This is a genomic window from Streptomyces sp. NPDC050743 (genome assembly GCF_044456925.1).
In the GTDB taxonomy this organism is placed as follows: Bacteria; Actinomycetota; Actinomycetes; order Streptomycetales; family Streptomycetaceae; genus Streptomyces.
This window is the reverse complement of record NZ_JBITGJ010000041.1, coordinates 1-53550: the sequence shown is the minus strand read 5'-3', so window position 1 is coordinate 53550 and position 53550 is coordinate 1. Positions and strand designations below refer to the sequence as shown.

The 53550-nt window shown below is 71.8% G+C and carries 62 protein-coding genes and 1 pseudogene (1 of these 63 only partly in view); 30 read left to right on the top strand and 33 right to left on the bottom strand.

Features of this window, described 5'->3' with window-relative positions:
• A protein-coding gene (locus ACIBJF_RS31250) for a YbhN family protein (RefSeq protein WP_399178717.1) crosses the window boundary here: on the bottom strand, positions 1-493 show its start. The gene continues 569 nt to the left of window position 1, outside the view; the window shows 493 of its 1062 coding nt (coding positions 1-493); its start codon is at positions 491-493; its stop codon lies beyond the left edge, outside the window.
• A 251-nt stretch (positions 494-744) separates the two neighbouring features.
• On the opposite strand from ACIBJF_RS31250, the gene ACIBJF_RS31245 reads away from it, so the two are divergent.
• On the top strand, positions 745-1392 hold the full coding sequence (locus tag ACIBJF_RS31245; RefSeq protein ID WP_399178715.1) for a DedA family protein: 648 nt from the start codon (positions 745-747) through the stop codon (positions 1390-1392).
• A 42-nt stretch (positions 1393-1434) separates the two neighbouring features.
• Here the strand turns inward: ACIBJF_RS31245 and ACIBJF_RS31240 are convergent, their stop codons facing one another.
• Positions 1435-1962, bottom strand: a complete 528-nt coding sequence (locus ACIBJF_RS31240) for a gamma carbonic anhydrase family protein (RefSeq protein ID WP_399178713.1) — start codon at positions 1960-1962, stop codon at positions 1435-1437.
• A 109-nt stretch (positions 1963-2071) separates the two neighbouring features.
• On the opposite strand from ACIBJF_RS31240, the gene ACIBJF_RS31235 reads away from it, so the two are divergent.
• Positions 2072-2836 carry a DapH/DapD/GlmU-related protein gene (locus ACIBJF_RS31235; RefSeq protein ID WP_399178711.1) on the top strand — a complete coding sequence of 255 codons (765 nt, stop codon included), beginning with the start codon at positions 2072-2074 and terminating at the stop codon, positions 2834-2836.
• Positions 2837-3469: 633 nt separating this feature from the next.
• On the opposite strand, the gene ACIBJF_RS31230 is transcribed toward ACIBJF_RS31235, so the two are convergent.
• Complete coding sequence (locus ACIBJF_RS31230; protein ID WP_399178709.1) at positions 3470-4327, bottom strand: EamA family transporter; 858 nt, start codon at positions 4325-4327, stop codon at positions 3470-3472.
• A gap of 107 nt (positions 4328-4434) precedes the next feature.
• Between ACIBJF_RS31230 and ACIBJF_RS31225 the strand changes: the two genes are divergently transcribed.
• The 7 genes from ACIBJF_RS31225 (at position 4435) to ACIBJF_RS31195 (ending at position 8484) form a co-directional block, all read left to right on the top strand.
• The gene (locus ACIBJF_RS31225) at positions 4435-5007 is read left to right on the top strand and encodes an XRE family transcriptional regulator (RefSeq protein WP_399178708.1); all 573 of its coding nucleotides are present in this window, start codon (positions 4435-4437) and stop codon (positions 5005-5007) included.
• 32 nt (positions 5008-5039) lie between these two features.
• Complete coding sequence (locus ACIBJF_RS31220) at positions 5040-5597, top strand: YbaK/EbsC family protein (RefSeq protein ID WP_399178706.1); 558 nt, start codon at positions 5040-5042, stop codon at positions 5595-5597.
• A gap of 295 nt (positions 5598-5892) precedes the next feature.
• The gene (locus tag ACIBJF_RS31215) at positions 5893-6150 is read left to right on the top strand and encodes a hypothetical protein (protein ID WP_399178704.1); all 258 of its coding nucleotides are present in this window, start codon (positions 5893-5895) and stop codon (positions 6148-6150) included.
• A gap of 43 nt (positions 6151-6193) precedes the next feature.
• A complete protein-coding gene (locus ACIBJF_RS31210; protein ID WP_399178703.1) occupies positions 6194-6472 on the top strand; it encodes a hypothetical protein in 279 nt (92 codons plus the stop codon).
• Positions 6473-6751: 279 nt separating this feature from the next.
• Positions 6752-7294, top strand: coding sequence for a hypothetical protein (locus tag ACIBJF_RS31205; protein ID WP_399178701.1), 543 nt, complete (start codon positions 6752-6754; stop codon positions 7292-7294).
• Positions 7291-7836, top strand: coding sequence for a hypothetical protein (locus ACIBJF_RS31200; protein ID WP_399178700.1), 546 nt, complete (start codon positions 7291-7293; stop codon positions 7834-7836). The genes ACIBJF_RS31205 and ACIBJF_RS31200 overlap by 4 nt, the downstream gene beginning before the upstream one ends.
• Before the next feature lie 423 nt (positions 7837-8259).
• On the top strand, positions 8260-8484 hold the full coding sequence (locus tag ACIBJF_RS31195; RefSeq protein ID WP_399178698.1) for a hypothetical protein: 225 nt from the start codon (positions 8260-8262) through the stop codon (positions 8482-8484).
• Positions 8485-8573: 89 nt separating this feature from the next.
• On the opposite strand, the gene ACIBJF_RS31190 is transcribed toward ACIBJF_RS31195, so the two are convergent.
• From ACIBJF_RS31190 to ACIBJF_RS31180, 3 genes are read right to left on the bottom strand one after another with little or no spacing between them, the layout of a single operon-like run.
• On the bottom strand, positions 8574-9077 hold the full coding sequence (locus ACIBJF_RS31190; protein WP_399178696.1) for a hypothetical protein: 504 nt from the start codon (positions 9075-9077) through the stop codon (positions 8574-8576).
• Positions 9074-9277, bottom strand: coding sequence for a hypothetical protein (locus ACIBJF_RS31185; RefSeq protein WP_399178694.1), 204 nt, complete (start codon positions 9275-9277; stop codon positions 9074-9076). The genes ACIBJF_RS31190 and ACIBJF_RS31185 overlap by 4 nt, the downstream gene beginning before the upstream one ends.
• A gap of 46 nt (positions 9278-9323) precedes the next feature.
• Positions 9324-9722, bottom strand: a complete 399-nt coding sequence (locus tag ACIBJF_RS31180; protein WP_399178692.1) for a DUF6415 family natural product biosynthesis protein — start codon at positions 9720-9722, stop codon at positions 9324-9326.
• Between the two features lie 170 nt (positions 9723-9892).
• Here ACIBJF_RS31180 and ACIBJF_RS31175 point away from each other — a divergent pair, with 170 nt between their 5' ends.
• On the top strand, positions 9893-10189 hold the full coding sequence (locus ACIBJF_RS31175; protein ID WP_399178690.1) for a GntR family transcriptional regulator: 297 nt from the start codon (positions 9893-9895) through the stop codon (positions 10187-10189).
• A gap of 532 nt (positions 10190-10721) precedes the next feature.
• On the opposite strand, the gene ACIBJF_RS31170 is transcribed toward ACIBJF_RS31175, so the two are convergent.
• The 4 genes from ACIBJF_RS31170 to ACIBJF_RS31155 form a co-directional block, all read right to left on the bottom strand.
• On the bottom strand, positions 10722-11114 hold the full coding sequence (locus ACIBJF_RS31170; RefSeq protein WP_399178689.1) for a hypothetical protein: 393 nt from the start codon (positions 11112-11114) through the stop codon (positions 10722-10724).
• A gap of 245 nt (positions 11115-11359) precedes the next feature.
• Positions 11360-12451 carry a 4-hydroxybenzoate 3-monooxygenase gene (locus tag ACIBJF_RS31165; protein ID WP_399178687.1) on the bottom strand — a complete coding sequence of 364 codons (1092 nt, stop codon included), beginning with the start codon at positions 12449-12451 and terminating at the stop codon, positions 11360-11362.
• A 65-nt stretch (positions 12452-12516) separates the two neighbouring features.
• Positions 12517-14160: an APC family permease gene (locus tag ACIBJF_RS31160; RefSeq protein ID WP_399178685.1), complete on the bottom strand. Its 1644-nt coding sequence runs from the start codon at positions 14158-14160 to the stop codon at positions 12517-12519.
• A gap of 214 nt (positions 14161-14374) precedes the next feature.
• Entirely contained in the window at positions 14375-14782 is a 408-nt protein-coding gene (locus tag ACIBJF_RS31155) for a CoA-binding protein (RefSeq protein ID WP_399178683.1), read from the bottom strand.
• A 145-nt stretch (positions 14783-14927) separates the two neighbouring features.
• Here ACIBJF_RS31155 and ACIBJF_RS31150 point away from each other — a divergent pair, with 145 nt between their 5' ends.
• The 5 genes from ACIBJF_RS31150 to ACIBJF_RS31130 all read left to right on the top strand — a co-directional run bounded on the left by ACIBJF_RS31150 (position 14928) and on the right by ACIBJF_RS31130 (position 21353).
• Positions 14928-15779: a hypothetical protein gene (locus ACIBJF_RS31150; protein WP_399178682.1), complete on the top strand. Its 852-nt coding sequence runs from the start codon at positions 14928-14930 to the stop codon at positions 15777-15779.
• Entirely contained in the window at positions 15776-16342 is a 567-nt protein-coding gene (locus ACIBJF_RS31145; protein WP_399178681.1) for a SixA phosphatase family protein, read from the top strand. The genes ACIBJF_RS31150 and ACIBJF_RS31145 overlap by 4 nt, the downstream gene beginning before the upstream one ends.
• A gap of 126 nt (positions 16343-16468) precedes the next feature.
• Positions 16469-17095 carry a YigZ family protein gene (locus ACIBJF_RS31140; RefSeq protein WP_356305456.1) on the top strand — a complete coding sequence of 209 codons (627 nt, stop codon included), beginning with the start codon at positions 16469-16471 and terminating at the stop codon, positions 17093-17095.
• A gap of 107 nt (positions 17096-17202) precedes the next feature.
• Positions 17203-18366 carry an exonuclease SbcCD subunit D gene (locus tag ACIBJF_RS31135; protein ID WP_399178680.1) on the top strand — a complete coding sequence of 388 codons (1164 nt, stop codon included), beginning with the start codon at positions 17203-17205 and terminating at the stop codon, positions 18364-18366.
• On the top strand, positions 18363-21353 hold the full coding sequence (locus ACIBJF_RS31130; RefSeq protein WP_399178678.1) for an AAA family ATPase: 2991 nt from the start codon (positions 18363-18365) through the stop codon (positions 21351-21353). The genes ACIBJF_RS31135 and ACIBJF_RS31130 overlap by 4 nt, the downstream gene beginning before the upstream one ends.
• A gap of 12 nt (positions 21354-21365) precedes the next feature.
• On the opposite strand, the gene ACIBJF_RS31125 is transcribed toward ACIBJF_RS31130, so the two are convergent.
• Complete coding sequence (locus tag ACIBJF_RS31125) at positions 21366-21812, bottom strand: Lrp/AsnC family transcriptional regulator (protein WP_399178676.1); 447 nt, start codon at positions 21810-21812, stop codon at positions 21366-21368.
• Positions 21813-21906: 94 nt separating this feature from the next.
• Here ACIBJF_RS31125 and ACIBJF_RS31120 point away from each other — a divergent pair, with 94 nt between their 5' ends.
• On the top strand, positions 21907-22383 hold the full coding sequence (locus ACIBJF_RS31120; RefSeq protein WP_399178674.1) for a rhodanese-like domain-containing protein: 477 nt from the start codon (positions 21907-21909) through the stop codon (positions 22381-22383).
• A 26-nt stretch (positions 22384-22409) separates the two neighbouring features.
• Positions 22410-22925: an immunity 21 family protein gene (locus ACIBJF_RS31115; protein ID WP_399178672.1), complete on the top strand. Its 516-nt coding sequence runs from the start codon at positions 22410-22412 to the stop codon at positions 22923-22925.
• A gap of 6 nt (positions 22926-22931) precedes the next feature.
• Here ACIBJF_RS31115 and ACIBJF_RS31110 read toward each other — a convergent pair whose 3' ends face one another.
• The 4 genes from ACIBJF_RS31110 to ACIBJF_RS31095 form a co-directional block, all read right to left on the bottom strand.
• Positions 22932-24152, bottom strand: coding sequence for a cytochrome P450 (locus tag ACIBJF_RS31110; protein ID WP_399178670.1), 1221 nt, complete (start codon positions 24150-24152; stop codon positions 22932-22934).
• Between the two features lie 34 nt (positions 24153-24186).
• Positions 24187-25578, bottom strand: coding sequence for an NAD(P)/FAD-dependent oxidoreductase (locus ACIBJF_RS31105; RefSeq protein WP_399178668.1), 1392 nt, complete (start codon positions 25576-25578; stop codon positions 24187-24189).
• Positions 25568-25798, bottom strand: a complete 231-nt coding sequence (locus ACIBJF_RS31100) for a ferredoxin (RefSeq protein ID WP_399178666.1) — start codon at positions 25796-25798, stop codon at positions 25568-25570. Before ACIBJF_RS31100 ends, ACIBJF_RS31105 begins: the two co-directional genes overlap by 11 nt.
• 169 nt (positions 25799-25967) lie before the next feature.
• Positions 25968-26645: a hypothetical protein gene (locus ACIBJF_RS31095; RefSeq protein ID WP_399178664.1), complete on the bottom strand. Its 678-nt coding sequence runs from the start codon at positions 26643-26645 to the stop codon at positions 25968-25970.
• 196 nt (positions 26646-26841) lie between these two features.
• Between ACIBJF_RS31095 and ACIBJF_RS31090 the strand changes: the two genes are divergently transcribed.
• Complete coding sequence (locus tag ACIBJF_RS31090) at positions 26842-27684, top strand: SDR family oxidoreductase (protein WP_399178662.1); 843 nt, start codon at positions 26842-26844, stop codon at positions 27682-27684.
• 10 nt (positions 27685-27694) lie between these two features.
• Here the strand turns inward: ACIBJF_RS31090 and ACIBJF_RS31085 are convergent, their stop codons facing one another.
• A complete protein-coding gene (locus ACIBJF_RS31085) occupies positions 27695-29386 on the bottom strand; it encodes a DUF885 domain-containing protein (RefSeq protein ID WP_356305474.1) in 1692 nt (563 codons plus the stop codon).
• 52 nt (positions 29387-29438) lie between these two features.
• A complete protein-coding gene (locus ACIBJF_RS31080; protein WP_351807920.1) occupies positions 29439-29924 on the bottom strand; it encodes an Lrp/AsnC family transcriptional regulator in 486 nt (161 codons plus the stop codon).
• A 60-nt stretch (positions 29925-29984) separates the two neighbouring features.
• Between ACIBJF_RS31080 and ACIBJF_RS31075 the strand changes: the two genes are divergently transcribed.
• Entirely contained in the window at positions 29985-31187 is a 1203-nt protein-coding gene (locus ACIBJF_RS31075) for a trans-sulfuration enzyme family protein (RefSeq protein WP_399178659.1), read from the top strand.
• A gap of 353 nt (positions 31188-31540) precedes the next feature.
• Here the strand turns inward: ACIBJF_RS31075 and ACIBJF_RS31070 are convergent, their stop codons facing one another.
• From ACIBJF_RS31070 to ACIBJF_RS31055, 4 genes are all read right to left on the bottom strand, one after another.
• Positions 31541-32989 carry a GNAT family N-acetyltransferase gene (locus ACIBJF_RS31070; protein ID WP_399178657.1) on the bottom strand — a complete coding sequence of 483 codons (1449 nt, stop codon included), beginning with the start codon at positions 32987-32989 and terminating at the stop codon, positions 31541-31543.
• A 304-nt stretch (positions 32990-33293) separates the two neighbouring features.
• The gene (locus tag ACIBJF_RS31065; RefSeq protein ID WP_399178655.1) at positions 33294-34877 is read right to left on the bottom strand and encodes an alkaline phosphatase D family protein; all 1584 of its coding nucleotides are present in this window, start codon (positions 34875-34877) and stop codon (positions 33294-33296) included.
• A 596-nt stretch (positions 34878-35473) separates the two neighbouring features.
• The gene (locus ACIBJF_RS31060) at positions 35474-36304 is read right to left on the bottom strand and encodes an alpha/beta fold hydrolase (protein WP_399178653.1); all 831 of its coding nucleotides are present in this window, start codon (positions 36302-36304) and stop codon (positions 35474-35476) included.
• A 104-nt stretch (positions 36305-36408) separates the two neighbouring features.
• Positions 36409-37062: an NADPH-dependent F420 reductase gene (locus tag ACIBJF_RS31055; RefSeq protein WP_399178651.1), complete on the bottom strand. Its 654-nt coding sequence runs from the start codon at positions 37060-37062 to the stop codon at positions 36409-36411.
• 121 nt (positions 37063-37183) lie between these two features.
• On the opposite strand from ACIBJF_RS31055, the gene ACIBJF_RS31050 reads away from it, so the two are divergent.
• On the top strand, positions 37184-38068 hold the full coding sequence (locus tag ACIBJF_RS31050) for an RNA polymerase sigma-70 factor (protein ID WP_399178649.1): 885 nt from the start codon (positions 37184-37186) through the stop codon (positions 38066-38068).
• 254 nt (positions 38069-38322) lie between these two features.
• Positions 38323-39084 carry a GntR family transcriptional regulator gene (locus ACIBJF_RS31045; RefSeq protein ID WP_399178648.1) on the top strand — a complete coding sequence of 254 codons (762 nt, stop codon included), beginning with the start codon at positions 38323-38325 and terminating at the stop codon, positions 39082-39084.
• A 226-nt stretch (positions 39085-39310) separates the two neighbouring features.
• Here ACIBJF_RS31045 and ACIBJF_RS31040 read toward each other — a convergent pair whose 3' ends face one another.
• From ACIBJF_RS31040 to ACIBJF_RS31030, 3 genes are all read right to left on the bottom strand, one after another.
• The gene (locus ACIBJF_RS31040; RefSeq protein WP_399178646.1) at positions 39311-40468 is read right to left on the bottom strand and encodes an ROK family transcriptional regulator; all 1158 of its coding nucleotides are present in this window, start codon (positions 40466-40468) and stop codon (positions 39311-39313) included.
• Between the two features lie 102 nt (positions 40469-40570).
• Entirely contained in the window at positions 40571-41227 is a 657-nt protein-coding gene (locus ACIBJF_RS31035) for a response regulator (RefSeq protein ID WP_399178644.1), read from the bottom strand.
• A gap of 14 nt (positions 41228-41241) precedes the next feature.
• Complete coding sequence (locus ACIBJF_RS31030; protein WP_399178734.1) at positions 41242-42396, bottom strand: sensor histidine kinase; 1155 nt, start codon at positions 42394-42396, stop codon at positions 41242-41244.
• Between the two features lie 117 nt (positions 42397-42513).
• Here ACIBJF_RS31030 and ACIBJF_RS31025 point away from each other — a divergent pair, with 117 nt between their 5' ends.
• From ACIBJF_RS31025 to ACIBJF_RS31015, 3 genes are read left to right on the top strand one after another with little or no spacing between them, the layout of a single operon-like run.
• Positions 42514-43434, top strand: coding sequence for an ABC transporter ATP-binding protein (locus ACIBJF_RS31025; protein WP_399178642.1), 921 nt, complete (start codon positions 42514-42516; stop codon positions 43432-43434).
• Positions 43435-43436: 2 nt separating this feature from the next.
• Positions 43437-44147, top strand: a complete 711-nt coding sequence (locus tag ACIBJF_RS31020; RefSeq protein ID WP_399178640.1) for an ABC transporter permease — start codon at positions 43437-43439, stop codon at positions 44145-44147.
• A gap of 41 nt (positions 44148-44188) precedes the next feature.
• Positions 44189-44632 carry a hypothetical protein gene (locus ACIBJF_RS31015; protein ID WP_399178638.1) on the top strand — a complete coding sequence of 148 codons (444 nt, stop codon included), beginning with the start codon at positions 44189-44191 and terminating at the stop codon, positions 44630-44632.
• A gap of 16 nt (positions 44633-44648) precedes the next feature.
• On the opposite strand, the gene mug is transcribed toward ACIBJF_RS31015, so the two are convergent.
• Positions 44649-45170: a G/U mismatch-specific DNA glycosylase gene (mug, locus tag ACIBJF_RS31010; protein WP_399178732.1), complete on the bottom strand. Its 522-nt coding sequence runs from the start codon at positions 45168-45170 to the stop codon at positions 44649-44651.
• 47 nt (positions 45171-45217) lie between these two features.
• Positions 45218-46663: an adenylosuccinate lyase gene (purB, locus tag ACIBJF_RS31005; protein ID WP_399178636.1), complete on the bottom strand. Its 1446-nt coding sequence runs from the start codon at positions 46661-46663 to the stop codon at positions 45218-45220.
• Between the two features lie 433 nt (positions 46664-47096).
• Here purB and ACIBJF_RS31000 point away from each other — a divergent pair, with 433 nt between their 5' ends.
• Positions 47097-47327 (top strand): helix-turn-helix domain-containing protein, encoded by a 231-nt coding sequence (locus tag ACIBJF_RS31000; RefSeq protein WP_399178634.1) that lies wholly within the window; start codon positions 47097-47099, stop codon positions 47325-47327.
• A gap of 148 nt (positions 47328-47475) precedes the next feature.
• Here ACIBJF_RS31000 and ACIBJF_RS30995 read toward each other — a convergent pair whose 3' ends face one another.
• The 4 genes from ACIBJF_RS30995 to ACIBJF_RS30980 all read right to left on the bottom strand — a co-directional run bounded on the left by ACIBJF_RS30995 (position 47476) and on the right by ACIBJF_RS30980 (position 49240).
• On the bottom strand, positions 47476-47901 hold the full coding sequence (locus ACIBJF_RS30995) for a hypothetical protein (protein ID WP_399178633.1): 426 nt from the start codon (positions 47899-47901) through the stop codon (positions 47476-47478).
• Between the two features lie 77 nt (positions 47902-47978).
• The gene (locus tag ACIBJF_RS30990) at positions 47979-48428 is read right to left on the bottom strand and encodes a hypothetical protein (protein WP_399178631.1); all 450 of its coding nucleotides are present in this window, start codon (positions 48426-48428) and stop codon (positions 47979-47981) included.
• A 261-nt stretch (positions 48429-48689) separates the two neighbouring features.
• Positions 48690-49019, bottom strand: a complete 330-nt coding sequence (locus tag ACIBJF_RS30985; RefSeq protein WP_399178629.1) for a hypothetical protein — start codon at positions 49017-49019, stop codon at positions 48690-48692.
• Positions 49016-49240 carry a hypothetical protein gene (locus ACIBJF_RS30980; RefSeq protein WP_399178627.1) on the bottom strand — a complete coding sequence of 75 codons (225 nt, stop codon included), beginning with the start codon at positions 49238-49240 and terminating at the stop codon, positions 49016-49018. The genes ACIBJF_RS30985 and ACIBJF_RS30980 overlap by 4 nt, the downstream gene beginning before the upstream one ends.
• Positions 49241-49447: 207 nt before the next feature.
• Between ACIBJF_RS30980 and ACIBJF_RS30975 the strand changes: the two genes are divergently transcribed.
• The 5 genes from ACIBJF_RS30975 to ACIBJF_RS30955 all read left to right on the top strand — a co-directional run bounded on the left by ACIBJF_RS30975 (position 49448) and on the right by ACIBJF_RS30955 (position 51831).
• Positions 49448-49708 carry a hypothetical protein gene (locus ACIBJF_RS30975; protein ID WP_399178625.1) on the top strand — a complete coding sequence of 87 codons (261 nt, stop codon included), beginning with the start codon at positions 49448-49450 and terminating at the stop codon, positions 49706-49708.
• Positions 49680-50207: a DUF6879 family protein gene (locus tag ACIBJF_RS30970; RefSeq protein WP_399178623.1), complete on the top strand. Its 528-nt coding sequence runs from the start codon at positions 49680-49682 to the stop codon at positions 50205-50207. Before ACIBJF_RS30975 ends, ACIBJF_RS30970 begins: the two co-directional genes overlap by 29 nt.
• Before the next feature lie 23 nt (positions 50208-50230).
• Positions 50231-51082, top strand: coding sequence for a helix-turn-helix domain-containing protein (locus tag ACIBJF_RS30965; protein WP_399178622.1), 852 nt, complete (start codon positions 50231-50233; stop codon positions 51080-51082).
• Between the two features lie 222 nt (positions 51083-51304).
• Entirely contained in the window at positions 51305-51517 is a 213-nt protein-coding gene (locus ACIBJF_RS30960) for a hypothetical protein (protein WP_399178620.1), read from the top strand.
• Positions 51518-51684: 167 nt separating this feature from the next.
• Entirely contained in the window at positions 51685-51831 is a 147-nt protein-coding gene (locus ACIBJF_RS30955; protein WP_399178619.1) for a hypothetical protein, read from the top strand.
• 49 nt (positions 51832-51880) lie between these two features.
• Here the strand turns inward: ACIBJF_RS30955 and ACIBJF_RS30950 are convergent, their stop codons facing one another.
• The 3 genes and pseudogenes from ACIBJF_RS30950 to ACIBJF_RS30940 all read right to left on the bottom strand — a co-directional run bounded on the left by ACIBJF_RS30950 (position 51881) and on the right by ACIBJF_RS30940 (position 53054).
• On the bottom strand, positions 51881-52315 hold the full coding sequence (locus ACIBJF_RS30950; RefSeq protein ID WP_399178730.1) for an endonuclease VII domain-containing protein: 435 nt from the start codon (positions 52313-52315) through the stop codon (positions 51881-51883).
• A gap of 150 nt (positions 52316-52465) precedes the next feature.
• Positions 52466-52624: pseudogene (locus ACIBJF_RS30945) on the bottom strand (helix-turn-helix domain-containing protein); the annotation flags it as partial.
• A 10-nt stretch (positions 52625-52634) separates the two neighbouring features.
• The gene (locus ACIBJF_RS30940) at positions 52635-53054 is read right to left on the bottom strand and encodes a hypothetical protein (RefSeq protein WP_399178617.1); all 420 of its coding nucleotides are present in this window, start codon (positions 53052-53054) and stop codon (positions 52635-52637) included.
• Positions 53055-53550: the final 496 nt, after the last annotated feature.

The window sequence follows — 53550 nt, the reverse complement described above, 5'->3', positions numbered from 1 at the left end:
GCGAGTACAGCCCGATCGACGCGGTGGCCCGGGCCGACGGCACCCCTTGGCCCCGCAGGAAGCGCACGGTGACGGCATGGGCGCCGAGCCCGCTTGGCAGCGCGTGGTTGGCGGCGCCCGCGGCGAACTGCGAGGCCAGCAGCAGCCCCGGGGGCACCCGGTCGGGCAGGGCGCCCTGCCGGACGCACGTGGCCGCCACACAGTTCAGGCAGCTGAAACCGGCTCCAGCCAGCAGCCACCCCGGGTCGGCCGCGACCAGCCGCCGGACCCCCTCGTACATCACCGGCCGGTTGGCGACGGCCCAGCCGGCGGCGAGCAGTAGGGGAGCCAGGCACAGGGCCAGCCGTATGTGCCGGGCCGCGAGGGGGGACGTGGGCCGGGGAGCGGAATCGGCACCGGTGTCCGCAGGGGCACCGGAGCCGGCGGGGAGCGGATCCGCCGTCCGGGGACACGGCGGGGAGGGGAGCGAGGGGGACGGAGACAATGAGGACACGGGGACGTCGTCCTTCCGCAGCGGGTCCCGCGGCGGGGACTGGGGGAGGCGGGTCGGGCGATACCGCGGGGAGCCTTCCCCTCCCGCGTGACACGGGGATGTCCGAAAACCGAAGGCGCGAGGGCGGGACGGTGCCGCCGGGCGGGTGCGCGCAAGCCGCCGTTCACAGCCGACCAGGTAGCCTTCCCGTGGGGCGCGCTTTACATGCGGCGGCCCGGCAGGCAAGGACAGCGACAGGGGAGGATCCCGCGGTGCACGTCCAGGAATGGCTCGACACGGTGCCCGCGGCCGCCGTCTACGTCGTGGTGGCCCTGGTGATCGGACTGGAGAGCCTGGGCATCCCGCTTCCCGGAGAGATCATCCTGGTCTCGGCGGCGCTGATGTCCTCCCAGCACTCGGGCGTCAACCCGGTCGTCCTCGGCGCGTGCGCGACCGCGGGCGCCGTGATCGGCGACTCCATCGGCTACGCGATCGGCCGCAAGGGCGGCCGCCCGCTGCTGGCCTGGCTGGGCGGGAAGTTCCCGAGGCACTTCGGCGAGGGTCATGTGGCCACCGCCGAGCGGTCGTTCGAGAAGTGGGGCATGTGGGCGGTGTTCTTCGGCCGCTTCATCGCCCTCCTGCGCATCTTCGCCGGCCCGCTCGCGGGCGTCCTCCACATGCCGTACTGGAAGTTCCTGATCGCCAACGTCCTCGGCGGCATCTGCTGGGCGGGCGGCACCACGGCCGCCGTCTACTACGTCGGCGTGGTCGCCGAGGGCTGGCTGAAGAAGTTCTCCTACGTGGGCCTGGGGGCGGCGGTGGTGCTCGGCCTCGCCACCATGCTGATCATCAAGCGCAAGGCGAAGAAGGCCCAGCAGCAGGCGGACCGGGAGGCAGAGCCGGTCAGCGCCGGGGAGTGAGGCGCCCCGGCAGGGGCGCACGCACCCGCACCCGCGACGCTCCTACTGATGCACGTCCTTGTGCGCCTTGGCCAACTCGGCATACACCGTGCCGTTGAGGGTGACCCCCTGCCGCTCCTCCTGCGTGAGCTCACGCCTCACCTTGGCCGGCACCCCGGCCACCAGCGACCCGGGCGGCACCACCATCCCCTGCGGCACCAGCGCCTGAGCGGCCACCAGTGACCCGGCGCCGATCACCGCCCCGTTCAGCACGGTCGCCCCCATACCGATCAGACAGTCGTCCTCGACGGTCGCCCCGTGCACCACCGCGTTGTGCCCGATGGAGACCCGCTCCCCGACTGAGACCGGAAATCCGGGATCGGCGTGCAGGGTCACGTTGTCCTGCACATTCGCCTGCGCTCCCACGGTGATGCTCTCGACATCGCCCCGAATCACCGCGCCGTACCAGACACTGGCCCCGGCCCCGAGCGAAACGTCCCCGATCACGGAAGCCGTGGGCGCCACGAACGCCTCGGGATCGACCTGGGGCTCCTTGCCCCCGATGCCCACGATCAGCGCCTGCTGTGTCATCACCGTCTCCTCGCATCCGTAAGTACCCGAACGGTACGACAACCGCATGGGGCAAAGATCACAGCAGCCCACCCTCTCGCCGAAGGCAACCGCTGAGTAACGTAAGCCCGTGCCGAAGCCCAAGAACACGTTCTCGTCCTGGCGCCGCCGCCTCGCCCAACGCGCGGTGCACGCGGCCTGGGCCTGGGCTCAGCGCACGGGTTCCGTCACCGCCGACCGTCCCGGCCGCCTGCGCTTCGGCGCGATCGGCGAAGCCACCCGGCTCGCCTTCCCGCTCGGCACCGTCTTCGGCGAGCCCTGGATCCACCTCGGCTCCCACTGCATCATCGGCGAACAGGTCACCCTGACCGCCGGCCTCATGCCGGACCTGGACCTCGGACCCGACCCGATCCTGCGCATCGGCGATGGCGTGGTCCTCGGCCGCGGCAGCCATGTCATCGCGGACACGACGGTGACCATCGGCAGCGACTGCTACTTCGGGCCGTACGTCTACGTCACCTCCACCAACCACTCCTACGACGACCCGCACCAGCCCATCGGCAGGCAGTGGCCCCGCATGGAGCCGGTGGAGATCGGCCCGGGCTGCTGGATCGGCACCGGCGCGGTGATCCTGCCGGGCGCGCGCATCGGCCGGAACGTGGTCGTCGCGGCCGGCGCGGTCGTACGGGGCACGGTGCCGGACCACGCCGTGGTGGCGGGGGCGCCCGCCCGGGTCGTCCGGCGCTGGACGACCGAGCAGGGCTGGCAGCCACCGCTCAGGACACCGGCCCCGGTGCCCATCCCGGCAGGGACGACGCCGGAGCAACTGCGGGCGCTGGCAGAACTGGACGAGGCCGGGATGGCCCGCCTCGCGGAACTGGAAACCGAGGCCTGAGCCGCCCGGAACCGGAGGCCGGAGGCCGGCTCGACCGGGGTTGGAAGCCGTGGGGTGATTCCAGTGGGGCTGGGAGTCGTAGGGTGGGGCGGCTCGGAACCGGACCGGTGGTCGGCCCGGCCGGGCTGGAAGCCGGAGGTCGCTCGGGACCGGAAGCGGGAGGTCGGCTCCGCCGGGGCCGGAAACCGTGGGTTGATTCCGCCGGGCTTGGAAGTCGCGGGTCGGCTGGGACCGGGATCGGAGCGGGAGGTCGGGTCGGCCGGGGCTGGGCGTCGGAGATCGGCTTGGCCGGGACCGGAAACCGTGGGCTGATTCCGCTGGGGCTGGAAGTCGCGGGTCGGCTGGGCCTGGGACCGGAAGCGGGAGGTCGGGTCGGCCGGGGCTGGAAACCGTCGGCTGGTTCCGCCGGGACTGGAAGTCGCAGGTCGGGTCCGCCCGGAACCGGGAGCCGGAGGCCGGCTCGACCGGGGTTGGAAGCCGGAGGTCGGGTCGGCCGGGGCTGGGAACCGTGGCTGATTCCGGCGGGACTGCAAGGCACTGGTCGGGTCAGCTTGGGACCGTGAGCCGCAGGGTGGCTCGGCCTGAACTGGAAACCGTCGGCTGGTTCCGCCGGGACCGGAACCGCAGGTCGGCTCAGCCCGTCGCCAGCAGGAGTGTGCCGAGCAGCGCCAGTCCCGCGCCCGCCGCCTGGATCGCCCGGAGCCGCTCGCTGAGGAAGCCGCGCGCGGCCAGCGCGGTCACCACCGGATACAGCGAGGCGAGGACGGCCGCCACGGTGACCGGGCCGTGCTGCGCGGCCACCGCGTAGGTGCCGTTGGCGGCCACGTCGGCGAGCCCGACGAAGGCCAGCGCGGGCAGCGAGGCCCACGGGAAGCCGCCCTCCGGCACCGCCCGGCCGCCTCGCCGGACGGAGACGGCGAGCGCGGCCCCGCCGACCACGACGCTCGTCACCCGCTGGACGAACAGGGCGAGGAACAGGCCCGTGACGGTGGTCGAGGCCTCCGTGATCAGGGCGAAGACCGTGCCGAAGCCCAGCGCCGCGACCAGCGTGAGCAGGATCGTCCGCCGCTGTACCGGCGCGCCGCGCAGCTGCGGACCGCCCGCGAGGACGACCCCGGCGACGGCGACCGCGATGCCCGCGAACTGGAGCAGTCCGGGCCGCTCGCCGAGGAACAGCCCGACACCGACCGGAACCGCCACACTCAGCGTGGCGAGCGGCGAGACGACCCCCATGGGGCCGAGCGCCAGGGCCTTGTAGAAGGAGAGCAGGGCGATCGGTCCGGCCAGCCCCGCGGCGAACGCGAACCACAGGCGGGGCCCGGCCTCGCTCCATCTGCCGGTGGCGACCACGATCGCGCCGAGGACCGTCGCCGCGATGGCCTGCGAGACGACCACCACCGTCAGCGCGGGCGTACGCCGGGTCAGCAGTCCACCGCCGAAGTCGGCCAGGCCCCACAGAAGGCTGGTGGTCAGGGCGAAGAATGCTGTCACGGCCTGCCTCGCAGTACAGTTCGATGAACGAGCGGGTACACCCCACCGTAGTTCAGTCAAGTGAACTCTGTCATTCCATATATTGAACCCTCATCGATGGATGTGATGTGTCGGACCTCGACCTGCTGACCCAGTCCCTGGCGCGCAACGTCAAGCGCTGGCGCACCGAGCGCGGCTTCACGCTGGACGCGCTCGCCGCCCGCGCGGGCGTCAGCCGCGGCATGCTCATCCAGATCGAGCAGGCCCGGACGAACCCCAGCATCGGCACCGTCGTCAAGATCGGCGACGCGCTCGGCATCAGCATCACCACCCTGCTCGACTACGAACAGGGCCCCGCCGTCCGCATCGTCCCCGCCGAGCAGGCCGTACGTCTGTGGCACACGGACGCCGGCAGCTACAACCGCCTCCTCGCCGGCACGGAGGCACCCGGCCCCCTGGAGATGTGGGACTGGCGGCTGATGCCCGGCGAGCAGAGCCCCTCCGAGCCGCACCCGGTGGGCACGGTGGAACTCGTCCATGTCACCGCCGGCGAGCTGACCCTCACCGTGGACGGCGTGAAGCACCTGGTGCCGACCGGCGCGAGCGCCACGTTCGAGGCGAGCACCTCGCACACGTACGGCAACGAGGGCGACGTACCGATGGAGATGGTGATGGCCGTCTCCGTGCCGCCCGTGCGCTGAACCGCGCCCGGGCGGGCTGTTAGCGTGCGGCCATGCGCGCACCCATCGGAGACTTCGACACCGCCACCCCCGTCCCGGACTGCCTCCAGGAGCTGACCGCCCCGGTCGCCGACGCCGTACGCAAGTGGCAGGGGGCGGTCCCCGCCGACCGCGTCCTCTACGTCGAGACGGACCCGCGCTGGGCCGACACGGCCGTCTTCGTGGAGCACTACGGCCGCGAGCTGCTGGAGCAGTCGGCGAACTGCGTGGTCGTCGCGGGCAAGCGCGGCGGAGAGACCACCCTCGCCGCGTGCGTGGTCCTCTCCACGACCCGGCTCGACGTCAACGGCGTCGTCCGCCGCCGGCTGGGCGCCCGCAAGGCCTCCTTCGCCTCGATGGAGACGGCGACCGGCGAGACCGGCATGGAGTACGGCGGCATCACCCCGGTCGGACTGCCCGCCGACTGGCCGCTGCTGATCGACTCGGCCGTGGTCGACCTGCCCTACGTCCTCGTCGGCAGCGGCCGCCGACGCGGCAAGCTCCTGGTCCCCGGCAAGGCCCTCGCCGAACTCCCCGGCGCCGAGGTGCTGGAAAGCCTCGGGATCGCCTGAGGCCGGCGATCGGCAGATCTGTTCCACGGGTCCTGGAGAGATCCGCAGGTCGGACCGCCACGGGAACGCCGCGGCTGGAACAGATCTGCCCATCACTTCGTCGGCTGCCGACAGCCGGCTGCCGGCAGCCGGCCTGACGCGGGTGCGGTGCGCGTTCAGGAGGCGGTCGTCGTGCCGAGGTACTGTTCGGCGAAGGCCGCCGCCGCGGTCGGTGAGGTGAACAGGCGGCGCAGTCGGGCCGCATTGGACACCCTCTCGGCTGTACGTGTGATGACCGATTGATTCCAATTGGTCTATGAACACCGAAAGCACGCCCAACTCGGACGAGTTGGGCAACGAGGCCGGCTCAAGCCGAGCTCAGTCCGTCGCCGCCTCCTGGCAGGACCCAGCGGTGCGGGAGCGCCGTCAGGCGGCGATGCACGCCAGCAGCCAGACCCCCGAGACGCGGGAGCGCCGTTCCAGCGGGCAGCGCGAGCGGTGGCGCCTGGCTAGGGAAGGCAAGGCCCGGTGCTTCGTCTGTGGGCGCGGACCGGAGAATGACGACGCAGCCTGACAAACGGTTGAGCTTGCCGGGTGCGCAACAGGGAGGGGAACTCATGAACGCCTGGGCCAGAATGACCAGACGAGGCAAGGCCGCAGCCATCAGCGCCGCCGCGGGAGTGGCGCTGTTCGGTTTCGCCACCTACGACGATCTGTCCACCCCGGAGCCGCCGTCGTGCGCCAAGCCTGAGAACCAGGACGGCATCTCGATGAACGAGATGAACAAGTGCCTGGACCAGGTGCACTCGTGGTGCGACAAGAACTACCCGAACGACTCCCTCTGCGCGAACCGGGTCTACGGCTACGCCCCCGGTAAGCCGGGCGACAGCGACTGAGAACTGAGGCGCGCCGGGAGAACGGCCTCCACGAAGTTGGAAGACGTGGAGGCCGGCTCACGCAAACTGCGGCGCCACCGAATCAACACATTTGTCATGATCACACCAATAAGAAGGACGGCAACTCATGAACCAGCCCCCGTACCCGTCGCAGCCCCCGCACTGGCAGCCGCAGCCGCCTCAGTCGCCGCGACGAGGCTGGAGTACGAAGCGGAAGATCTGGACCAGCGTCGGCGTCGCGTTCGCCCCGCCGTCAGCGTCCTCGCGCACGCCGCCAACGTGAAGAACGCGCACCAGGCGGACACGGCAGCCAGCAAGCCCGCCATCACCCACTCGACGGCCGCAACCAGGGCAACGCCATCGACGAATGCCAAGCCGAGGGCCGCCGCGAAGCCCAAGGCAGTGACGAGGACGAGGCCCACGCCCGCAATCGACTACCACGCGGTCAGCAAGCGACTCGACCGAGACGGCGACGACTACGGCGCCTACTGCATGGTGATCTACAGCGTCAACCGCGACGGGACGACACACCTGGCGGCGGTGCTCGACGAGAAGGGGAGGACCGGCCTCATCGAGTTGAGCGCTCAGACGGCCGGTGGCCACTGGTACGACAACTACGACAGCCACGAGGTGGTTGACGCCGACACCTGGAACAACCATCCGTACCCGGGAATGACCCAGACGTTCGAGATGAACGTGTCGGCGAAGCTCAGCAACGTCACGGAGATCAGCGGCCAGCTGCTGCCCGACAACGGCAGCAAGCTGCGCGACTGCGCGGTTGCGCCGATGCCGGGACTCGGCTTGGGGGAGACCAACCAGTGAGCGAGCGTGAGAAGGCACCCGCGTCGGTGATAGCGACGCGGGCACCCGGCGCCAACCGTATCCCGGTGGACGCCGTCCGGGACGAGCTCTGGCGACGGCAGGCCGTCTGCGCGGCTGAGGCCGCCGCCACCCTCAAGCCCGGTGACAGCTTGAGCGAGTTCGTCACCAGGCTGTGGCCGGGCTATGAGCGCTTGGTGGGCTACGTGATGCCCCACCTCATTCACTGCCTGGTCCAGGACGGCGTTCTCGTGGTGGCAGCCGACGGCCGCTGGAACCTCTCAGCTGCCGTCCGGAAGGCAGCTGGTGAGGCTGCCAGGAAGGCTGGCAGCGCAGTGGCATCGGCTGGCAAGGCAACGATGGCAGGGAAGCGAACCGCCTCAAGCGTCGCGAGACTGGCTCTCGTTAAGGCCGACCTGCTGGCCCACCCCGACGACACCGTGGCTGCCCGTGCCAGGCGCCTGGGCCCGCAGCTGGGGCTCAAGGACCGGGCTGCCAGGGGGCAGATCAGTGCCGTAGTCAGTGCCTTGCAGACTGCCGCGTAACCGTTCGTCTGTGAGGTTTCCGGACCGCTCCGTTGCGTGCCTGGCATGGGTAACAATGCCGCTGTCAACGCAAGGAGCGGGCGTCCCGAGGAGCAGTAGTGGCAAGAGACCGCAGCGGCCGGAAAGACAGAATCGCGATTGACCAGCAGGTGACTGGAGCGGATACCAGCCGCATCGTCGGCGCGGCAGTCTTCTTCGGGGCCTTCGCGTGGGGACTGGCCGACGCGACCCACGACTACTCGTGGGTGGCGTTTGCTGTGCTGCTCGTGGCCGGGTGGGTGTGGGATACCCGCATACACAACCGCGTGGCGTTTGCGTGGAACCGCCGCGTGGTGGCGGATAGCGCCGTCGGTATCAGTGGCGCCCCGACCCCCGCGTACAGCACCGGGGGCAGGATCCACGACGGAACTGTCCTCGGCGGCGGTGCCCATCTACACGGGCGGCTTCCACTTCTTCGCGGAGACCGGCAGTTTCGAGCAGTTCCCGCCGGTAGAGATCGTCACGATCGACCGGAGCTTGCCGTACAACCGCATCCAGGTCACCACGACCAGCGCGGTGTGGCCGAAGATCCTGATAGAGCCGCAGAGCTGGAACATCAAGGCGTGGGAGCAGCTCAAGGATCGGGAAACCTACCAGGCAGACAAGTAGGCCCCGCCGCGAGAGCGGCCTCTAACGGGCGCAGACACGGAACTGGCCGGCCTCCACCAGGAGGCCGGCCAGTCGTCGTTTCCGCGTCGCTACGCGCCCGGACCCACCACGCACCGGTACTCGTGGGCGCTGTTCGCGTCCACGAGCGTGCCCTCGATGCTCTTGAGAGCGGTGAGTGGCACGGGCACGTCCATGCTTGTCACGTAGACGGTCTTGCCGCCGCTCGTGTCGGCGTACCACGTCTTGTCGTAGGTCTTGCCCGCAGTGGTGGTCGCCGCCAGCTCCACCGTGGCGGGGCGCGAGGCGAACACCGCCCACCCGGAGGTGTCGTGGTTCGCCCGGTAGCGGATGACGCAGTTGGTGAGGCCGTCGCCCTGGTGGTCGAGACGGGGCAGGTCACTCGGCTGTGCGCTGGGCGTCGGCTTGGGCCTCGCCTTCGGCTTGGCTGCCACGTGGGTGGCCGTGGCCGACGGGCGGTGAGTGGCGGTGCCGCCGCTGCCGTGGGCGGTCGCGTCGCCCTGGGAGCTGGGGCCGCACGCGGTGGCAGCCGCAACCACGCCCGCGACGACGGTCGTTCGCTGGCTGATCCTCACGCTCGGCTCCCCTCGGTCGTCGAGCCGCGGCGCGCCACTCGCCAGGCTCGGTAGAGCCACCGGGCCTCGTCGCAGGTGCTGTTCGCCCAGCCGTCCGCGTCGGTGGTGCGGCACGTCCGGCACCTCAGGCAGTGGTCGAGGAGACGGCGGTACGCGTCCAGGGCGGGGTCGGCGCTGGGGGTGTCGTCGTGAACGATCACGCGCTGCATGTGACCGGGACCCGACCCCGCGTCCTGCCACTGCCACTCAATCCGTGCTCCCACCGTTCTCACCCCCGCCGAGGTTCTCGTAGTGGTCGCAGAGGGCGTTGACGACGCGGGCCAGGTGCTTGGCCAGGGTGAGAGGGCCGCTCGCCGACTCGTCAGCGAGGCGGGTGAAGAGGTAGCGGGCCTCACCGGTGCAGGCGAACGCGCAGGCCCGCGGCACGTCGTCCTCGGGGAGGGCGAGGGCGAGCGCCTCCACCTCGGGCACGGCCAGGGCGACGTGGCTGCGGAGCTGAACGGTGAGCGTGTTCAGCTCGTCGGCGGTGAGTGGCGCGGCGTCCCCGGCGAGGAGCCGGCGGGCGGCGTCCCTCATGGTCTCGACGTCGAGCGGGTAGGGCTCGTGCTCTTCGGTGGTCGGTGGTCGGACGGTACGTTGACTCATGGCGCTCCCTCAGCGTCACCCGCGTCCCGGGAGGTCTAGGCCACCTCTCGGGACGCACTTCTATAGGTTTCTGAAGCGTATCTGCCCTAGAGGGCTATATATAGCCCTAGTCACCTCGCTAGGGCTTCCTGGACGTGCCTGAAGATCCAGGGCGACCTACGGTGACCTGCATGGACGACGAGCGGAGCAAGATCCCCAAGCCGCACCTCGACCCACGTGGCCCTCAGCTGGTCTACGTGGCGATCGCCGACCACCTGGAGGCGCGCATCAGGGCTGGCGAGCTCCAACCTGGCGCCCGCCTGCCAGCGGAGCGCGACCTGGCCGTGGAGTACGGCGTCGCCTACATGACGGTTCGCAGGTCAGCCCAGGTGCTCCGCGACCGCGGGCTCATCGTCACCGTCTTCGGCAAGGGCACGTTCGTCGCCGACCCGCTCCCCGCTGAGCCTGAGACCCAGGGCGAGACGTGACCCACGGGCGCTGAGGGCCTGACGGGCGTGACCGCTTGGCCAGCCAGGGGCGCACCGCGCCGGGTGCCGAGAGGGGCACGAGGCGGAAGGTGTGGACACGCTTACGTACGTGGGGCGAGTGTTCCGAGATATGCGAGACGGACAAACTAGGACAAAAAGGCTTTATCATTTTCGCCGCGCAGATCCTGGCAGTGGAGACCAGTGCTGCTCTCAGGGGCCCCTAGCGCCTTTGGGCAGGGCGTTCGCCACGCTTTTCGTCTCGTCGCTCGCTCACGTCATCGCTCGGTGCGTCGCTACCTCACCCACTCACCTCGACGACGAGTGAGTGAGCGACAACTTTGAGCCTCGCCTGGTCGCCTCGCTCGCCTCTCACCGTCGCTTGCGCGCGTGCGTGTGAGACAGTCCTGGCCGGCCCTGCCGTGCTCCAGGCTCAACTCACCCGGCACTCAGCAAGGCCGGCGGTGCCCACCTCTCGGCGCAGCAAAGAGCGGCGTGACGCTGGCTTGCGTCACGCCGCCCGGGGTATTGGGTGTTACTTCTTGCCGGCGCTGCTGCGCTTCTGAGCGATCTTGTCCCGCACGCGGTAGACCAGCTCGTTCGCGTTGTCGGTCTTGCGACGCTGGAAGGTCAGGCGAGTCTCACGCTCGTGGCAGTAACGACGAGCCTGACGGAAGATCTTCTCCGCTGCCTCGGGGCTGCTCAGCGAAACCACGAACCAGGTCCTGTCGCCACCCTCCCAGGACTCGAAGGCGGTTTCGACGAACTGCGCCACCTGGGCGGGGACCGTGCTCGCACTCTCCACCCGCTTCGGCTGGAGCAGGGCGGCGAAGTCGTCCACCGTTGCCGCAGGTGCGGTGGCCGGCTGAGCGGGGGCGGCCTTGGCGGCAGTGGCGGTCTTGCGGGGCGAGGTCTTGGTCTCGGTCATCGTCTCTTCCTTCGCTTCCGGTTCCTCTGCCGGTCACCCTTGGTGACTTGCTGTTGCATCTCTCGTGATTCGTTCGCCCACGGTTGACGGCATCGCCGGCTGAGGCTGGCTGGCCAGGGTCCTCGGAGCTGTGATCCTGGACGTGATACCAGTGATACGCAGCGAGACTGGACCAAGAGGAGGCTTGAGACTCCGTCGTGCCGGTGAACCGCCTGGTCGAGTGGCCTCCTGGGCCTTCCTGGTGCCTAGGCGGCAACGGGTGAATAGAACTCCTGGTAGTCCCACACCCGGCGCAGACACGCCGCCGAGTAGCCGTCCAGGCCGCTGCCGTCGCCCTTCGTCACGTGTGCCGCGAGCGCGTCGCCGAGGAGGAAGGCGTCGTGCAGGGCCAGGTTCATGCCCTTCGCGGCGATGGGTGCGACCAGATGACCGGCGTCCCCGGCGAGGAACAGCCGCCCGTGGGCGAGGGGTTCGACGACATAGTGGTGCATGTCCAGGACGCGTTTCTCGATCAGCCGGCCCTCGGTGAGCGGGGGCGCTCCGGCCGCGCCGAGCCGCTCGCGCAGCTCGGTCCAGACCCTGTCGTGCGGCCAGTCGTCGGGATCGTCGCCCGGCGGGCACTGGAGGTAGAACCGGGTCAGCTCCGGGCTGCGCGGCATCTGACCGGCGAAACCGCGCGGATGGACGCCGAACAGGACGCAGTCCGTCGACGGCGGGACCTCCGCGAGCAGCGCCAGCCAGCGGATGCCGTCGTCCTGCCGCGCGATCCGCCTGCGCCGTGCGGGTATCGCGTCCCGCGTCACTCCGTGCGCCCCGTCGCAGCCCGCCACGAAGTCGCAGCGCAGCAGCCGCCGTTCACCTGTCTCCGGGCACCGGTACGACACCGCCGGCCGGTCCGAGTCCAGATCGTGCAGCGTGACGTCGCGCACGCCGAAGCGGATGTCGCCGCCGCGTACGTCGGCGTACTCCCGCACCAGGTCCGTCACCAGCAACGGCTGCGGGTAGACGTAGTGATGGCTGCCGGTCAGGTCGGCGTACGGGAAGCGGTACCGCTCGCCGCCGAAGCGGAACTCGCAGGCGCTGTGCGACTCGGCCCGCTCCAGGAGGCGTTCGGACAGTCCGCGCCGGCCGAGTTCGCGCACCGCCCATTCCTCGATGAAACCGGCGCGCGGCCGGGTCTCGATGAACTTCCTGCTCTCGGTCTCCAGGACGACACAGTCGACGGAGGCGGCCCGCAGGCTGCTGCCGACGGTGAGCCCGGCCGGCCCGGCGCCCACGACGACGACCGTACGGCGTTCCTCGGGCGCGGAGTCCAGGTGGGGGGAAGGGGAGATCATCCCCGCATTATGACGGTGTCCCGTCAGCCGGATCCGGCCGACGGGACACCAGGGGAGAGGCGGGGTCAGTGCGCCGGGGCGTCGGTGACCACGACCTCCTCGATGTCGCGCTCGATCTGCTCGGGCGCGGAGGCGGTCGCCTTGGCCCAGTAGTAGATGCCGAGCGAGAAGACGGCGACGACCAGGATGTCCCACCACAGCGGCAGGACACCGTTACCGCCGAAGGTGCTGAGGTAGGACATCACGCCGATGCCCGCCAGGTAGGGGAGCAGCCACTGCGCGGCCTTGAAGTCCAGTCGCGGCGCGTTGGGCAGGTCCTTGCGGATCGCGTACCAGGCGTAGGAGCCGAGCAGCACGTAGCCGATGAGGATCGCGAAGCCCAGGCGCCACAGGGTGTCCCAGCCGGACCAGAAGATGATCAGGTTGGCGACCACGAAGGACAGCGGCGAGATGAAGTTGCCGAAGGGGAGCTTGTACGGACGCTCGTGGTTCGGCAGCCGGTCCGAGAAGACGCCGTACGCGAGCGGAGCGCCCGCGTACATCAGCACGCTCGCCGAGGTGATGAAGCCGACCAGCTCCTGCCAGCTCGGGAACGGCAGGAAGCAGAGCACGCCCGTCACGAACGACATCGCGAGGCCGAACCACGGCACACCGCGCTTGTCCGTCTTGGCGAACACCTTCGGCGCGTAGCCGTTCTTGGCCAGGCCGTAGGAGATGCGGGAGGTGGCGGTGGTGTAGATCAGGCCGGTGCCGCCGGGGGAGATGATCGCGTCGGCGTACAGGACCCAGGCCAGCCAGCCCAGACCGCACAGCGTGGCGAGACCCGCCCAGGGGCCGCTGATGCCGGCGTAGTCCAGGTTCGCCCAGCCCTTGGCGAAGGAGGCGTGCGGCAGGGCGGCGATGAAGACGATCTGGAGCAGGAGGTAGATCACGGCGCCGATGGCGACCGAGCCGAGCGTCGCGCGCGGCAGGTCACGCTTCGGGTTGCGGCTCTCACCGGCCAGCTGGATCGCCTGCTCGAAGCCGAGCAGCGCGAAGATGATGCCGCTGGAGCTGATCGCGCCGAGAACGCCCGCGGCGCCCTTGGGTGCGAAGCCCTCGGAGGTGAAGTTGCCCGGGTGGAAGTTGCCGATCGCGATGACGAAGATCGCCGCGAGCGGGACCGCGATCTTCCACCAGGTGGCAGCGCTGTTGGTGTGCGCCAGGACGCGGACGCCGAGGAAGTTGACCGCGACGAACACGGCCATGAGGAGCACCGCGACGACGATGCCGCTGGTGGTCAGCGTGCCGTTGGCGTTCTGCAGCCCGTCGGCGAAGTGCCAGTGCTTGGCGTAGCCGATCATGGCCTCGACCTCGATCGGGGCCACCGTCGCGGCCTGCAGCCAGGAGAACCAGCCGAAGGACATGCCGGCCAGGCCACCGAAGGCGTAGTGCGGGTAACGGGCGGTGCCGCCCGCCACCGGGAACATGCCGCCGAGCTCGGCGTGCACGAGGGCGAGCAGCACGATCGCCACCGCGCCGATCATCCACGAGATGATCGCGGCGGGGCCGGCCGCGACGACGGCCTTCTCGGCACCGAAGAGCCAGCCGGAGCCGATGATGGAACCCACCGATGCCCACATCAGGCCGATGAGTCCCACATCTCGGCGCAGGCCGCCGCCGGTGTCGCTTGTGGCTACCGGCGTAGCAGCCTGGTCGACTTTCGCCATGTCTAGTGGCCTCTCAGATCTATACGCAGCGTTAACGAGCAAGGAGGCCATAGGCTAGGGACGCTTTCCGAGTCAGCAAAAGAGTGTTAACCAAAATTTGACCCGGGATCTCCGGTGTCTTGGGCGCACACTCGGTCACGGGGTTGTCACAGGTCAGATGCCTAGTCGGAATGTCAATATTCAGCGCCCAATTGTGAGTAGAAGGAGAGATTCGTTAGCCCAGAAGGGGAATTTCGATCGCCGGACAGCGGTCCATGACCATGTCAAGCCCGGCCGCCCGGGTCCGCTCGAAGGCGGCTTCGTCCACGACACCGAGCTGGAACCACACCGCTCGTGCACCCTTGGTCACGGCCTCGTCGGCCACCGCGCCGGCCAGCTCGCCGTTGACGAAGACGTCGACCACGTCGACCTCGAAGGGGATGTCCGCGAGGGAGGCGTACCCCCGCTCGCCGTGCACGGTCTCCGCCTTCGGGTGCACGGGCACGATCCGCTTGCCGAACCGCTGGAGCACCTGCGCCACCCCGTACGCGGCCCTGCTCCGGTTGGTGGACAGGCCGACCACCGCCCAGGTGTCGCCCAGCTCGGTCAGGATCCTGCGGATCGTCGCTTCGTCGCCGTACACGGCCGCCTCCTCGGGGCTGCGGGAAACTGTTCCCCTGGGCAACAGCACCCCGGCGGTGCGGATTCCCGGTCCGCCACCCCGCCACCATGTCCGGAATGGACACCAGATGCCTGCGTACGACCGTTCAGCCGCCTACGCTCAACCCGTGCTGCGCATCCTCGACGCCCGAACCGGTGAGCCCGTCCCCGCCGCGCCCGCCCGCCGCGGCCTGACCCGCGTCGAGGCCCACCCCTGTGACCCCGGCCCGACGGCCCTGCGCGTGCTGCTCACCGCCGACCTCCTGGTCCGCGCCCTGGAACTGGGCGGCACACCGGTCTGGGCCACCCTCGCCGCACCCCACCGCCCCGCCGACCTGCGCACCGCCGCGACCACTCTGTCCATCCGCCCCTTCGAGGACGCCCACGACGTCACGCCGGGGCTGGGCGAGGCGCAGACGCTCCACGTGACGTCCGAATCCCCGAACGCCTCGGGCGGGGGGCCGGTGGTGTGGGTCGCACCGGTGGAGTGGACGGGGGAGGTGATGGGCGGGCAGGAAGTGGATGCTGCAGGCCATTCCCCCGACTCCGCTCTGGGCCACGCTTCCGAGCCCGCTCCCGGCCGCGCCCCCGAGCCCACCTCCCAGCCCCTTGCCCACCCCGCGCTCCGGAACCTCCTCTCCGACCCCGCTGCCCTCCGGCTCGCTCTGCTCTCCGTGCCGCGCGGCGAGCCAGTGCGGCTGGACTCCGGCGTGCTGGAGGAGGCCGCCGGGCGGCTTGCGCGGTGGCGGCGGGCCGTGGCCGGATGGGCTCGTCAGCCCTCGCGGTCCGTGCCCGACGAGGTGCGGGCCCGGCTGCGTTCCGCGTGGGAGGACGACCTCGACCTGCCTGGAGTGCTGCAGGTGCTGCGGGACGTGGAGAGCGCTCCGGAGCTGCCCGACGGAGCCCGCTTCGAGACCTACGTCTACGCCGACCGCCTGCTGGCCCTCGACCTCGCCCGTGACCTCGGGAGCCCGGCGTGACCGGGCGGGCGGGTACGGGCCCGCTGCGCCGGCTGGTGGTCCTGCGGCACGCCAAGTCCGCTTGGCCCGAGGGCGTCGAGGACCACCGCAGGCCGCTCGCGCCGCGCGGCCTGCGCGACGCCCCGGCCGCCGGACGCGCCCTCGCCGAGGCCGACTGCCTGCCCGACCTCGCCCTGTGCTCCCCGGCGGTGCGCGCCCGCCGCACCTGGGAGCTGGCCTCCGCCGAGTGGGGCACCCCACCGCCGGTGCGGTACGACCGGCGGTTGTACGCGGCCGGCGCACCGGAGTTGCTGGAGGTGGTCCGCGAGGCGCCGCCCGAGGTCGAGACGCTGCTGGTGGTCGGGCACAACCCCGGTCTTGAGGAGCTGGTCCTGGAGCTGGCGCGGGACGGCCTCGAGGACACACTGGAGCGGGTGCGGACGAAGTTCCCGACGTCCGCGATCGCCGTCCTGTCCTGGTACGGCAACGGCTGGCCCGCCCTCGACCCAGGAGCGGCCCTCCTGACCTCGTTGATCGTGGCGCGCGGCAAGAAGAACGGCAAGAAGGACGGGAAGAGGAAGTAGGCCCACGCGCGCGTACGCGGGCCCGAGCCGTGACGGCCGGTACGCGGGCGTGCCCGGCCGTCCGTGCCCCCACCGCCGGTATGCGCCCGTCGCCACCCACTCCGCGTCACCACATAGGCTTGCGGGATGCAGGACGAGTACCGCACAGTCGCCCGCGCGGGCGTGCACGAGACCGAGATCAACCGCTCCCGCTTCCTGTGCGCCCTCGCCCCGGCCGCCACCGAGCAGGAGGCGCAGGACTTCATCGCCTCCGTGCGCAAGGAGCACGCCGACGCCACCCACAACTGCTGGGCGTACGTCATCGGCGCCGACGCCTCCGTGCAGAAGGCCAGCGACGACGGCGAACCGGGCGGCACCGCCGGCGTCCCCATGCTGCAGATGCTGCTGCGCCGTGAGATGCGCTACGTCGTCGCGGTCGTCACCCGCTACTACGGAGGAGTCAAGCTCGGCGCCGGCGGACTCATCCGCGCCTACGGCGGCGCGGTCGGCGAGGCCCTCGACACCCTCGGCACGATCACCCGCCGCCGCTTCCGGCTGGCCACGGTGACCGTCGACCACCAGCGCGCCGGAAAGGTCCAGAACGACCTGCGCGCCACCGGCCGTGAGGTGCGCGACGTCCGCTACGCCGAGGCGGTCACCATCGAGATCGGTCTGCCGGACGCGGACGTGGACGCCTTCCGCGCCTGGCTCGCCGATGTGACGGCGGGTACGGCCGGGTTCGAACTGGGCGGCGAGGCCTACGGAGATGCCTGACACCTCGGACTAATTCTGGCAAACAGCGACAAAGTTGACCGGTTGTGTCGGGTCGATACAGGAGTAACCGCCCGTGATGTCAGACCCGGCCGTTAGTCTCGGGGATCATGAGACTCCTGCACACGTCCGACTGGCATCTCGGCCGGGCCTTCCACCGGGTGAACATGCTCGGGGCCCAGGCCGAGTTCATCGGTCACCTCGTCACCACCGTGCGCGAGCGCGAGGTGGACGCGGTGGTCGTGTCGGGCGATGTGTACGACCGCGCGGTGCCCCCGCTCGCCGCCGTCGAGCTGTTCGACGACGCCCTGCACCGCCTCGCGGACCTCGGCGTGCCCACGGTGATGATCTCCGGCAACCACGACTCGGCCCGCCGGCTCGGCGTCGGCGCCGGGCTCATCGGTCGCGCGGGCATCCATCTGCGCACCGAGCCGTCGGCCACCGGCACCCCCGTCGTGCTCACCGACGCGCACGGGGACGTCGCGTTCTACGGGCTGCCGTATCTCGAACCCGCCCTGGTGAAGGATGAGTTCGCGGTGGAGAAGGCCGGTCACGAGGCGGTGCTCGGCGCCGCCATGGACCGCGTCCGTGCCGACCTCGCCACGCGCGCGCCCGGCACCCGCTCGGTCGTCCTCGCCCACGCCTTCGTCACCGGCGGACAGGCCAGCGACAGCGAGCGGGACATCACCGTGGGCGGGGTCGCCGCCGTACCGGCCGGGGTCTTCGACGGCGTCGACTACGTGGCGCTCGGCCATCTGCACGGCTGCCAGACCATCACCGAGCGCGTGCGCTACTCGGGCTCCCCGCTCGCGTACTCCTTCTCGGAAACCGACCACCGCAAGAGCATGTGGCTGGTGGACCTCGGCGGCGACGGCTCCGTCCGCGCCGAGCGCGTGGACTGCCCGGTGCCGCGCCCGCTGGCCCGAGTCAAGGGCGCGTTGGACGACCTCCTCGCCGATCCCGCGCTGGCCCGCCACGAGGACGCCTGGGTCGAGGCCACCGTCACCGACGCGGTCCGCCCCGCCGACCCCATGGCCCGGCTCACCGAGCGCTTCCCGCACACCCTCAGCCTCGTCTTCGCCCCGGAGCGCGCCTCGGACGACCCCCAGGTGTCGTACGCCCGGCGCCTCGCGGGCCGCAGCGACCAGCAGATCGCCGAGGACTTCGTCGCCCATGTGCGCGGCGCCGGGCCCGACGAACGGGAGGCTTCCGTGCTGCGCGAGGCCTTCGACGCGGTGCGCGCCGACGCCGCCGTGCGGGAGGTGGCCCGATGAGGCTGCACCGGCTCGACATCACCGCCTTCGGGCCCTTCGGCGGCTCCCAGAGCGTCGACTTCGACGCCCTGTCCGCCGCCGGGCTCTTCCTGCTGCACGGCCCCACCGGCGCCGGCAAGACCTCCGTCCTGGACGCCGTCTGCTACGCCCTGTACGGCTCCGTACCCGGCGCCCGGCAGAGCGGCCAGGGCATGCACCTGCGCAGCGACCACGCCGAGCCGCGCACCCGCACCGAGGTCCGCCTCGACCTCACCGTCGCCGGCCGCCGCCTGGAGATCACCCGACAGCCGCCCTGGGAGCGGCCCAAACTGCGCGGCACCGGCACCACCGTCGACAAGGCCCAGACCTGGCTGCGCGAGTACGACAGCGCGGCCGGCGCCTGGAAGGACAGCAGCCGCTCCCACCAGGAGATCGGCGAGGAGATCGCCCAGCTGCTCGGCATGAGCCGCGAGCAGTTCTGCCAGGTCGTGCTGCTGCCCCAGGGCGACTTCGCCCGCTTCCTGCGCGCCGACGCCGAGGCCCGCGGCCGGCTGCTGGGCCGCCTCTTCGACACCCAGCGCTTCGCCGACGTCGAAAAGCGCCTCGCCGAGCGTCGCCGCGCCACCGAGGCACGCGTGCGTGAGGGCGACGCGGCGCTGCTCGCCGACGCCCACCGCATGCAGCAGGAGGCCGGCGACGCCATGGAGCTGCCCGAGCTGGCCCCCGGCGATCCCGGCCTGGCCGACGCCGTGCTCGGCGCCGCAGCCGTCGCCCGCGCCACCGCCCGGGAACGGCTCACCGTCGCCCACTGCCGGCTCGCCGCCGCGGAGTCCGCCCACGCCGCGACCCGGCGCGCCCTGGACGACGTACGCGAACTCGCCCGGCTGCAGAGCCGGTTCGCCGAGGCCCGGCAGCGCGCCGAGCGGCTCCAGGAGCGGGCCAGCGCCCATCAGGAGGCCCAGCGGCGCATGGAGCGCTCCCGCAAGGCGGAGGCGGTCGCGCCCGCGCTGGAGCTGCGCGAGGCCGCCGAGGAGGAGCACCGCAGGGCGGCCTCTGCCGAGGCACGCACGCGTGGCATGCTCCCCGACTCCTACGCCGACGCGGGCGCGGCCGGACTCGCCGCCGCCGCCCGTCGGACCGCCGAGGAACTGGGCGGGCTGGAGGCGGCCCGGCGGGCCGAGCAGCGGCTCGCCGAACTGGCCGAGGAGCGGTCCGGACTCGACCGCCAGGAGCGCGCCGACGAGGACGTGCTCCGCGACGCCGAGACCTGGCTCGCCGAGTGGGACGCCACCCGCGCGGCGCTGCAGGCCCGCGTCGACTCCGCCCAGGAGGCCGCCACCCGCGCCGAACAGCTCGCCGTCCAGCGGGAGCCGATGCGCGGGCGCCTCGACGCGGCCCGCACCCGGGACCAGCTGGCCGCGGACCTCGAGGACGCCCAGCGCCGGGCGCTCACCTCCGAGCAGCGCGGCCTCGACGCCCGCGCCCACTGGCTGGACCTGAAGGAACAGCGCCTGAACGGCATCGCCGCCGAACTGGCCGCCCACCTCACCGACGGCGAGCCCTGCGCCGTCTGCGGAGCCACCGAACACCCGGCGCCGGCCCGCAAGGTCGCCGGACACGTCGACCGCGAGACCGAGGACCGGGCCCTCGCCGCCTACCAGCGCGCCGAGGAGCAGCACACGGAGGACCAGCGGCGGCTCGGCGTCGTCCGCGAGGCCCTGGCCGCCGCCACCGCCGAGGCCGGCGACACGCCCACCGCCCAACTCGAAGAGGCAGCAGCCGAGTTGGAGCACGAGTACGTCCGCGCCCGCCGCGACGCCTCCGCGCTGCACGCCGCGCACGAGGAGCTGCGGCGCGCCGAGTACGAGCGCGAGCAGCGCTTCGCCGACCGCCAGCAGGCCGCCGTACGGGCCGCCTCCCGGCTCACCCGGCGCGAGACCCTGGAGCGTGAACAGGACCAGCTGGAAACGGAGTTGACCAAGGCGCGCGGCACCTCCGGCAGCGTGGCCGCACGCGCCGCGCAGCTGGAGCGGCAGACGGTGCTGCTCACCGACGCCGCCGACGCCGTACGCGCCGCCGAGGATGCCGCCCAGCGCCTGAAGGACGCCGACGCCCGCCTCGCCGACGCCGCCTACCGGGCCGGTTTCGACACCCCGCAGGACGCGGCCGCCGCCCTCCTGGACGCCGCGGCCCACCGCGAGCTGCAGCACCGCCTGGACGCCTGGCAGGCCGAGGAGGCCGCCGTACGCGCGGTGCTGGCGGAGGCCGACACCGCGGCCGCCGCCCAGCGCCCGCCCGCCGACCCGGCCACGGCCGAGCGCGCGGCCGCCACGGCCGAACACCTGCTGCGCGAGGCGGCGTCCGCGCGCGACGCGGCGGCCCGCTGCTGCGCCGAACTCGACCGCCTCTCCGCGCGCGCCGGCCAGGCCGTACGCCGGCTCGCCCCGCTCCGCGAGGAGTACGACCGGGTCGCCCGCCTCGCCGCCCTCACCGCGGGCACCTCCGCCGACAACGAACGCAAGATGCGCCTGGAGTCGTACGTGCTCGCGGCCCGCCTGGAGCAGGTCGCCGCCGCCGCGACCGCGCGGCTGCAGCGCATGTCCTCGGGCCGCTACACCCTCGTGCACTCCGACGACCGCACCGGGCGCGGCCGCAGCGGGCTCGGGCTGCACGTGGTCGACGCCTGGACCGGACGCGAACGCGACACCGCCACCCTGTCCGGCGGCGAGACCTTCTTCGCCTCCCTCGCCCTCGCCCTCGGCCTCGCGGACGTCGTCACCGACGAGGCCGGCGGCATCCGCCTCGACACCCTCTTCATCGACGAGGGCTTCGGCAGCCTCGACGACCAGACCCTCGACGAGGTCCTCGACGTCCTGGACTCCCTGCGCGAACGCGACCGCAGCGTCGGCATCGTCAGCCACGTCCCCGACCTGCGCCGCCGGATCCACGCACAGCTGGAGGTCGTCAAGGGCAGAGCGGGGTCGGCGCTGCGGCAGCGGGGGGTCTGACCAGGTACCGGGTCAGCGGCCCAGCGCGCGCCGGGGCAGGGGTGAGGAGTACACCACGCTGGTGGTCACCGAGCCCAGCGCGCCGATCTTCCCGGAGATCTCCTCCAGGTGCGTCATGGACCGGGCGGCGACCTTGATGACGAAGCAGTCGTCGCCCGTCACATGGTGCGCCTCCAGGATCTCGGGCGTCGCGGCCACCAGGTCGTGGAACGGCTTGTAGTTGCCGTTCGGATAGCGCAGCCGTACGAACGCCAGGATCGGCAGCCCGAGCCGCTCGGGGTCCACGACCGCCGCGTACCCCTGGATCACGCCCGCCTCCTCCAGCCGCCGGACCCGTTCGGTGACGGCGCTCGGCGACATGGAGACGGCCCGCGCCAGCTCGGCGTAGCTGGCCCGCCCCTCCCGCTGGAGGACCTCGAGAATGCGCCAGTCGGTGGCGTCCGGGGAATACACGGTCATCCCGGATGGATAGCAGGGGAATCCCGGCCTGGGCAACGGCAAGGCCGTGGATTCTCACTTCAGGCAGCGCATTCGGGATCGTAGATTTACAGCCATGATCACCAAGTCTTCCGCGAACCCCGTCCTGCGCGTCGCCCCCGCCGCCCCCGCCGAGGCCGCGGCCTACTTCCGGGCGAGCCTGGCCTTCCACGCCGACGTCTCCGACGTGGCCGCGGCGCTCGCGGCCGGCGGCGACCCCGGCTTCGTCGTCGTGGACTCCCGCTCGACCGAGTCCTGGGATCAGGGCCACATCCCCGGCGCCGTCCACCTGCCCACCGCGCTCATCCCCGAGCAGGCCGGGCAGCTCCTGGACAAGTCCGTGCCGGTGGTGACGTACTGCTGGGGACCGGGCTGCAACGGCGCCACCCGCGCCGCCCTCGCCCTCGCCGAACTCGGCTACCAGGTCAAGGAGATGCTCGGCGGCTTCGAGTACTGGGCGCGCGAGGGCTTCGCCTACGAGACCTGGCAGGGGCCCGCACAGCGCGACGCCGACCCCCTGACCGCGCCCGTCGAAGGCGAGTGCGGCTGCTGATCGACACCCGTGTAGGTTCTCTGCCCATGGCTCGATACGCGGATCCAGGCGCGCTGGAGTGGGTGGAATCGGGCGGCGGCCCGCTGATAGCCGTCCCGGAGACGGTGCTGCCGTTCTGGACGGGCGCCGACAGCGAGGAACTCGACACGGACTACGACCGGGCGTGCGAGGTCGACGGTTACGTCGGTCTGCTGCCCGTCGGCGACAGCGCGGCCCTGGTGTTCGGCGACGAACCCGCCGCCACCTCGTATCTGCCGGACCACGCCACCTTCGTACGGTGGTCCGCCGCGAACTCCGAGGCGGAACTCCTCGCCGGTGTCCCCGCCGCCCTGGACACTGCGGTGTGGGGGAGCGAGGTGCACTGGCGGGTGCCCGGGCCGGTGCTGCTGTTCGACTCGGCCTGGCCCGGGCAGGCGGCCGGCCGCAACGAGCACCTCCGGGTGCCGCTGGAGGCGGGCACGTACACGGTGCGGGCCGCGTACGTGCAACCGGGGCCGGAGACCTGGGTCGGGCTGGTGCGGCTCAGCCGGCTCGCGCACTGACCGGGGTCAACGCAGGCCGTCGAAGGCGATGTCGAGGTGCCGGGGGCCGCGCAGCACCGCGTTCTGCCGGTACGGCGGCGGGTCCTCGACCAGACGGGGATTCTCCAGCCGCCGGGCCAGATCGGACAGGGCGATCTGGGCCTCCAGCCGGGCCAGCGGGGCGCCGAAGCAGCTGTGGATCCCGCTGCCGAACCCCAGGTGCTGGATGTCCTGACGGTCCGGGTCGAAGCGGTCGGGGTCCTTGAAACGCTCCGGGTCGCGGTTGCCCGCGGCCAGGACGAGCCAGATGCGTGAGCCCTTGGGAATGGTCACCCCGTGCACCTCGATGTCGGTGATGCAGGTGCGCTGCGGCAGGAGCTGCACCGGCGGCTCGTAGCGCAGCAGTTCCTCCACGATCCTGACCGACAGGCCGGGGTCGTGGCGCAGCCGCTCCAGGACCTCCGGGTGGCGCAGCAGCGTGAGCATGCCGTTGGTGATGAGGTTGACGGTCGTCTCGTGACCGGCGATGAGCAGCAGCACCGCCGTGCTGAGCACTTCCATCGTCGTCATGGCGCCGACCGGACCCCTGCTGTCCACCAGGTCGGACAGCATGTCGTCGCGAGGCTCCTTGGCACGCTGCTCCACCAGCCCGTTGAGGTACATGCCGAGCTGCAGCCGTGCCTCCTGCGCGGTCCGCTCGGAGTCGGCGCTGGTGCGGGAGTCGGGGTCCAGGCCGGCGACGATCGGGTCGACCCAGGCACGGAAGCGGGGCTCGTCCTCGCGCGGCACCCCGAGCAGCCGGCAGATCACGGTCACCGGGAACGGGTAGGCGAACTGGTCGACCAGGTCGACCTGCCGCGCGTCCCCGAAGCCGTCGATCAGCCCGGTGACGATCTCCCCCAGATCGCTCCGCAGGTTCTCGATCCGCCGCGGCCGGTGCGGCGGCCCGAAGGAGCTGTTGGCGATCCGCCGCAGCCGGTCGTGCTCCGGCGGATCGAGCCGGATGAAGCTCGGGGGCAGCCCGGTGGCCTCCTGCCCGGACAGCTCGTCGTCCCCGCCGGCGGTCACGTTGGCGGCGTCGGAGCTGATCCGCGGGTCGTGGAGCAGGGCCTCGATGTCGTAGTACGTGCTGATGACGTAGGGGCCGTCCTCCTCGTGGAGCACCGGCGTCCTGCGGAGCTCCTCGTAGATCGGGTACGGGTTGGCGCGGTTCGCGAAGTCGGTGATCTGGCGCAACATCGACGGCATGACAGGTCCTTGAAGCGTCGGAGCCGGGCGGCGGTCAGTGGCGGGCGGGGTGGAAGAGCAGCTGCTGCTCGGAGGGCGAGTAGCCGCTGAGGGTCACCATGGGGCCGTGGGTCGGCAGGGACGGGTCGGGGAAGTCGGCATCCACCGGCTGCCGGCCCTCGGGACGCCGGTCCACCGTCGGGAACTCCACGGGGAAGGGCGCGCCCCGCTCGATCTGCCGCTGGTAGAACTCCAGCCACCGCGTGTTGTCGAAGCTCACCGCGGCCACGATGCGGCCCTGATGGCCGTAGACACCGACGAACCTGCGCTCGGCCAGTGAACCCTGCGTGATCATGAGCTGCTCGCCCATGGGCGGCACTCCGACCGACTTGACGTTCACGCCGAACATCGAGGACCAGAAGGCGGGCATCCACAGGTGCGGGCGCCGGTCGGCGCCGTGGCAGATCATGTTGTGCGCCGCCGTCTCCGCCTGCGCCACGGCGTTGCCCCAGTGCTCCAACGACAGGAACTGGTAGCCGAACAGGGCGTGCGGGGACCGCGCCACGTCACCCGCGACGAAGACGTCGTCGGTGACGATGCCCCGGAAGTCGAAGGCCCGGCACCCGGCGTCACAGGCGATGCCCCGGGGCCCCGCGCCGAGCCCCGACCCGGACAGCCAGTCGGTGTTGCGCACCGACCCCAGCGACACGAGCACGACATCCGCCTCGACGCTGCTCTCGTCGGACAGATGGACGACCCGCACCCGGCCGGCCGAGTCGCCCTCCAGCCCCGTCACCGTGACCCGGGTGCGCAGATCGACGCCGTTCTCGGTCTGCAGGTCGGCGGCGACCGCACCGATCACCCCGCCGAGCGCGCCCACCAGCGGCGCACCCGCCCGCTCCGCCACGGTGACGGACAGGCCCATCTCCCGGCAGGCCGAGGCGACCTCCGAACCGGCGAAACCCGCGCCGATGACGAACACCCGGCGCGGCCCCGCCTTCAGCCGCTGGTACAGGTCGGCCGCGTCGTCCCGCGTCCGCAGCAGGCAGACGCCGTCCAGCCGGGCCTCCTCCTCCTTCGGCCAGGGCCGGGCGCGGACGCCGGTCGCGATGAGCAGCCGGTCGTACTCCACCTCGTCCCCGTCGGCCAGCCGGACCCGCTTGGCCGCCAGGTCCAGGCCGGTCGCCTGGACACCGAGCCGCCACTTGGCGTCGATCTCCCGGCGGTGCGGCAGCTCGGTGCGGTGCGGGGACGCCCGGCCCAGCAGGACGGACTTGGACAGCGGCGGCCGGTCGTACGGTTCGTACGGTTCGTCACCGATCAGGGTCAGCTCACCGGTGAAGCCCTCGGCGCGCAGCGTCTCGGCGGCCCGCAGACCCGCCAGCGAGGCGCCGACGACGACGATCCGGCCTTCGCGCCGTAGCCACTCGACGTAGTCAGCGGCCATCGGACGCCTCCTGGCCGTCTGCCATGTCGTCCAGCCCGTCCGCGATGATCGCCTGCACCGGGCAGGCGGCGACGGCGCGGGCCAGCCGTTCCCGCTGTTCCTCGGGGGCGTGCGGGTTGTAGATCAGCGCCTCTTCGCCGTGCAGGGCGAAGACGTCGGGCGCGAGGAACGCGCACTGGGCGTATCCCTGACATTTGTTGAGATCGACGACGAGCCGCATCGACGCTCAGCCCTTCCGGTGGCCAGGTCCGGCGAGCGCCGGCCGTATCGCGCGGCATTCCCGGACGGCGGTCATGTCCCCTTGTCAGCATGAGTCCGGTGCGGCGAGATCGCCCGTCGGGGAACCCGTCCAGGGCGGCGGCCAGGCCGTGGCGCACCTCTTCGCTCCGTCACGCGCGGGGCGCGGGAAGCACCCGGGGGCGACCGCTCGCCAGCAGGATGTGGACACTGAGCACCAGCGACCAGCCCGGGAAGACCAGCTCCGACCAGGGCACGTTGCTCGAGACGAAGAGCAGGGTCAGGGCGGTGAGGAAGCCCAGGGCGGTGAGCCGGCGGGGCAGGACCCCGAGACGGTGGCCGATCATCGACACGACCGACACGAAGACGGCCGCCATCCGCATCGCGTACCCCGTCATCATCGTGTACGCGAAGTGGCGGCCGAAGTCCCACGACGCGGGCGCGGGCGCGGTGCCGGCCGGGTGCGCGACCGAGAGCACGGCACCGGCCGCCGCGGCGGCGCCGAACAACGTGGCCGTGAAGACCAGGCCGCTGCCCAGGAGCACGGTGGCCAGAAACCTGTCCTCGACCGCACCGACATGTGCCCGGATCGTGCCCATGAACCACAGGAAGAAGATGTCGGCGAACGGCACGAGCGCGAGGGCCGTCTGCAGTGCGCCGCGCCGCGCGGAGTCGGTGAACCCCTGGGCGGTCACCGCGTCGGCTCCCTCGGGCATCCCCAGCCGGACCAGGACGATGGTCGCCGTCAGCAACAGCGCGAACACGACTCCGGCCAGCCCTGCGGCCCGTGGCGTCTGCAGCGCCTGCTGTGCCGACCCCTTCCGCTGCATGCCGGCCCGCCTCCTCCGCCTCGCCTCGGGCACCAGCTAGCCCCCACGCGGCCGCGCACGCCACCGGGGACGGCCGGACGGCCGATGGATGTGCGGTACGACGGGATGACGCCGGGGACCTACGGCGCCGCCTGCTGGTAGCACCCGCCCGAATTCGTTCGCGCCCCGCTGCCCAGGCCCCCTAGGGTGATCCGTCATGCCTGCGAACAAGCTCCCCGCCCCGGAAGAGCTGCGCCGCGACCCGTTGCCCCTGCGCCGCCGTACCGCCCTTGTCACCGGGGCGAGTCGGCGGGCCGGGATCGGGCATGCCGTGGCGCGGCGGTTGGCGGCGTACGGGGCGAGTGTGTATCTGCATCACCATGTGCCGCACGACGCCGCGATGCCGTGGGGCGCCGACAGTCCCGAGGCCGTCGTCGGCTCCGTGCGTGCCGTGCTCGGCGACCCCGCGGCCCGCGTCGTCTGCGGACCCGGCGACCTCGCCGACCCGGCGGAACCTGCCCGGCTGATCGACACGGTCGTCGGTGAGTTCGGCCGGCTGGACATCCTCGTCGCCAACCACGCCCTCAGCGGCTCGGACGGCACCCTGGACGAGATCGACGCCGCGATGCTCGACGCGCACTGGGCGGTCGACACCCGATCGGTGCTGCTGCTCGTCCAGGCCTACGCCCGCTCGCGCGCCCGGCTGCCCGAGGGCACTCCCGGCGGGCGGGTGGTGCTGATGACCTCCGGGCAGGACCTCGGCGGCGGCATGCCCGGCGAGATCGCCTACGCCCTCCAGAAGGGCGCCCTCGCCTCGGTCACCCGCTCCCTGTCGGGCGCGCTGGCCGGGCACGGCATCACGGTGAACGCCGTCAATCCGGGCCCGGTGGACACCGGTTACGCCACCGGCGAGGCCCATGCCGCCGTGGCCGCCCGCTTCCCCGGCGGACGCTGGGGCCTCCCCGACGACCCGGCCCGCCTCATCGCGTGGCTGGCCACCGACGAGGCCGGCTGGATCACCGGGGAGGTCATCAACTCGGAAGGCGGCTTCCGGCGCTGACGCCGGGCGGTCAGAGCCGGGCCAGCTCGTCCACCAGGTCGTCCAGGCCCAGCGAACCCTGCGACAGGGCCGCCATGTGCCAGGCCTTCAGGTCGAACGCGTCGCCGTGCCGCTCGCGCGCCTTCTCCCGGCCCAGCAGCCACGCCCGCTCACCGAGCTTGTAGCCGATCGCTTGGCCCGGAATCGTCAGATACCGGGTCAGCTCGCTCTCCACGAAGTCCGCCGGCCGGCTGCTGTGCGCACCGAAGAACTCCTGCGCCAGCTCCGGCGTCCACCGCTCACCGGGGTGGAACGGCGAGTCGGCGGGGATCTCCAGCTCCAGGTGCATGCCGATGTCCACGATCACCCGGGCCGCCCGCATCATCTGCGCGTCCAGGTAGCCGAGCCGCTCCTCGGGATTGGTGAGGTAGCCCAGCTCGTCCATCAGCCGCTCCGCGTACAGCGCCCAGCCCTCGGCGTTGGCGCTGACCCCGCCGATCGTGGCCTGGTAGCGGGAGAGGTTCTCCGCCACGTGCGCCCACTGCGCGAGCTGGAGGTGATGCCCGGGCACGCCCTCGTGGTACCAGGTCGAGACCAGGTCGTAGACCGGGAAGCGGGTCTGTCCCATGGTGGGCAGCCAGGTGCGGCCGGGGCGGGAGAAGTCCTCCGACGGAGGCGTGTAGTAGGGGGCGGCGGCGCCGCCCGGCGGGGCGATGCGCGACTCCACCTTCCGCACCCGCTCGGCGAGTTCGAAGTGCGTGCCGTCCAGGTCCTCGATGGCCTTGTCCATCAGGCCCTGCAGCCACTCCCGCACCTCCTCCACACCCTCGATGTGCCGGCCGTGCTCGTCGAGGTGCGCCAGCGCCACCCAGGGGGTCTCGGCGCCGGGCAGGATCTTCTCCGCCTCCTGCTTCATCTCGCCGAGGATCCGGTGGAACTCCGCCCAGCCGTAGGCGTACGCCTCGTCGAGGTCCAGGTCGGTGCCGTTGAAGTAGCGGGACCAGCGTGCGTACCGCTCGCGGCCCACCGTGTTCGGGGCGCCCTCGATACCCGGCGCGTACACGTCCCGCAGCCAGTCCCGCAGCTCCACCAGGGCCGCGGTCGCCGCGCGGGCCGCCTCGTCCAGCTCCGCGCGCAGCGCCTGAGGGCCGGCGGCGGCGAAGTCCTCGTACCAGCCACGGCCCTTGCCGTCCGTGTCCGTCCACTCGGTGAGCTGACCGATGTACGTCGCCGTCGGCCGCGGCGCCGCGAACAGCTTGCGGTCCAGGCCGAGTTGCAGCGACTCACGGTAGCCCGCGAGCGCGCCCGGCACCGCGCGCAGCCGCTCGGCGATCGCCGCCCAGTCCTCGTCCGTCTGCGCCGGCGTGACGGTGAAGATGTCCCGCACCGAGTGGCCCGGCGTGGCCATGTTGCCGACCGCGCGCAGGTGCTCGTCCGCCTCGTGCACGGCGAGTTCGGCGGTCAGCCGCTCCCGCAGCAGCCGCCCGCAGCGCCGCTCCGCGTCACTGTCCGCCCCCGGCTGCCGCTCGGCCTCGTCCAGCTTCGCGAGCGTGGTCCGCGCCAGCTCCGCGAGGGCCGCCTGGCCCGCGGGCGAGTAGTCGGGCAGCCGGCTCGAACTCTCCTTCACACCGAGGTAGGTACCGGTGACCGGGTCGAGGGCGATGAGGTCGTCCACGTACGCGTCTGCCACCTGGCGGGGCAGCGGGCTCTTGGTCTCAGACATGGGCCCATCCTCGTACGAGAAGGATCACCGCGTCACCCACGTATGGGGGGATTCAGCTCTGGGCGTGGCCGGGCGGCAGCAGCGGCCCGCAGTCCCACTGCTGGAAGATCAACCGGGTCTCCACGCGGGCCACCTCGCGCCGCGCGGTGAACTCGTCGAGCACCAGCCGCTGCAGATCGGCCATGTCCGCGACGGCCACATGCACCAGATAGTCGTCCGGTCCGGTCAGGTGGAACACGGTCAGGGTCTCCGGCAGTGCCCGGATCCGTTCCACGAACGGCCCGACGAGCTCCCGCCGGTGGGGCCGCACCTGCACCGACAGCAGCGCCTGGAGCCCGCGCCCCAGCTTGGCCGGATCCAGCCGCAGCTGGTGGCCGAGGATCACGCCGGAGCGGCGCAGCCGGGTCACCCGGTCCAGACAGGTCGACGGCGCCACGCCCACCTGCGCGGCCAGATCGCGATAGGTGGTCCGGGCGTCGTTCTGCAGCAGTCGCAGCAGATGGAGGTCCACCGGATCCAGTACGACAGATTCGGCCATGGGCCGAACGTAGCACGGTGTTCGCATCCCGAGAACCGCTCGCTGTTCACCCTTCCGCGCATGGACGCAACGAGCACCGGTGCCTACGACGGCGTACGCACCGCATCGAGAGCCCTGGCCACGGAAGCCGTGCACGCCGGCCGCGACGATCTCGCCCGCCAGGGCCTGCACGCCCCGCCGATCGATCTGTCGACCACCTACCCCTCGTACGACAGCCGCGGTGAGGCCGCCCGCATCGACGCCTTCGCCACCGACGGCGCCGACCCGGTCGGGCCGCCCGTCTACGGCCGGCTCGGCAACCCGACCGTCGCCCGCTTCGAGACCGCCCTGGCGCGCCTGGAGGGCACCGAGTCCGCGGTCGCCTTCGCCAGCGGGATGGCGGCGCTCAGCGCGGTCCTCCTCGCCCGCTCCGCCATGGGCCTGCGGCATGTCGTCGCGGTGCGGCCCCTGTACGGCTGCAGCGACCATCTGCTGACCGCCGGGCTGCTCGGCACCGAGGTCACCTGGACCGACCCGGCCGGCATCGCCGACGCGCTGCGCGCGGACACCGGCCTGGTCATGGTGGAGTCGCCGGCCAACCCGACCCTTGCCGAGCTCGACCTGCGGGCGGTCGCACACGCATGCGGTTCGGTCCCGCTGCTCGCCGACAACACTTTCGCGACGCCCGTGCTGCAGCGCCCGGCCGAGCACGGCGCCCGTCTGGTGCTGCACAGCGCCACCAAGTACCTCGGCGGCCACGGCGATGTGCTCGCCGGTGTGGTCGCCTGCGACGAGGAGTTCGCGGGCCGGCTGCGGCAGATACGGTTCGCCACCGGTGGGGTGCTGCATCCGCTGGCGGGCTATCTGCTGCTGAGGGGACTGTCCACGCTTCCCGTGCGGGTGCGGGCCGCCTCCGCGAACGCCGCCGAACTGGCCGGCCGGCTCGCCGCCGACCCGCGCGTGGCCCGCGTCCACTATCCGCGCATCGGCGGCGCCATGATCGCCTTCGAGGTGCACGGTGATCCGCACGAGGTCATCTCCCGGGTCCGGCTCGTCACCCCGGCGGTGAGCCTCGGCAGCGTCGACACGCTCATCCAGCACCCGGCCTCCATCAGCCACCGTATCGTCGACGCCGACGACCGGCGCGGCGCGGGGGTGAGCGACCGGCTGCTGCGGTTGTCGGTGGGGCTGGAGGACGTCGACGACCTGTGGGCGGACCTCGACCAGGCGCTGGGCGAGCCCGTCACCCGGACGCCGGTGCCGCTGCGGGAAGCGGTGCGCTGAGTGGTGGCGGCCCGTGGTGGGTGCCGGTGAGTGGGGCACCGCCCGACACCGCCGTGGTGGCTGGGCGCCTTTACGGCGGGTCGATGGCGCGGCCGTCTTCCTAGGCGCCGGGGGACCAACCGCAGACGCCGGCTCCGGCCCCGGCCGTAGGTCCCGGGCCTGTCCGCCAGCCCCAATCCAGACGTCGGCCTCGGGCCTGAGCCCGGCCCCGACCGTCGGCCCCGGCGGCCGACCCTTGCCAGGCCCGCCCACTCCGGCCCGGGTACCGGTCGCGGACCCGCCGCCCTGCCCTCGCCCCCGGCCCAGCGGACTCCTCCGGGCCCGGGCCGGGCGCGTGGCAGCGTGGTCGCGGGTCAGTCGCGGTGGACCGGAGCGCCGAGGTGGCGCAGGGCGGTGTCGTACGGGCGCGGGGTGGGGGTCGGTGCGGTGTCCAGGCGGGCGGTGATGACGAGCGTGCCCTCCTCGATCTGGTAGTCCAGCGGCAGACCGAGGCGGCGCATCGCGGCGACCATGCCGGTGTTGGACGCCTGGGTCACGGCGTACACGCTCTCGCAGCCGGCCTCCACGGCCATCGCCACGAGCCGGCCGAGCAGTTCACCGCCGATGCCGCGCTGCTGCCATTCGTCCTCGATCAGCAGGGCGACCTCGGTCTCGTCGCCGTCCCACAGCAGGTGGCCGAGTCCGACGATGCGGCCGGAGGTGGTCTGCGCGGCAAGCGTCCGGCCGAAACGGGGGCTGAGCAGATGGTTCAGATAGCGGTCCGCGTCGCCGACCGGGCCGTGGTAGCGCATGCCGAGGGTGCGCGGCGAGCACCGCTCGTGCATCGCCTTCGCCGCGGCCAGGTCTCCGGTGTCCGCCCGGCGGACGGTGATGTCGTTTCCCTCGGGCAGGGTCAGCACGTCCTTGCCGCGCGGGATCCGCGGACCGAGCCTGTTGTCGAGGTCCACCAGCGCCCGGGCCCGGGCGAACTCGGTGGGGGTGAACGGCAGGTACGGCCGCTCCACGGTGAGCACCCCGCCCTCCGGCGCCGGCAGTCGCATCACGGTGTCCTCCAGCACGCCCTCGACCGGCACCGGCTCGGGTCCGCGGCCGCCGCCGGCCGGTGTCCCGGGCAGCGAGCGGATCGTGCACCGGCCCAGCAACTGGCGTAGTGCCAGGGGCAGTTCGGCGGCGTCCAGCGCGGTGCGCGCGGCCAGCCCGAGCACGCGGGTGGGGGCGTCGACCAGGTCGTGCGCGTCGGCCCGCTCGATCCAGGTGGAGGCCCCGCCGGCCTGCGAGACCGCCCGGGTGATCTCGGCCGCCTGCAGCGCGCCCGGCGCCCGCAGCAGGAACTCGTCCACCGTGCCGTCGGCGAGCGGGTGCGCCTGGAGGCTCAGGATGTCGACGCGCCGCTCGGCCAGTGCCGTGCACAGCGCCGCCAGTGAGCCCGGCTCGTCCTTCACGGTGGTCCGCATCCGCCACAGCGCACCGGTGTCGGTCACGTCGTCCGTGTCGTCGCCCGGCTGCCCGCAAAGCCCGGCCGACCGCCTCTCGGCGGTCGGCCGGGCGCCGGTATCACCGGCCGGCGGTGCATGTCCGTGGCGCCGTGCCCACCAGGTGTGGAAACCGGCCGTCGCGGCCAGCACGAGGGCCGAGATCACCAGCAGGGCGGGACCGTCGGGGCGGTGCCCGATCAGGTTCGCCACTCCGTCGGCCACGGCGACGGCGGTGAACAGCGCGGCGAGTTCGACGACGTCCCGTCGCCAGTGGTGCACGGGGCGTCCGTGCCTCGCTCGGGTCACATCAGACATTTCTGCAGTCATGCACCCACTGTGAAGGAAGGGTGTTGCGTGATCACGAACTGATTGTGACCGATGGGTAAAGCATGCTCCGTCCGTTTTGTTGCATTTTCTAGGGCTGCCTGGCCCCATACCGCCCGACCCCAGATCGTGGCGTTGCCGTCATCGAGTGCTCGCGTCATACGAAAACCGTAGAGGCGGCCACTGACAATCGGCCCGACCAGCGAGAAGGGCCGTGGAACAGAGGAGTTGACCGTGCCGCGCGCCGTGGGATGACGCCGGTGCGCGGCACGGATGAAGGGTACGGGAGCGGCCGGCCCGCCCGCGCCTACTGGCCGACGCGGCCCGGCTGGAGCGTCTGCGTGAACAGCACGGTGCCGTCGTACTCGCGCAGCCGCACCGTCAGCTCGCCGCTGTCGCCGTCGATGTCGACCTCGCCGAAGAACTGGTATCCCTGGGCCGGCGACACATTGGACGCGGTGGGCGCCTTGACGAACACCCGGTCGGGGCCGAACGTGCCGTCCAGCGCGCTGGCCGGGAAGGCGCCCGCGTTGAGCGGGCCGGAGACGAACTCCCAGAACGGCTCGAAGTCCTTGAACGCGGCCCGTGAGGGGTCGTAGTGCTGGGCGGAGGTGTGGTGCACATCTGCCGTCAGCCACACCGTGCCGGTGATCCGCCGGTGCTTGATGAAGCGCAGCAGCTCGGCGATCTGCAGCTCGCGGCCGAGCGGAGCGCCCGGGTCGCCCTGTGCGACGGCCTCGAAGTTCTGCTTGCCCTCGACCGGGTCGGGTACGACCAGCCCGAGCGGCATGTCGTTGGCGATCACCTTCCACACCGCACGCGACTTGGCGAGCTCCCGCTTGAGCCACTCCAGCTGCTCGCGGCCGAGGATGCCCACCGGGTCCGTGGTCTGGTTGTCGGGCGAGTTCGCGTTGCGGTAGGTGCGCATGTCGAGCACGAACACGTCGAGCAGCGGACCGTGGTGGACGACCCGGTAGATCCGGCCGTCCGGGCGCTCGCTGACGGTCGAGATCGGGAAGTACTCGGAGAACGCCTGCCGGGAGCGCAGCGCCAGGTCGTCGAGCCGGGTGCCGGCCGGGTAGGGGGTGCCGGTGCCGATGACCTCGCCCGGGTACCAGTTGTTGCGGACCTCGTGGTCGTCCCACTGGATGATGTTCGGCACCTGGGCGTTGAACCGGCGCAGCGCCGAGTCCAGGAGGTTGTAGCGGAAGTTGCCCCGGTAGTCGTCCAGGGTGGTCGCGACGTGCGACTTCTCCTCGGTGGTGACGTTCCGGTAGACGCTGCCGTCGGGCAGGGTGGCGGTCGCCGCGATCGGACCGTCGGCGTAGATGTTGTCGCCGCTGCACAGGAAGAAGTCGGGGTCGACCTTCGCCATCGCGTCGAAGATGCGGTAGCCGCCGATGGACTCGTTGATGCCCCAGCCCTGTCCTGCCAGGTCGCCGGACCACACGAACCGCACGCCCTGGCGGCGCCGGGCGGGCGCGGTGCGGAAGGTGCCGGTCACCGGCTCGCTCGTGCGGCGCGGGTCGTCCGGGTCGGCGAGCAGCACGCGGTAGTGGATCTGCTCGCCCGACGGCAGGCCGTGCAGCCGGGTGGTGCCGGTGAAGTCCGTGCCGGAGCCCAGCAGCGGACCCTGCCAGCTGCGCGGGTTGCGGAACGACTCGGTGGCCGAGGTCTCCACGATCATCCGGGCCGGCCGGTCCGAACGCACCCACACCAGGCCGGAGTCGGTGGTCACATCGCCCGCCTGCACGCCCCAGCTCGCCTGGGGGCGCCCGGAGCGGGCGAACGCCGGGGCCGCGCCGAGACCGACGGGCAGGGTGAGGGCCGCCGACGCGACCAGGGAGCCGCGCAGAACACTGCGGCGGCCGGGGGACGGACGGTCTGACATGGCTGTGCCTCCAGGAGCGGGATCCGGCCAGTGTGCAGAGCCACACCTACTGGGACGCTGCGGCGCGAGCGGAAACCCGAAGTGAACAACGGGCCTTGGGAAGGCGCCACCGACTGAAGCCGTCGCGGTCGCACATGGTTTGTCGTGCGGCAGTGCGGTCCCGAGCGCCGCCACCCGAAACCGCACCTACGCGCACGTACTCGCGCGTACCGGCGTGCCGAGGCAGGCGCGGACCGGTTCCTGGCGGCCCGCCTGACCGGCCGGGCGGTGGTTTCTCGCCCACGCGCGCGCGTGCGGCGCGGTACCCACGGCCGGGGCAGCTCGCTTCGGTAAGGGCCCGCACCCGGCGGCCGGCCCGGGTCCTTCGGCGGGGCGCGAACGGCTTCGGGCCCGGCGCTTGCAGCGAAGCGGCACGCCCGGCAACCGGCCCGGCGCCGTCACCGGGGCGCGCCGGTGGTCGGGCGCGGTCCCTTCAGCGAGCCGATACCGAGGGCCGGCTCTGCTCTACGCGCGAGGGCGACATCGGCGGTCGGCCCGTCCGTCGCAGCGAGCTCGGCCTGGCCGGCCCGCCGCCCGTGCCGCCGACGCCGGCCCGTTCAGTGGCTGCCGTCCAGGATGACCCGCGCGACCAGCGCCGGATCGTCGTTCATCGGGCAGTGGCCGCAGCCGGGCAGCCGTACCAGGCGGGCGTGCGGGATCAGTTGCTTGGCGCGCACGCCCTGGCGGCGGACGAGGAGCCGGTCCCTGCTGCCCCAGGCCACCGTGACCGGCAGACCCGGCAGGGCGTCGGTGAACCGGACGGTGGTGCCCGCCCGCAGCGTCGCCTCGAACCCGGTGGCCCCCACCAGGGCGAGCGTCTCGGCGACCACGGCCTCCGGTGCGCGGCGCGCGGGTCGCGCGTAGATGGTGCTCGTCAGCGCGGTACGGCCGGCCGCGCTGCGCGACAGCCGCTCCACCAGCGGCAGCGGAAGCCGCTGGGCTATGCCCCGCATGGCGAGCAGCACCGTGAAGGCGTACCGGCGCTCTGCCTCCGTCCAGAAACCGGCCGGGGAGAGGGCCGTGACGGACCGTACGAGCTTCTCCCGGCCGAGCTCCAAGGCGAGCAGGCCGCCGAGCGAGTTGCCCGCGATGTGCGGCCGGTCCAGCTCCAGCGCCTCGAACAGGGCGCCGAGCACGGAGTTGGTGGTGGGCAGGTCGTAGGCGAGGCCGTCCGGCAGGCCGGGCGACGCGCCGAAGCCCGGCAGGTCGACGGTGATCACGTCGCGCTCGGTGGCGAGGATGTCCACGACCGGGTCCCAGGCCTGCCGGTGATGGCCGATGCCGTGCAGCAGGACCAGCGGTTCGCCGCGTCCCACGCGCGCGTAGGACACGGTCACGTCCTTCGGGCCGTGCGGGGTGGGGACCTTGAAGGAGACGGTGGCGGACATGGGGGTGCTCCTCGGCTGGATGCTGACGACGCCGTAGACAGTTTGTCAGCAATTACTACCGGCCGGTAGCCCCCGGTGGCCGTACGTGCCCGCCCCCGCGGTGGTCAGTCCGCCCGGCGCACCTCGATGTTGAAGTCCGCCGTCCCCAACTGCCGCATCATCGCGAGCCACAGCGGCAGGTACATCTCCGTCGCCCGCGCCGCCTGGATCCCGCCCAGGTCCAGCACCCGCTCGGCCGGCCATCCGAACTCCCCGAGCAGCGCCGTCACCTGCTCCTTGGCCCCCGCGTCCTCACCGCAGACGAACAGGTGGTGCGCACCCGGCACCCGGCCCGGATCCACCATCACCTGACAGTTGACCGTGTTCAGTGTCTTCACCACGCGCGCGTTCGGAAAGGCCCGCTGGATCTGTTCGCCCACGCTGTCCGACTCCACCGGGTCCAGCCGCGGTTGGCCGTCCTTGAAGGCCAGCGGATTGCAGACGTCCACCACGACCTTGCCGTCGAGGTGCTCCGCGCCGGCCGCCCGCAGGGCGTCGAGAGCCACCCGGCCGCCCACCGCGTTGATGACCACCTCGGCCGAGGCGGCCGCCTCCGCGAACGTGCTCGCGCGGGCCCGCTCCGCCGAGGCCGTGGCCCACTCCAGCGCCACCGGGTTGTCCTTGACGCGCGATCCCAGGGTCACCTCGTGCCCCAGCTCGAGCAGTCTGCCGCCCAGCGTGCGGCCCACCTCGCCCGTGCCCAGCACCGCGTATCGCATCGGCCACCTCCCGTTGCCGGCCGCCGGCTTCCGGCGGTCCGCGGTCATTGTGAGCCGGACCGGCGTCGGACGGGCCCATTCCGGGTGGACAGCCGCGGCGCGTGTCGGATGGGATGGAGCGGTGACCACCGAGACCGCGATCGACGTCTTCGAAGAGCACCGCCCCCTCCTCATGGGCGTCGCCTATCGCATGCTCGGCCGCGTGGCCGACGCCGAGGACGTCGTCCAGGACGCCTGGCTGCGCTGGTCCCATGCCGACCGGGCGGAGGTCCGAGCACCGCGCGCCTACCTGGTGCGCATCACCACCCGACTGGCCATCGACCGGCTGCGCCAGGTGCAGACGCGCGGCGAGGCCTACGTCGGGCCATGGCTGCCGGAGCCGTACCTCACCGAGTTCGGCGACGCCGCCCCGGACGCGGCGGAGCGCGCCGTGCTCGCCGACAGCGTTTCCCTCGCCCTGCTGGTCGTCCTGGAGTCGCTGTCGCCGCTGGAGCGGGCCATCTTCGTGCTCCGGGAGGCGTTCGGCTACCCGTACGCCGAGATCGCCGGCCTGCTCGACCGAGGCGAGGCGGCGGTACGGCAGCTGGCCGGGCGGGCGCGCCGGCACGTCGACGAGCGGCGGTCGCGCTACGAGGTCGACCCCGCCCAGCGACGCGAGCTGACCGAACGATTCCTCGCCGCCGCGGCCGACGGTGACCTGGACGGGCTCATGTCCCTGCTGGCCCCGCACGTCCGCCTGGTCGGCGACAGCGGCGGCAAGGCCAAGGCGCCCCTGCGGATCCTGCACACCGCCGACAAGGTCGGCCGGTTCCTCGTCGCCGTCGCTCAGCAGTCCGCGCCGGCCCTGTCCTACCGCTTCCTGGAGGCCAACGGCGGTCCGGCGTTGCTGGTCCTGCTCGACGGCAAGCCCGACAGCCTGGTCCAGGTGGACGTCGCCGACGGCCGCGTCGCGACCGTGTACATCGTCCGCAACCCGGACAAGTTGGGGCATCTCACCGACCGCTGAACCCTCACCCCGCCACCGCACTCGCGTCGCGAGCCCCCGTCCTGTGACGGGGGCTTTGCTGCGATGTCACAGACACCGGCGCGTACGAACGCCTCATGAACGCTCCGCGGCGGGTGGGCCGTGCGTTGCCCAGGGGATCGAGGATTGGTCTTGACCAAGGGTGAAGGCCGCCCTATGGTCGCAGAGAAGTGCAACAACCTTTAATAAACAAGGGCGCTAAAAACCGCCGGACCACGGCTCTTGCGGAGGACAGGGTGGGGACCACGCAGCTGGAATCGGTGCCGGAACCGAAGTACTGGCATCTCAAGACCGTGCTCAGCGAGGCACTGGACTCCGAGTTCTCGGTCGGCGAGATCCTGCCCAACGAACGCGACCTCGCCGCCCGCTTCGGCGTGGCCCGCGCCACGCTCCGGCAGGCCCTCGAACAGCTCGAGCTGGAAGGCCGGCTGCAGCGCCGCCGCGGTGTGGGTACGACCGTCGCGCCCCCGCGTGTCGGCGTGGCCGTCGGCACCGAGCGGCACGTCTGGCCGGGCGCCGCCGCGGACGCCTGGCAGCCCGTCGACTGCGAGCAGGCGGTGCCGCCCGCCGCCGTCGCCACAGCGCTGGAGACCGGCGCGGACGAGCCCGTGCACACCGTGCGCCGCTCCCGGATGTCCCACGGCCAGCGGGTCGCCACCGAGCTCCTCTACATCCCGGCGGCCTCGGTCCCCGACCTCACCGCGATCGACGCCCCGTCCGGCCCGGCACGCGCGCGTGCGGTGCTGCGCGAGCTCCAGCACCTGACGCTCGAGGGGCAGGACCGCGCCGTCGAACTGGGCTCCGCCCGCGCCGACGACGCCAAGGACCTCGACCGGCTCCCCGGCTCCCCGGTCCTCGTCGTCACCACCCGCTTCTTCGCCGAGGGCCGCACCGCCGCCCTGTCCGTCGCCACCTACCGCGCAGACACCTGCCGGCTGACCTTCGGCGACTCCCCGGACGTGGAAATACACCACGACCCGGAACGCCGGGCCTCCTGACCTCCGGGCCCCAAGGGGCGCGGGGAACGGCGCGACCAGCCACGGCGGTGCCGCAGGTGCGAACCGACCGCACCCGGCACCACGTGGGCGGTTTCCCGCGTCTCCGGTAACCCCACGGCGCCGGCCGGGGCGAACCCCCTGCGGGGCGCGGGGAACCGCGCGACCGGACACGACGGTGCCACAGCGGCAAGGCGAGCGGCCCCCGCCGCTCCCCAAGGCGCACCGCTCAGCGCCGCCCCGTCGCCGACCCGTCCACCGTGAACAACTGCTCCTCGACATGGTCCAGAGCCAGGCGCAGCGCCCCCGTGGCCACCGCCGCCTCGCCCAGCAGAGACAGCGCCACCTCGGGCGGACGCAGGCAGTAGCGGGCCAGTTCGCGCCGCAGCGGTTCCAGGACGCCGTCCAGGCCCGCCGCCCACCCGCCGATCACCACCAACTCGGGATCCAGCGCCAGCACCAGCGCGGCCACGTCGTGCACCAGCCGCTGGATGAACCGCTCCACGGCCGCCATCGCCCGCTGGTCACCCTCCCGGGCCAGCGCGAACACCTCCGCGACCGCCTGCTCGTCCAGTGGATGCAGCGGCTGGTCGGTGGTGGACAGCAGCGTCTCCGGGGTGGCCTCCCGGCCCAGCAGATGCAGCGCGCCGATCTCCCCGGCCGCCCCGCCGTACCCGCGGTGCAGCCGCCCCCCGATCAGCGAACCCGCGCCCGGGCTCAGCCCGGCCAGCACGAACACCACGTCGTCCGACTCGGTGGCCGTGCCCTTCCAGTGCTCGGCGACGGCCGCCGCGTTGGCGTCGTTCTCCACCAGCACCGGGCACTTGAAGGAGCGGCTGAGCCGCTCACCCAGCTTCAGGCCGGTCCACTGCGGCAGAGCCGTGCTCAGCCGTACCGTGCCGTCGGCCTCCACGATCCCCGGCGTGCCCACGCCCACGGCCCGCAGCGAGCCGCGCGCGACCCCGGCCCGGCGCAGCAGTTCGGCGACCGCGCCGCGCAGCCGCTCCAGCCGCTCGTCCGCCGGTGCCGTCTCGTCGACCTCCTTGGCCTGCGCGCCCAGCACCCGCCCGTCCAGGTCGGACAGCAGCGCGGCGACCCGGTGCGGGCCGATCTCCAGGCCCAGCAGATGTCCCGCCTCGGCCCGGAACCGGAACCGGCGCGCGGGCCGTCCCTGACGGCGCGCGGTGCCCTCGTCGGCCGCGGTCTCCACGACGAGCCCGCCCTCGATGAGCCCTTCGACCACACCCTCGACGGTCGGCCGGGACAGTCCGGTGACCCGGGTGATCTCGGTGAGCGTCGCGCAGTCCGTGGTACGCAGCGCGTGCAGCACCACCGCGGAATTGATCCTTCGCAGCAGCGAGGGATCGCCGCCGGTCAGCTGCCCCACCGTCCGTCCTTCCAGCTCGCGGGCGTGTTGGGCGGATCGTACTCGGCCCGGCGCGCCCCGGCGAGTGCCGGCTTCCACGCGGCCGGCCAGGTTCGCTCCGGCTCACCCCGGCTCGACGAACCCCGACTCGTACGCCACGATCACCGCCTGGGTGCGGTCGCGCGCGCCGAGCTTGGCCAGCACGGCGCTCACATGCGACTTGACCGTCTCCGTGCCCACGATCAGCCGAGCGGCGATCTCCGCGTTCGACAGCCCGCGCGCCATGAGCCGCAGCACCTCTGCCTCCCGCTCCGTCAGCCGGGCCCGCTCCAGTGCGGCACGCGCCGGCCGGTCGCCGTCCCCGTACCGGGCGGCGAGGCGTCGTACGGAAGCCGGGAACAGCAGCGACTCGCCCTCCGCGACCAGCCGGACCGCGTGCACGATCTCGGCCGGACGGGCCCGCTTCAGCAGGGAGCCGTCGGCGCCCGCGCGCAGCGCCTCGTACACGTACTCGTCGTCCTCGAAGGTCGTCACCACGAGGATCTTCGGCGGCTCGGCCACCGAGCGCAGCACCACGCGCGTGGCCACGATGCCGTCCAGCAGCGGCATGCGGACGTCCATGGCGACGACGTCCGGCCGCAGTTGCCGCACCAGCGGGACGACCGCGGCCCCGTCGGCGGCCTCGCCCACCACCTCGATGTCCGGCTGCGCCTCCAGCACGGCCCGCAGACCAGCGCGGACCAGGGGTTCGTCGTCGACGAGGAGTACGGTGACCGGCATCCGGCCAGACTAGATCAACTCATCGGCAGCTCCGCCCGCACCTGCCAGTCGCCCTCGTCCGGACCGGTGCGGGCACTGCCCCCGAGCAGTGCGGCGCGCTCCCGTATGCCCCGCAGGCCGCTGCCCCGGCCCGCGCCCGGTATCGGCCCGGGCAGCGGATTGCGGACCTCCAGGGCGAGCGCGTCGCCGGTGACCGCGACCCGGACCCGCACCGGCACGGCTCCGGCGTGCCGCAGCACATTGGTCAGCGCCTCCTGCAGGATCCGGTAGCCCTCGCGGGACACCGGCCCGGGGACGTCCGCGACCGGGCCCGTCACCTCGGCGTCGACCTTCGCGCCGGAGGCCCGCGCCGACTCCAGGAGCCGGCCGGCGTCGGCCAGGGTGGGCCGGGCGCTCACCGGACGACCGGCCTCCCGCAGCACGCCCAGCACCCGCTCCAGGTCCTCCAGGGCCGCCCGGCCGGTCTCCTCGATGGCGTCCAGGGCGCGGTCGGTGAACTCCGGGTCGCCCGCCGCCCGAGCCGCGCCGGCCTGCACCACGGCCACCGTCAGCGCGTGTCCGATCGAGTCGTGCAACTCCCGTGCGATGCGGGTGCGTTCCAGCAGTTGCTCGGTGCGCTCCTCCAAGGCGGCCAGCCGCTCGGCGGCCGACGGGCCGAGCAGCCGGCGCGCGCAGACCGTGACCAGCTCGCCCAGCCCGACGACCGCGCCGTACAGGGCGAGCAGCGGGAGCGGTGTCAGCAGGGCCCACCCGCGGTGCGGCGGCAGCCGGTCCAGCAGCGGTATCCCGGCCGGCGCCCGTCCCCAGGCGCAGCGGGCCAGTTCGAAACCGGTGCCGAGCAGCCACACCGTGGCGAACACGGCCGCCGCGCCGAGGGCCATCCGCAGCTGAAGCCACAGCACCGTGCGCCACCGGTCCCGCCAAGTCGCCGACGGCGACTCGGAGATGCCCGGCTCCGCCTCGCCGGGCGTGAGCAGCAGCCGCGCCTGCACACCCTCGCCCCGGCGCACCGCGGGCACCAGACCGAGTGGGACGAGCACCAGAGCGGGCACCCAGGGAGTCGACATGTCGATGAAGAGCCAGACGCTGACCACCAGCATCGGCACCCACAGATGCAACAGGCGTGTGTACGTCGTCCCGCGCGACAGCGGGCGCAGGAAGCGCAGCATCCGGGCCATGCCGCCATCGTCGCAGGCGGCACCGACAACAGACCTCCCCCGCGCGGGGGAGAGGCTCTCCACCGGCGGGGGAGGACCCGGGCTCGAGCCGTCGCCAGGCTGGTGGCCATGACCAGCATCGACGTACGCGACCTCGGCAAGGACTACGGCGGACGGCGGGCCGTGGACCAGCTCACCTTCAGTGTGCGCCCCGGCCGCGTCACCGGCTTCCTCGGCCCCAACGGCGCCGGCAAGTCCACCACCATGCGCCTCGTCCTCGGCCTCGACCGGCCCACCTCCGGCACGGCCGTGATCGGCGGCCAGGCCTATGCGGAGCTGCGTGAACCCCTGCGCCGGGTCGGCGCGTTGCTCGACGCCCGCGCCGCGCACGGCTCCCGCACCGCCCGCGACCATCTGCGCGCCCTCGCCGCGAGCAACCGCATCCCGGACCGCCGGGTCGACGCCGTACTGGAGGAGACCGGGCTCGCCCCGGTGGCCCGGCGCCGGGTACGGACGTACTCCCTCGGCATGCGGCAGCGTCTCGGCATCGCCGCCGCCCTCCTCGGGGACCCCGAGGTGATCCTGCTCGACGAACCCGCCAACGGCCTCGACCCCGAGGGCATCGTGTGGATCCGCACGCTGCTGCGCCGGCTCGCCGAGGAGGGCCGTACGGTGCTGGTCTCCAGCCATCTGATGGGCGAGACCGCCGCCTTCGCCGACCATCTCGTGATCCTCGGCCGGGGGCGCCTGCTGGCCGACACCCCGGTCCGCGAGTTCATCCACGCGCGCATACGGCCGCACGTCCGGATCCGCACCACCGAGCCCGCGGCGCTGGACGACCTGCTCGCCCGCCACGGCCTCGACGCCGCACCGGCTGCGGACGGGGCCCGCACCGTGCGGCACGCGCGCGTGGACGACATCGGCCGGCTCATGGCCGAGGCCGGCGTACCCGTCCTGGAACTCACCGCGCACGAGGCCACCCTGGAGGAGGCCTACCTCGATCTGACCGCGGCCGAGGCCGAGTTCACCGCACTGTCCCAGGAGGCCTGACCATGCCGTTCGCACCCGTTCTGCACGCCGAGTGGATCAAGATCCGTGCCCTGCGCTCACTCGTCGGCAGCCTGGCCGCCGTCCTCCTCACCACCACCGCGTTCTCGGCGCTCGCGGCCGCGGACGCCGACGGCTCGGACCCGCTGTACTCGGTGTTCTTCGGCGTGAGCCTCGGCCAGATCGCCGCGATCGCCTTCGGTACGACGGCCGTCTCCGCCGAGTTCCGGGGCGGCGCGCTGCGGCTGACGCTGTCGGCGGTGCCCGACCGACGGCGCTGGTTCGCCGCCAAGGCCACCGCGATCGCCCTGCCCGTGCTGGCCGTCGGCCTCGTCACCGGGCTGGTCACCCTGCTCGTCGGCAAGGCGGTCCTCGGCACCTTCGGCCCGGCCTGGAGCGAAGGCCTGCGCGGCGCCGTCGGCTGCGCACTGGATCTGACGCTGATGGCCCTGTTCGCGGCCGGACTCGCCGCCGTACTGCGCAGCGGAGTCGCGACCCTGACCGTACTGATCCCGTTGCTGCTGACCGTGTCCTTCGTCATCGGCGACCTGTCCGCAGGCGTCGCCGACTTCCTGCCCGACCGGGCCGGCCAAGTCGCCCTGCACAGCGCCTGGGACGGCCCCCTCGGCCCATGGAGCGGGCTCGCGGTGACCGCGCTGTGGTCGGCGGCCGCCCTGCTCGCGGGCGCATGGGCCCTCGACCGCCGGGACGCCTGACAGTCCGCCAATTGTCAGTGGCGCCCGCTTTACTGGATCACATGGACATCGCGACCCACCTCGCTGTGATCGACCGGCTGTGCGCCGAGGAGTTCCCGGCGGAGCCCTGCCGGTCCGAGTCGGGCACGGCAGGACCCGGTTACGCCACCGTGCCGTTAGAGACGAGCCACGGGATGCGAGTGGGCCACGCCTGGATGCGGCAGCGGACCGTCGAGGATTTCCAGGCGTACCGGGAGGCCATAGCGGAGCGGCTGCACGACCGCTGGGGCCGTCAGCCGCCGTGCGGCCAGCTCACGGTACGCCTGCGCCTGAGCCGGGGAGAGGAGATACCGGAACCCTGGGCCACCCTCAGCCTGCTCACCGACGAGCTGGACGTGTGGGAGGTGGCGGGGGCAGGCCGCTGGGTCGCCCTCGGCGTCGCCGACCGGGACCGCGCGGACGAGATACGGCTCCTGGCGGTGGTCACGGAGATACCTCCGCCGTGACCAGGGTCCGTGACCGCTAGGCCTGCGCGGCGACCCGGAGCCGGGCGAACTCCTCCGCCATGGTCGCCGCCGTCCAGTGCGCGTTCAGCCCGCTGGGATTGGGCAGCACCCACACCCGGCTGCCCCCGATCATGCGCTCCTGTGGTCCGACCTGCGCGGTGCGTTCGCCGAAGGCGGCCCGGTACGCGGTCACCCCGACCACGGCCAGCCACCTCGGCGCGAGCCGCGTCACCTTCTCGGTCAGCAGCCGCCCGCCCTCGACGTACTCCTCGGCGGTCAGCTCGTCGGCCCGCGCGGTCGCCCGCGCCACGACGTTCGTGATGCCCAGTCCGTACGACAGCAGTTCGTGCTGTTCGGCCGGCTTCAGCAGCCTCGGGGTGAAACCCGACAGATGCAGCACCGGCCAGAAGCGGTTGCCGGGACGGGCGAAGTGGTGACCGGTCGCCGCCGTCATGAGCCCCGGGTTGATGCCGCAGAAGAGCACCCGGAGGCCGGCCGCGACGACGTCCGGTACGAGACGGTCGCGGGCGGCCTCCAGTTCCGCCTGGGTGAAGCGGGGCGAACGGGGAGAAGGGGCAGAAGTGGTCAGAGGATCGCTCCGGGGGTGTACCCGGCGGCCTCCGGGTGCTGCTTGACGATCTCCTCGATCCGGCCGACGACCACGCCGACCTGATCGGCGGCGGCGCCCGTGAAGGACAGCTTGTCGGCCATCAGCGCGGCCAGCTGGTCGCGGTCGAGGGGCAGGCGGTCGTCGGCGGAGAGCTTGTCCAGCAGGTCGTTGCGCTCGGCGCCCTGCTCGCGCATCGCGAGCGCGGTGGCGACGGCGTTCTCCTTGATCGCCTCGTGCGCGACCTCGCGGCCCACGCCGGCGCGGACGGCGCCCATGAGCACCTTGGTGGTGGCCAGGAACGGCAGGTAGCGGTCCAGCTCGCGGGCGACGACGGCCGGGAAGGCGCCGAACTCGTCGAGGACCGTCAGGAAGGTCTCCAGCAGGCCGTCGAGCGCGAAGAACGCGTCCGGCAGGGCCACCCGGCGCACCACCGAGCAGGACACGTCGCCCTCGTTCCACTGGTCGCCCGCCAGCTCGCCGGTCATCGAGGCGTAGCCGCGCAGGATGACCATGAGGCCGTTGACGCGCTCGCAGGAGCGGGTGTTCATCTTGTGCGGCATGGCGGAGGAGCCGACCTGGCCCGGCTTGAAGCCCTCGGTGACCAGCTCGTGCCCGGCCATCAGCCGGATCGTCTTGGCCAGCGACGACGGGGCCGCCGCCAGCTGCACCAGGGCGGTGACGACCTCGTAGTCCAGCGAGCGCGGGTAGACCTGGCCGACCGAGGTGAACGCCTGCGAGAAGCCGAGGTGCCGTGCGATCCGGTTCTCCAGCTCGGCGAGCTTCGCCGCGTCGCCGCCGAGCAGGTCCAGCATGTCCTGCGCGGTGCCGACCGGGCCCTTGATGCCGCGCAGCGGGTAGCGGCCGAGGAGCTCCTCGACCCTGCCGTACGCCACGAGCAGCTCGTCGGCCGCCGTCGCGAAACGCTTGCCCAGCGTCGTGGCCTGCGCGGCCACGTTGTGCGAGCGGCCGGCCATGACCAGCTCGGCGTACTCGCCGGCCAGCTTGCCGAGGCGCGCCAGCACGGCGACCGTGCGGTCGCGCATCAGCTCCAGCGAGAGCCGGATCTGCAGCTGCTCGACATTCTCGGTGAGGTCGCGGGAGGTCATGCCCTTGTGCACGTGCTCGTGCCCGGCGAGGTCGTTGAACTCCTCGATCCGCGCCTTCACATCGTGGCGGGTGACCTTCTCGCGTTCGGCGATCGAGGCCAGGTCGACGGTGTCCAGGACACGCTCGTAGTCGGCGATCGCCTCGTCCGGCACCTCGATGCCGAGGTCCTTCTGGGCGCGCAGCACGGCGAGCCAGAGCTGCCGCTCCAGCTTCACCTTCTGCTCGGGGGACCAGAGCGTGGCGAGCTCGGCGGAGGCGTAGCGTCCGGCGAGGACGTTCGGGATGCGGGGCTTGGCGGGCGCGGCAGAAGTCACGTGTCCAGAGTTTACCCGGCGTCCAAACGGGTCCTGTCTCGTCCACATAGTCCAGAAACGCAGGTGAGGCGCACCCTGACCGTCTCGTCGCGAGACGTCTGTGAGACGCGCGTGAGACGCCGGGGCGCCTATGCGGGCCCCGCAGCAGCACAACACGGCCCCGGCTGGCAGAGGTTTCCGGTTCCTCCGCTAGGCCGGAGCCGCGGGTTCAGACGCTAGCGCAGATCGAACGCATGTTCTAGATCCTGCTGGCATATGCCTCTGAGGCAAAGGGCCCGCCCCGCCGGAGGTTTCCGGTCCTCCAGGCGGGGCGGGTGACTGTGGAGAGCCTCACAAAGGGCGATGTCCTGCATGTATCCAGCGGGTGCCCATGATCGCCAAATTTACCCAGCCAGGTAAAGACTTCTAATCAAGATCGTTCCAGCGTGGTCGGATGCTCGACCCCCTCCCCGACTGGGTGCCCCGCCGCCGCGCAGAGATCGGATTACACATCCGCGAAGCCCGCCGCGCCGCCGGCCTCTCCCAGGTCACCCTCGGGGAACGCATCGGCCGAGACCACAAGACCATCAGCCGCTGGGAGAACGCCCTGCGGGCCCCGGATCTGACAGACCTGCTGCTCATCGCCGACGCCCTCGGCATTCCACTCTCCGACCTCGTCAGGTGACTGACGGACTTTCGGCCCTGACGCCTGCTCTACGCGGGTCGACGGGGCGTCCGTCGCAGCGGACACAGACTTTTCGACGGCGCGGCAGTAGAAGGCCCCGCCCATCCACCACGGGGGAGACAGACGAGCGAGGCCGGTCAGGAGTGCGTCAGCCTGCGTACTGGGGGTAGAAGGTCCGCTTCACAGCCGTCTGCTCCACGGTGAGCGCCGGCACGGTGAGCGCGCCGGTCACCAGCGTGTTCTGGCCGCACCAGGTCCCGAGATCCACCTGCCAGCCGCCGGCCTCCATCTCCCAGTCTTCGTTCGGGAGCTTCACGACGACGTCGCTGCCGCAGATGAACGACCGGTTGGCCTGCGACACGATCCACATCGCCTTGTCGACGTCGGTGTCCCTTTCTCGGCAGCACCGGTCCGCCATGGACCACAGCTTGCGCCAGTGCACTCCCGGTGTAACGGGTCCGACGTAGGCGACTGTCCGGCCGTCCACGAAGGCGCTTGCGTAGCCGAAGACGGGCCCGAACATCGAGAAGACGCAGACGCGCCCCTGGCCCTTCGCTGCTTCGGCAGTTGCCATGGAATCTCCCTTTTCGTGCTTAGAGTCCGGGATCGTGAGGGCCGGACTCTAGCGGTGGGCGCTGACAGCGGCGGGTGTCAGCAGCAGGGGCCGTCGCCGCAGCAGGTCGGGTCGTTGCACTCGGCGGCCTTGAGCCACAGGCGCTCGTCGACCTCGAAGCCCGCCGCCGCGATGCGGCTCGTGACGTCCTCCATCAACCCGTTGGTGCGGAACTTCGACTTCGGGGCGTGGTGCAGGAAGAAGCCGAACTTCTCCTGGCACCACTTCTCGTACCACTGGGTGTGCAGGATGAGGGTGTGCCATCCGGGGTCGACCGTTTGGGACGGCGCCATGACGTCGCCCGCCCGTGTGGTGCCCATGACGTACGTGAGGGCGAGGGCCTGGTCGATGATCCGGTCGGCGACGCCCTGCTCCAGGCCGTACTCCTCGGCGCAGAAGTCGGCGAGCATCCGGAAGTCCTGCTCGGTGACCAGGTCGCGGCCGTGTCGGGTCGCGACAGCAGTGGGCTGGTCAAGGGTCACAGTCATCTGGAAGTCCTTTCTTCCGTGATCTGTGGGGTACGGAGATGCGGTCTCCGCGCCGTCGTGCGCCCGCTCCGCACGCCTCGCGGCAGAGCGGGAGTCGGGCCGGCTACGCGCCGAAGCGCCACGCGGGATAGGTCTGCTGCGGGGCCGGTGTACACCGCTTCTCGTGGACGTACACGGTCGTGATCGGCCCGGTGGGCCGGTCGTGGACCACCGGCCGATAGTCCTCGCCTCGCCGGATCGGCTCGTCGCAGCGCGCGCAAATCATCGGCGTAGCTCCAGGGCGAGGGCGTGCAGTGCGCGGCGGGTCTCGCAGAGGCTGGCGTCGTCCACGCACTGCTCACACCGCCCCGGGTGGGCGTTGCGCGCGGTGTGTACGGCGTGCAGGGTGCAGCGGCGGCAGGCGCGCGGGAACCAGTGCTCGCCGTCGGTGTCGCGCTCGCCGAGGTCAATGGCTGTCGCGGTGGACAGTGGTTCGCCGCCCCACACGCACTCGGCGCCGCGCGCCCTGGCGTCCGACAGGACTTCCAGGGGCGGCAACAGGATGAGCGGCAGGAGATCGACCGGGATGTCGACTAGGGCTCTCGTCGTCATGACCAGCGCATCGCCTTCCAGGCCCGCGTCAGCTGCGCGCCGGCAGCGCACGGGTTCGTGCCGTCCGCGCAGGCAGGACGGTGGCTGTAGTGGAGGATGACCGCCTTGTACGCCGCATACGACGGTTTCGCCTCGAAGGTCTTCATGGCCTCAGCCAGCGCTTCGGGCCCCGTGCGGCGATGGTCTGCCGTGGTGGACGGCGCGGCTGTACGGTGCCCCATGTCGACTCCTAACCAGTCGGCCACACCCGGGACCGGTCGCACGGTCGCCGGGGTTTTCTTCGTGCCTCACGACGCTAGGCGTGTGCACACGACGACAGCCAGCAATGTGCACCGATGTACACACGGCTTGATTGCACCCTTGACCTGCCAAGCCCTCCCCACGACGGTGGTGTACATCTCTGAACACGAACCGTGCAGGAGGCGGTCATGCCCCTACAGTTCATCGGAATCGACCCGAACACCGGCACAGGCGAAAGCCCGACGGTGTGGGTCGACGACAGCACGAACGAACTGGTCATCCAGGGATGGAAGCCGGGACCTGAACTGGAAGCAGAATGCGCCGCGTTCCAGGTACCAGGGCACGCGGCAGGCATCCCCGCACACGAGGCAGTTGTCCGCATCCCGGCCCGCATGGTGTCGGCCCTACGAAAGGCGTGCGATGTCGCAGAACGTGCCGAGCTTCGATGACCTCCTGGACGGTGCCGAGCACACTGCCGTCCACCTGGAGATGCGAGACGCCTACGGAGTGGCCAGCGAGGCTGACGACTTCGCCCGCTGGAAGGCCACAGGCGAACGGGACACCGACCCGGACTCCCCTTACTGGGGGCCGTGGACCCGGCTGATCCGGCGGACCGTCGCCCGCGGCGTGACCGTGCGCCGGGCCCGGATCGTCTCCGAGCCCGTGAGTGACTACATCCGGTACGAGCACGCGGGCACCATCGTCAACCTGGAGGCTGGCGAGCAGGTGTGCTGGCTGCCCCGTCGGCAGGCCTCGGACATCGCGCTGCCCGGCAACGACTTCTGGCTCATCGACGGCCGCCTGATCCGGTGGAACCACTTCACCGGCGACGGCGCCTCGGCGGGCGGGGAGATCAGCGAGGACCCGACTGCAGCCAAGCTGTGCGCCGAGGCCTTCGAGGCCGTGTGGGCGCGCGCCGTCCCGCACGAGAACTACAAGATCAGCTAACGCGAAAGTGACCAGGCCAGCTCATGCCTCTCTCCCCGTCCTCCTCGGCCCAGGCCGCCCGCGAAGCCGTCGCGCAGCGCCTGAAAGAACTCCGTGCCGACGCCGGGATCACGGGGGCAGAGCTGGCCAAACGCTGCGACTGGAGCCACCCGAAGACCTACCGGATTGAGGGCGCCCGCACTCCGCCTTCGGCCGACGATATCCGCCGCTGGTGCGAAGCATGCGGCGTCGGCGACCAGGCGGACGACATCATCGCCCAGTCCCGGACCGCAGAGTCGATGTACGTGGAATGGCGGCGCAAGGTCCGTACCGGCCTGAAGCAGCTGCAGAACAGCTACGTGCCGCTGTTCAAGGCGACCAAGCTGTTCCGGATCTACTCGCCGACGATGGTGCCCGGCCTGCTGCAGACCGAGGGATACGCACGCGGCCTGATGGCGTCGATCACCCGCTTCCGTGAGATTCCCGACGACGTCGCCGACGCGGTCGCTGCACGGCTGGAACGCTCCCGGATCATCCACGAGCCCGGGCACCGCTTCGCCATGGTCATCGAAGAGCCCGTCCTCCACTACCAACTCGGGGACCCGGACGCGATGGCCGCCCAGCTCGGCTACCTGCTGACCGCCGGCGCGCTGCCCCAGGTGTCGCTGGGCATCATCCCCAGCGCGACCACCGAGCGCCCCATGTGGCCCCAGGAGCTGTTCCACGTGTACGACGAAACCCTCGTGTCGGTCGAACTGCTAGCGGCTCGAGTGCAGGTGACCCAGGCGTCGGAGATCGCCCTGTACGTGAAGGCGTTCGAGCAGCTGCGCGCCATGGCCGTGTACGGCGCCGACGCGCGCGCCCTGATCGTGAAGGCCATCGACGCCCTGGGCTGATCAGGCATTCCGGCAGGTCAGATGCAATCTGGCAAACCGTGAAATTCTATTACCGCGAGTCACACGCCATACGCATGAAAGCGAGGAACCGGACGACAGCGTCGGGGGCCACGGTGCGCTTCCCTCTGCGCAGGACGGTTGGTGGGTCGGCAACTGACCTGTACGCCAGGCGCGCTTCACAAGTCGGCAGTACGGTGTGCGCACTCAACTCTGGGGGGCTCGATGAGCAAGGACAACAGGGGAGCCGTCGACTCCGGCGTCTTCGTCACTGCGTTGGTGCTGCTGGTGGTCAGCATCCTGAAGGAGTGGCCGGTGCTGCCTTGGATCTCCGGGGCGGTGCTGGTCGGTGTTCTGGTGACGACGGTTGCTCGTGGACGGACCGACGGCCGGGCGTCGGAAGCCGAAGAGCGGCCGTGGAGGAAGCGCGCCGACTGACCCGCCAGCCGGGGCGCATCAGCGACTGCCCGCCTGATGGGTGCGGCGCCACGCGTCGTGAGCGCGCCGGCCAACATGCTCGGTGCCCTGATGTCAGTGCCGCGCCGTACGCTTGCCTCATGTCTCCCGAGCCCTTGGGCCCTGGTTCCGTACGGCCTGCTGCGGTCGTGAACGAGGACATTCGCTCGTTGATGCTGCGCGCCGGCGGTCGGCTACGGGCAGAAGACCGGCCGACCTATCAGCGGCTCGTCGACGAATGGAACATCGCGACCACACGAGAGCGCGTCCTCAAAGACGTCGTCGCAGCAGCATGACGAAAGGCCCCGCCGCCAGAAGGCGGCGGGGCAGAGCGGTGTCGTGCAGTCAGTCGGCCGTCTCCCGAGATCGATCGAGGTAGTCCGCAGCAGCCCGCAGGCGCTCAGGCGTATCAGCGAACAGGCCTAGCCCGGTGTTGCATTGCAGGCACAGGAGCCCTCGGATCTTCGACGAAGCGTGGCAGTGGTCCACGTTGAACCGCTCGGCGATGGCTGCCCGGCAGATCGCGCAGCGCCGCCCCTGAGACTCCCACATAGCCCGGATCGTGTCCGCATCCGCGCCGTATTGCCGCGCCCATACCCGCGCACGTTCAGCGCCGCGACAACGCCAAAGCACGCTTTCGGTGGCGTACTTCTGCTTCTTGTCTGTGCGCCGTCGGACGTCGATTGGCCCACAGACGGAGCAGACCGCAGTGCGGGCCGCTGGATCGATCTCGCTGAGCCGATGACGGTTGGCGAAGTTCGCGGCCATCAGCGTGGCCATCTCAGGCGATGAGTACCGGCATGCCGGGGAGCAAAAGCGCTTGTTCGATGAAGGATAGGCCTCAAAGGTCGTAGAGCAGCGGACCCCTCTGCATGTCCTGGTCTCACGCACGGACACGTGCCCCTTGCGAGGCCCCGAGGGGCCGCCCGTCCTCCGGATCTCAACGCCAACTTCCCGGAGCGCTCGGATGATGACGTTGTACGACTTCACCCCGCACGCGTCGGCGAGGCTCTGCGCCGATTCCCCCGACTCGTACCGGGCCTGCACTTCATCGAGGCTGATCTTCCACGGCGCACGCGGTCTACCCATACAAATGATTCTACTTGCCGAAGATGTGATTCCAGTCGGCGTCACGTCCCCGCTCGAGGAGCGGGATCATCCGGAACGCGTGGTCGGTGAGGCCACCGAAGGTGTGCCGGTTCTGACCGCCGGACGGCGCGTGCCCGGCCTGATACCCGGCCAGGTTCCAGGTGTACATCGGTACCGTCTGCGGGATGGACCGGGTCACCTCGTGCTGGTCGTGACCGGCCTGCTCGTCGGTGACGATGACGACCCGGTCGTGGCCCCGGAACTCCTGGCGAAGCGCGAGTGCGGTATCCGTGCCGCCGCCGAGGAACCAGCCGCCGTCCTTCCACCGGCCTACCGCACGCAGCAGGGACTCGCCGCGCTGCAGCGGGAACTCCTTCGTCTTCGCGCCCGGCGCGTCGCCCCAGTACACGCGGGCCGAGGAGAACGACACGACGTCCGCGGACCCTGCGGACCAGCTGATCCCGCAGGGCCCTGCGGTCCCGCCGGGCCGGGCGAGCCCGCAGGCCCCGACGCCCCAGGCGCGCCCGGAGCGCCGGACGCCCCCGCCTGCCCGGGCGCACCCCTCGGCCCCGGAGAGCCTGGGGCCCCAGAAGAGCCAGCCGGGCCAACTGGGCCCGCTGGCCCCGGGATCGGCACCGGCACCAGGGGCATGCCGGGACCGAATGCGACCATCGGGTCGGTCCGCGGCAGGGGGTTCATGACCCCGGTGACCTGACCGTTGACCGAGACCGACCCCAGCAGCGCCGCAACCTGGGCGGGCGTGAACGTCGCGGACGCGGGCACGCTGGCGCTCTTTGTGGCTCTCCTGCCGCATGTGTGGGTGCCCTGACTTGCCCTGATACGGGAAACACGCCGTCTCCTGCCAGGCTTGAGGTCTCGAGGCTCAAGTTGGATCAAGCAGGAAAACGGCGTGTCCCTCTTCAGGA

Coding starts and splice junctions, on each gene's coding strand:
- ACIBJF_RS31140 (WP_356305456.1), top strand. CDS start 16,469: ATGCAGGACGAGTACCGCACAGTCGCCCGCGCGGGCGTGCACGAGACC.
- ACIBJF_RS31080 (WP_351807920.1), bottom strand. CDS start 29,924: ATGGCCGAATCTGTCGTACTGGATCCGGTGGACCTCCATCTGCTGCGA.
- ACIBJF_RS31055 (WP_399178651.1), bottom strand. CDS start 37,062: ATGCGATACGCGGTGCTGGGCACGGGCGAGGTGGGCCGCACGCTGGGC.
- ACIBJF_RS31135 (WP_399178680.1), top strand. CDS start 17,203: ATGAGACTCCTGCACACGTCCGACTGGCATCTCGGCCGGGCCTTCCAC.
- ACIBJF_RS31120 (WP_399178674.1), top strand. CDS start 21,907: ATGATCACCAAGTCTTCCGCGAACCCCGTCCTGCGCGTCGCCCCCGCC.
- ACIBJF_RS31115 (WP_399178672.1), top strand. CDS start 22,410: ATGGCTCGATACGCGGATCCAGGCGCGCTGGAGTGGGTGGAATCGGGC.
- ACIBJF_RS31065 (WP_399178655.1), bottom strand. CDS start 34,877: ATGTCAGACCGTCCGTCCCCCGGCCGCCGCAGTGTTCTGCGCGGCTCC.
- ACIBJF_RS31165 (WP_399178687.1), bottom strand. CDS start 12,451: ATGATCTCCCCTTCCCCCCACCTGGACTCCGCGCCCGAGGAACGCCGT.
- ACIBJF_RS30990 (WP_399178631.1), bottom strand. CDS start 48,428: ATGACTGTGACCCTTGACCAGCCCACTGCTGTCGCGACCCGACACGGC.
- ACIBJF_RS31100 (WP_399178666.1), bottom strand. CDS start 25,798: ATGCGGCTCGTCGTCGATCTCAACAAATGTCAGGGATACGCCCAGTGC.
- ACIBJF_RS31085 (WP_356305474.1), bottom strand. CDS start 29,386: ATGTCTGAGACCAAGAGCCCGCTGCCCCGCCAGGTGGCAGACGCGTAC.
- ACIBJF_RS31130 (WP_399178678.1), top strand. CDS start 18,363: ATGAGGCTGCACCGGCTCGACATCACCGCCTTCGGGCCCTTCGGCGGC.
- ACIBJF_RS31025 (WP_399178642.1), top strand. CDS start 42,514: ATGACCAGCATCGACGTACGCGACCTCGGCAAGGACTACGGCGGACGG.
- ACIBJF_RS31220 (WP_399178706.1), top strand. CDS start 5,040: ATGCGCGCACCCATCGGAGACTTCGACACCGCCACCCCCGTCCCGGAC.
- ACIBJF_RS31105 (WP_399178668.1), bottom strand. CDS start 25,578: ATGGCCGCTGACTACGTCGAGTGGCTACGGCGCGAAGGCCGGATCGTC.
- ACIBJF_RS30985 (WP_399178629.1), bottom strand. CDS start 49,019: ATGACGACGAGAGCCCTAGTCGACATCCCGGTCGATCTCCTGCCGCTC.
- ACIBJF_RS30980 (WP_399178627.1), bottom strand. CDS start 49,240: ATGGGGCACCGTACAGCCGCGCCGTCCACCACGGCAGACCATCGCCGC.
- ACIBJF_RS31035 (WP_399178644.1), bottom strand. CDS start 41,227: ATGCCGGTCACCGTACTCCTCGTCGACGACGAACCCCTGGTCCGCGCT.
- ACIBJF_RS31240 (WP_399178713.1), bottom strand. CDS start 1,962: ATGACACAGCAGGCGCTGATCGTGGGCATCGGGGGCAAGGAGCCCCAG.
- ACIBJF_RS31210 (WP_399178703.1), top strand. CDS start 6,194: ATGAACGCCTGGGCCAGAATGACCAGACGAGGCAAGGCCGCAGCCATC.
- ACIBJF_RS31020 (WP_399178640.1), top strand. CDS start 43,437: ATGCCGTTCGCACCCGTTCTGCACGCCGAGTGGATCAAGATCCGTGCC.
- ACIBJF_RS30965 (WP_399178622.1), top strand. CDS start 50,231: ATGCCTCTCTCCCCGTCCTCCTCGGCCCAGGCCGCCCGCGAAGCCGTC.
- ACIBJF_RS31160 (WP_399178685.1), bottom strand. CDS start 14,160: ATGGCGAAAGTCGACCAGGCTGCTACGCCGGTAGCCACAAGCGACACC.
- ACIBJF_RS31215 (WP_399178704.1), top strand. CDS start 5,893: ATGAACACCGAAAGCACGCCCAACTCGGACGAGTTGGGCAACGAGGCC.
- ACIBJF_RS31175 (WP_399178690.1), top strand. CDS start 9,893: ATGGACGACGAGCGGAGCAAGATCCCCAAGCCGCACCTCGACCCACGT.
- ACIBJF_RS31030 (WP_399178734.1), bottom strand. CDS start 42,396: ATGCTGCGCTTCCTGCGCCCGCTGTCGCGCGGGACGACGTACACACGC.
- ACIBJF_RS31060 (WP_399178653.1), bottom strand. CDS start 36,304: ATGTCCGCCACCGTCTCCTTCAAGGTCCCCACCCCGCACGGCCCGAAG.
- ACIBJF_RS30995 (WP_399178633.1), bottom strand. CDS start 47,901: ATGGCAACTGCCGAAGCAGCGAAGGGCCAGGGGCGCGTCTGCGTCTTC.
- ACIBJF_RS31180 (WP_399178692.1), bottom strand. CDS start 9,722: ATGAGTCAACGTACCGTCCGACCACCGACCACCGAAGAGCACGAGCCC.
- ACIBJF_RS30970 (WP_399178623.1), top strand. CDS start 49,680: ATGTCGCAGAACGTGCCGAGCTTCGATGACCTCCTGGACGGTGCCGAG.
- ACIBJF_RS30960 (WP_399178620.1), top strand. CDS start 51,305: ATGAGCAAGGACAACAGGGGAGCCGTCGACTCCGGCGTCTTCGTCACT.
- ACIBJF_RS31170 (WP_399178689.1), bottom strand. CDS start 11,114: ATGACCGAGACCAAGACCTCGCCCCGCAAGACCGCCACTGCCGCCAAG.
- ACIBJF_RS31000 (WP_399178634.1), top strand. CDS start 47,097: ATGCTCGACCCCCTCCCCGACTGGGTGCCCCGCCGCCGCGCAGAGATC.
- ACIBJF_RS31095 (WP_399178664.1), bottom strand. CDS start 26,645: ATGCAGCGGAAGGGGTCGGCACAGCAGGCGCTGCAGACGCCACGGGCC.
- ACIBJF_RS31125 (WP_399178676.1), bottom strand. CDS start 21,812: ATGACCGTGTATTCCCCGGACGCCACCGACTGGCGCATTCTCGAGGTC.
- ACIBJF_RS30975 (WP_399178625.1), top strand. CDS start 49,448: ATGCCCCTACAGTTCATCGGAATCGACCCGAACACCGGCACAGGCGAA.
- ACIBJF_RS31075 (WP_399178659.1), top strand. CDS start 29,985: ATGGACGCAACGAGCACCGGTGCCTACGACGGCGTACGCACCGCATCG.
- ACIBJF_RS31015 (WP_399178638.1), top strand. CDS start 44,189: ATGGACATCGCGACCCACCTCGCTGTGATCGACCGGCTGTGCGCCGAG.
- ACIBJF_RS31070 (WP_399178657.1), bottom strand. CDS start 32,989: ATGACTGCAGAAATGTCTGATGTGACCCGAGCGAGGCACGGACGCCCC.
- ACIBJF_RS30950 (WP_399178730.1), bottom strand. CDS start 52,315: ATGGCCACGCTGATGGCCGCGAACTTCGCCAACCGTCATCGGCTCAGC.
- ACIBJF_RS31110 (WP_399178670.1), bottom strand. CDS start 24,152: ATGCCGTCGATGTTGCGCCAGATCACCGACTTCGCGAACCGCGCCAAC.
- ACIBJF_RS31090 (WP_399178662.1), top strand. CDS start 26,842: ATGCCTGCGAACAAGCTCCCCGCCCCGGAAGAGCTGCGCCGCGACCCG.